This is a genomic window from Aquibium carbonis, assembly GCF_003970795.1.
Classification (GTDB): domain Bacteria; phylum Pseudomonadota; class Alphaproteobacteria; order Rhizobiales; family Rhizobiaceae; genus Aquibium; species Aquibium carbonis.
Genome location: NZ_RWKW01000064.1, coordinates 1 through 44,830, shown reverse-complemented (window position 1 = coordinate 44,830; position 44,830 = coordinate 1). Strand labels below are relative to the sequence as shown.

General features: G+C 67.0%; 46 protein-coding genes. 28 read left to right on the top strand and 18 right to left on the bottom strand.

The annotated features are described in order from the left end of the window. Positions 1–295: 295 nt before the first annotated feature. A complete protein-coding gene (locus tag EJC49_RS17350; RefSeq protein WP_126701198.1) occupies positions 296–988 on the bottom strand; it encodes a histidine utilization transcriptional repressor HutC in 693 nt (230 codons plus the stop codon). A 5-nt stretch (positions 989–993) separates the two neighbouring features. Further along, positions 994–2,373 carry a formimidoylglutamate deiminase gene (locus tag EJC49_RS17345; protein ID WP_245453445.1) on the bottom strand — a complete coding sequence of 460 codons (1,380 nt, stop codon included), beginning with the start codon at positions 2,371–2,373 and terminating at the stop codon, positions 994–996. A gap of 298 nt (positions 2,374–2,671) precedes the next feature. Here EJC49_RS17345 and hutI point away from each other — a divergent pair, with 298 nt between their 5' ends. From hutI to EJC49_RS17305, 7 genes are all read left to right on the top strand, one after another. After that, a complete protein-coding gene (gene hutI, locus EJC49_RS17340) occupies positions 2,672–3,841 on the top strand; it encodes an imidazolonepropionase (RefSeq protein WP_245453447.1) in 1,170 nt (389 codons plus the stop codon). Between the two features lie 358 nt (positions 3,842–4,199). Next, positions 4,200–5,732, top strand: a complete 1,533-nt coding sequence (gene hutH, locus EJC49_RS17330; protein ID WP_126701194.1) for a histidine ammonia-lyase — start codon at positions 4,200–4,202, stop codon at positions 5,730–5,732. A gap of 226 nt (positions 5,733–5,958) precedes the next feature. After that, positions 5,959–6,759 (top strand): N-formylglutamate deformylase, encoded by an 801-nt coding sequence (gene hutG, locus EJC49_RS17325; RefSeq protein WP_126701193.1) that lies wholly within the window; start codon positions 5,959–5,961, stop codon positions 6,757–6,759. Then, positions 6,756–8,429 carry a urocanate hydratase gene (gene hutU / locus EJC49_RS17320; RefSeq protein ID WP_126701192.1) on the top strand — a complete coding sequence of 558 codons (1,674 nt, stop codon included), beginning with the start codon at positions 6,756–6,758 and terminating at the stop codon, positions 8,427–8,429. The genes hutG and hutU overlap by 4 nt, the downstream gene beginning before the upstream one ends. Positions 8,430–8,582: 153 nt before the next feature. After that, complete coding sequence (locus EJC49_RS17315; RefSeq protein WP_210211815.1) at positions 8,583–8,975, top strand: carboxymuconolactone decarboxylase family protein; 393 nt, start codon at positions 8,583–8,585, stop codon at positions 8,973–8,975. Positions 8,976–8,977: 2 nt separating this feature from the next. After that, positions 8,978–9,853 carry an NAD(P)-dependent oxidoreductase gene (locus EJC49_RS17310; RefSeq protein ID WP_126701191.1) on the top strand — a complete coding sequence of 292 codons (876 nt, stop codon included), beginning with the start codon at positions 8,978–8,980 and terminating at the stop codon, positions 9,851–9,853. Positions 9,854–10,223: 370 nt separating this feature from the next. Beyond that, on the top strand, positions 10,224–10,574 hold the full coding sequence (locus EJC49_RS17305) for an ArsC family reductase (RefSeq protein ID WP_126701190.1): 351 nt from the start codon (positions 10,224–10,226) through the stop codon (positions 10,572–10,574). Between the two features lie 4 nt (positions 10,575–10,578). Here EJC49_RS17305 and EJC49_RS17300 read toward each other — a convergent pair whose 3' ends face one another. From EJC49_RS17300 to EJC49_RS17285, 4 genes are all read right to left on the bottom strand, one after another. Further along, the gene (locus tag EJC49_RS17300) at positions 10,579–11,175 is read right to left on the bottom strand and encodes a Fic family protein (protein ID WP_126701189.1); all 597 of its coding nucleotides are present in this window, start codon (positions 11,173–11,175) and stop codon (positions 10,579–10,581) included. Positions 11,176–11,661: 486 nt separating this feature from the next. Next, positions 11,662–11,895, bottom strand: a complete 234-nt coding sequence (locus EJC49_RS17295; protein ID WP_126701188.1) for a hypothetical protein — start codon at positions 11,893–11,895, stop codon at positions 11,662–11,664. Positions 11,896–11,962: 67 nt separating this feature from the next. Beyond that, entirely contained in the window at positions 11,963–13,219 is a 1,257-nt protein-coding gene (locus EJC49_RS17290; protein ID WP_126701187.1) for an aminopeptidase, read from the bottom strand. A 114-nt stretch (positions 13,220–13,333) separates the two neighbouring features. Continuing rightward, the gene (locus tag EJC49_RS17285; protein ID WP_245453444.1) at positions 13,334–14,251 is read right to left on the bottom strand and encodes a LysR substrate-binding domain-containing protein; all 918 of its coding nucleotides are present in this window, start codon (positions 14,249–14,251) and stop codon (positions 13,334–13,336) included. Positions 14,252–14,660: 409 nt separating this feature from the next. Here EJC49_RS17285 and EJC49_RS17275 point away from each other — a divergent pair, with 409 nt between their 5' ends. Beyond that, positions 14,661–15,830 (top strand): YbfB/YjiJ family MFS transporter, encoded by a 1,170-nt coding sequence (locus EJC49_RS17275; RefSeq protein WP_126701185.1) that lies wholly within the window; start codon positions 14,661–14,663, stop codon positions 15,828–15,830. 134 nt (positions 15,831–15,964) lie between these two features. After that, entirely contained in the window at positions 15,965–17,242 is a 1,278-nt protein-coding gene (sbmA, locus tag EJC49_RS17270; protein WP_126701184.1) for a peptide antibiotic transporter SbmA, read from the top strand. 24 nt (positions 17,243–17,266) lie between these two features. On the opposite strand, the gene EJC49_RS17265 is transcribed toward sbmA, so the two are convergent. Further along, on the bottom strand, positions 17,267–18,241 hold the full coding sequence (locus tag EJC49_RS17265) for a polysaccharide deacetylase family protein (protein ID WP_126701183.1): 975 nt from the start codon (positions 18,239–18,241) through the stop codon (positions 17,267–17,269). 141 nt (positions 18,242–18,382) lie between these two features. Between EJC49_RS17265 and EJC49_RS17260 the strand changes: the two genes are divergently transcribed. The 9 genes from EJC49_RS17260 to EJC49_RS17220 all read left to right on the top strand — a co-directional run bounded on the left by EJC49_RS17260 (position 18,383) and on the right by EJC49_RS17220 (position 25,384). Then, entirely contained in the window at positions 18,383–18,955 is a 573-nt protein-coding gene (locus tag EJC49_RS17260) for an NnrU family protein (protein ID WP_126701182.1), read from the top strand. A gap of 108 nt (positions 18,956–19,063) precedes the next feature. Further along, the gene (locus EJC49_RS17255) at positions 19,064–19,729 is read left to right on the top strand and encodes a tetratricopeptide repeat protein (RefSeq protein WP_126701181.1); all 666 of its coding nucleotides are present in this window, start codon (positions 19,064–19,066) and stop codon (positions 19,727–19,729) included. Between the two features lie 9 nt (positions 19,730–19,738). After that, entirely contained in the window at positions 19,739–21,175 is a 1,437-nt protein-coding gene (der, locus tag EJC49_RS17250; RefSeq protein WP_126701180.1) for a ribosome biogenesis GTPase Der, read from the top strand. Positions 21,176–21,298: 123 nt separating this feature from the next. Next, positions 21,299–22,486, top strand: coding sequence for a cell wall hydrolase (locus EJC49_RS17245; RefSeq protein ID WP_245453443.1), 1,188 nt, complete (start codon positions 21,299–21,301; stop codon positions 22,484–22,486). 108 nt (positions 22,487–22,594) lie between these two features. Next, the gene (locus EJC49_RS17240) at positions 22,595–23,110 is read left to right on the top strand and encodes an AtpZ/AtpI family protein (protein ID WP_425358828.1); all 516 of its coding nucleotides are present in this window, start codon (positions 22,595–22,597) and stop codon (positions 23,108–23,110) included. A 37-nt stretch (positions 23,111–23,147) separates the two neighbouring features. Continuing rightward, a complete protein-coding gene (locus tag EJC49_RS17235; protein ID WP_126701178.1) occupies positions 23,148–23,900 on the top strand; it encodes a F0F1 ATP synthase subunit A in 753 nt (250 codons plus the stop codon). Positions 23,901–23,965: 65 nt separating this feature from the next. Beyond that, entirely contained in the window at positions 23,966–24,190 is a 225-nt protein-coding gene (locus tag EJC49_RS17230; protein WP_126701177.1) for a F0F1 ATP synthase subunit C, read from the top strand. A 74-nt stretch (positions 24,191–24,264) separates the two neighbouring features. After that, a complete protein-coding gene (locus tag EJC49_RS17225; protein WP_126701176.1) occupies positions 24,265–24,894 on the top strand; it encodes a F0F1 ATP synthase subunit B in 630 nt (209 codons plus the stop codon). Positions 24,895–24,904: 10 nt separating this feature from the next. Continuing rightward, a complete protein-coding gene (locus EJC49_RS17220; RefSeq protein ID WP_126701175.1) occupies positions 24,905–25,384 on the top strand; it encodes a F0F1 ATP synthase subunit B in 480 nt (159 codons plus the stop codon). Between the two features lie 154 nt (positions 25,385–25,538). Here the strand turns inward: EJC49_RS17220 and EJC49_RS17215 are convergent, their stop codons facing one another. Further along, the gene (locus EJC49_RS17215) at positions 25,539–26,246 is read right to left on the bottom strand and encodes a ribonuclease HII (protein WP_126701174.1); all 708 of its coding nucleotides are present in this window, start codon (positions 26,244–26,246) and stop codon (positions 25,539–25,541) included. Between the two features lie 112 nt (positions 26,247–26,358). After that, positions 26,359–27,513 (bottom strand): PA0069 family radical SAM protein, encoded by a 1,155-nt coding sequence (locus EJC49_RS17210; RefSeq protein ID WP_126701173.1) that lies wholly within the window; start codon positions 27,511–27,513, stop codon positions 26,359–26,361. 133 nt (positions 27,514–27,646) lie between these two features. Here EJC49_RS17210 and EJC49_RS17205 point away from each other — a divergent pair, with 133 nt between their 5' ends. Next, entirely contained in the window at positions 27,647–28,165 is a 519-nt protein-coding gene (locus tag EJC49_RS17205; RefSeq protein ID WP_342635359.1) for a glycosyltransferase, read from the top strand. Positions 28,166–28,204: 39 nt separating this feature from the next. Here the strand turns inward: EJC49_RS17205 and moaB are convergent, their stop codons facing one another. From moaB to EJC49_RS17175, 6 genes are all read right to left on the bottom strand, one after another. Next, complete coding sequence (gene moaB, locus EJC49_RS17200; protein ID WP_126701172.1) at positions 28,205–28,759, bottom strand: molybdenum cofactor biosynthesis protein B; 555 nt, start codon at positions 28,757–28,759, stop codon at positions 28,205–28,207. A gap of 5 nt (positions 28,760–28,764) precedes the next feature. Then, entirely contained in the window at positions 28,765–29,637 is an 873-nt protein-coding gene (locus EJC49_RS17195) for a 4-(cytidine 5'-diphospho)-2-C-methyl-D-erythritol kinase (protein WP_126701171.1), read from the bottom strand. 22 nt (positions 29,638–29,659) lie between these two features. Beyond that, a complete protein-coding gene (locus EJC49_RS17190) occupies positions 29,660–29,845 on the bottom strand; it encodes a hypothetical protein (protein ID WP_126701170.1) in 186 nt (61 codons plus the stop codon). An 86-nt stretch (positions 29,846–29,931) separates the two neighbouring features. Further along, positions 29,932–30,765 carry a S49 family peptidase gene (locus EJC49_RS17185; protein WP_126701199.1) on the bottom strand — a complete coding sequence of 278 codons (834 nt, stop codon included), beginning with the start codon at positions 30,763–30,765 and terminating at the stop codon, positions 29,932–29,934. Positions 30,766–30,893: 128 nt separating this feature from the next. Next, the gene (locus EJC49_RS17180) at positions 30,894–31,673 is read right to left on the bottom strand and encodes a tRNA1(Val) (adenine(37)-N6)-methyltransferase (RefSeq protein WP_126701169.1); all 780 of its coding nucleotides are present in this window, start codon (positions 31,671–31,673) and stop codon (positions 30,894–30,896) included. A 7-nt stretch (positions 31,674–31,680) separates the two neighbouring features. Next, on the bottom strand, positions 31,681–31,905 hold the full coding sequence (locus tag EJC49_RS17175; protein WP_126701168.1) for a putative signal transducing protein: 225 nt from the start codon (positions 31,903–31,905) through the stop codon (positions 31,681–31,683). A 159-nt stretch (positions 31,906–32,064) separates the two neighbouring features. Here EJC49_RS17175 and EJC49_RS17170 point away from each other — a divergent pair, with 159 nt between their 5' ends. Together EJC49_RS17170 and EJC49_RS17165 are read left to right on the top strand one after the other, a co-directional pair. Continuing rightward, a complete protein-coding gene (locus EJC49_RS17170; RefSeq protein ID WP_126701167.1) occupies positions 32,065–33,081 on the top strand; it encodes a polyprenyl synthetase family protein in 1,017 nt (338 codons plus the stop codon). Positions 33,082–33,329: 248 nt separating this feature from the next. Beyond that, entirely contained in the window at positions 33,330–35,210 is a 1,881-nt protein-coding gene (locus EJC49_RS17165) for a tetratricopeptide repeat protein (protein ID WP_245453442.1), read from the top strand. Positions 35,211–35,272: 62 nt separating this feature from the next. On the opposite strand, the gene EJC49_RS17160 is transcribed toward EJC49_RS17165, so the two are convergent. Then, complete coding sequence (locus EJC49_RS17160; RefSeq protein WP_126701165.1) at positions 35,273–35,590, bottom strand: hypothetical protein; 318 nt, start codon at positions 35,588–35,590, stop codon at positions 35,273–35,275. Positions 35,591–35,766: 176 nt separating this feature from the next. On the opposite strand from EJC49_RS17160, the gene EJC49_RS17155 reads away from it, so the two are divergent. The 4 genes from EJC49_RS17155 (at position 35,767) to EJC49_RS17140 (ending at position 39,884) form a co-directional block, all read left to right on the top strand. After that, positions 35,767–36,720 (top strand): glycine--tRNA ligase subunit alpha, encoded by a 954-nt coding sequence (locus EJC49_RS17155; RefSeq protein ID WP_126701164.1) that lies wholly within the window; start codon positions 35,767–35,769, stop codon positions 36,718–36,720. 31 nt (positions 36,721–36,751) lie between these two features. Then, positions 36,752–37,972, top strand: coding sequence for an alpha/beta fold hydrolase (locus EJC49_RS17150; RefSeq protein WP_126701163.1), 1,221 nt, complete (start codon positions 36,752–36,754; stop codon positions 37,970–37,972). Between the two features lie 167 nt (positions 37,973–38,139). Further along, positions 38,140–39,303 (top strand): alpha/beta fold hydrolase, encoded by a 1,164-nt coding sequence (locus EJC49_RS17145; RefSeq protein ID WP_126701162.1) that lies wholly within the window; start codon positions 38,140–38,142, stop codon positions 39,301–39,303. Further along, entirely contained in the window at positions 39,303–39,884 is a 582-nt protein-coding gene (locus EJC49_RS17140) for a protein-S-isoprenylcysteine O-methyltransferase (protein WP_126701161.1), read from the top strand. The genes EJC49_RS17145 and EJC49_RS17140 overlap by 1 nt, the downstream gene beginning before the upstream one ends. 5 nt (positions 39,885–39,889) lie before the next feature. Here the strand turns inward: EJC49_RS17140 and EJC49_RS25740 are convergent, their stop codons facing one another. Next, complete coding sequence (locus EJC49_RS25740) at positions 39,890–40,060, bottom strand: hypothetical protein (protein ID WP_170314767.1); 171 nt, start codon at positions 40,058–40,060, stop codon at positions 39,890–39,892. Positions 40,061–40,212: 152 nt separating this feature from the next. Between EJC49_RS25740 and EJC49_RS26305 the strand changes: the two genes are divergently transcribed. Continuing rightward, positions 40,213–40,716 (top strand): endonuclease domain-containing protein, encoded by a 504-nt coding sequence (locus EJC49_RS26305; RefSeq protein WP_425358827.1) that lies wholly within the window; start codon positions 40,213–40,215, stop codon positions 40,714–40,716. 10 nt (positions 40,717–40,726) lie between these two features. After that, complete coding sequence (glyS, locus tag EJC49_RS17130; protein WP_126701160.1) at positions 40,727–43,375, top strand: glycine--tRNA ligase subunit beta; 2,649 nt, start codon at positions 40,727–40,729, stop codon at positions 43,373–43,375. A 12-nt stretch (positions 43,376–43,387) separates the two neighbouring features. On the opposite strand, the gene EJC49_RS17125 is transcribed toward glyS, so the two are convergent. Then, positions 43,388–43,993: a hypothetical protein gene (locus EJC49_RS17125; protein ID WP_126701159.1), complete on the bottom strand. Its 606-nt coding sequence runs from the start codon at positions 43,991–43,993 to the stop codon at positions 43,388–43,390. A gap of 191 nt (positions 43,994–44,184) precedes the next feature. On the opposite strand from EJC49_RS17125, the gene EJC49_RS17120 reads away from it, so the two are divergent. Further along, positions 44,185–44,830, top strand: a 646-nt coding sequence (locus EJC49_RS17120) for an L-threonylcarbamoyladenylate synthase (protein ID WP_126701158.1), incomplete at its 3' end; no start/stop codon positions are given.

The window sequence follows — 44,830 nt, the reverse complement described above, 5'->3', positions numbered from 1 at the left end:
GCGGTAGCGTCCCTCGCCGCGCAGGCCATCGAGCTTCGTGGCGAAAAAGGCTTCGAAGTTCATTCGTCTTTTCTCCTTGGAGGCGTTCTAACCTTCCGCGCCGCCTTTGTCTTCCCTTCGGGACGCGTCAAATTGCTCCATTTGCATGTTTCGAACCGGAGTCCGCCGGAAGCTGCCGCCTCCACGAAACGGACGATAGGAGGGGAGAGGTCAGACTGCCTTGATATGCCTCAAAGAACTGTTGAGCACCTCACAGCGGCCGGCGAAACGGCGCGGAAACGGGCGACGGTCTGGGTCAGACGTCCATGATCATCGTGTGGGACGGCGGATGCACCATGCGCACGAAGGTGATCGACCGACCCGACAGCCAGGTGACGCGTTCGCCGATGAAAACCGCTGCGCCGGCCTCCAGCCCGAGGATGTCTGCTTCGATCCCCTCAGCCGGCGCGGCGCGAAAGGAGAACCGCGCCTGCGAGAACGGCGCGTTCGACACCAGCCATTCGTTCGGGCTGATGGTGTCGAAGCTCTCCGCGCCCGCCTGCGGAACCGTGTCGAGGTTGATCCAGCGATCTTCGTATTGATAGGCTTGTCCGTCGGCATGGTGGAGGCAGGTGACATGCAGGCCGCGCGTGCCGGGCGCCACGTCGAGGCGGGCCGCCACGGCGTCGGGCATGCCGCATTCCCGACGTCCGATCAGCCGATATTGGTAAGTCATGCCTGACGCTTCGATTTCGGCGCGGACGAGCGGAATCACGTAACGCGCCTCGCGCACGGGATGCAGCGCCACGCGCGTGCCGGACTTGCGCTTGCGCTCGACGAGACCGGCCCGAGCCAGTTCTTGAAGAGCGCGATTGACGGTCGCGCGGGCCGCCCCGAACTCCACCGCCAGCGCCTCCTCGCCGGGAATGGTCTCGCCTGGCAGCCACAGGCGCTTCGAGATGCGCATCTCGAGTTCGGCCCTGATGGCCTTGAAGGAATTGCGTTGCATGGGGCTCACAGTCGCGCGAGGACCGCGCGGATCGTGGCTGTGTAGCGCGCCACGATGCCATCCCGCGCCAGATGACGGCCGTCGCGAACCGCATGCCGCCCGGCCGACCAGAGGTCGGTCACCGACCGGTTCGAGCCGGCGAAGACGAAGCCGTCGAGGATCCGGTCGCCCGACAGGCCGGGAAGGCCGTCGCGTTCCGGGTCTATCGCGACGAGGTCGGCGCAGAGCCCAGGCGCGATGGCGCCCGAATCGCGCCCCAGCGCCTGCGCTCCGCCGCCGACCGCCTTCGTGTAGAGGTTCCGTCCGGCCGACTGGCCCGGTCCCGCCAGCACCACGCGCGCCCGGTCACGCAGGCGTTGGGAGTATTCGAACTGGCGCAGTTCGTCGGCGACCGAGATGCGGATGTTCGAATCCGAGCCGATGCCGAACCGCCCGCCAGTCTCCAGGTAGTCGGCGCCGTTGAAGATGCCGTCGCCGAGATTGGCTTCGGTCACCGGGCACAGTCCCGCCACGGCGCCCGTTGCGGCCAGCGCCCGGGTTTCAGCCGGGGTCATGTGCGTGCAGTGGATCAGGCACCAGCGCGCATCGACGCTGGCATTGTCGAGGAGCCAGTCGACGGGCCGTGCGCCGAACACGGCCAGGGTCTCGTCGATCTCCTTCTCCTGCTCGGCGATATGCATGTGCAAGGGGCCGGTGCATTCCGCCGACAGCGCGGTCAGGTCGGCGGCACTCACCGCCCGCAGCGAATGCGGCGCGGTGCCGAGCGCCGTGTCGGCCGGCAGGTCGCGCAGGATCTCCCGCGCCCGGCCGTGCAGCGCCAGAAACCGGTCGAGATCGTTGCCGAACCGCAACTGCCCTCCAGCGATCGGGCGCCCGTCGACGCCGCCTTGCGCATAGTGCACCGGCAACAGCGTCAGGCCGATGTCTGTCTCGGCCGCCGCCGCCGCGATCCGCGCCGAGAGCTCGCCGAGGTCGGCATAGGGCGTCCCGCCCGGCTGGTGGTGCAGGTAGTGGAACTCGGCCACCGCCGCAAATCCGGCCTCCTGCATTTCCAGGAAGGCGAAGGCGGCGATCGCCTCGATTTCGTCGGGCGTCAGCACGTCGAGGAAGCGGTACATGATCGCCCGCCAGGTCCAGAAGCTGTCGCGCTCCGATGGCCCGCGCGATTCCGACAGGCCCGCCATTGCCCGCTGGAACGTGTGGCTGTGCAGGTTCGAGAGGGCAGGCAGCAGCGCGGTTACGCGATGATCGCCGGGCAGGGCGACGACGCCGGTCTCGACCGTTCCGATCCGCCCGTCCGCATCGATCGAGACGCGCACGCCGTCCGCCCAGCCGGTGGGGAGGAGGGCCGTGGCGGCGTGGATCGCTCCACGCTGAGGCGCCAACCTCGGGCTTGACCCGAGGATCTGCGACGTGTCCGCCGAATGGCTCTTTCCCCGACCTGCGCCGCCCGCCGCATCCGCGCCAGAACCGGCAGCAGATCCTCGGGACACGCCCGAGGATGACGGCGGAGTGAGGTGAGCCGACGTTGCGGAAAAGGGTGACGGGGTGCCGTTCGCGGATTGCATGGTCGTCCCTTGACTCATTATGTCTATACATAATAGCCTGTTTCTCGAAATTGCAAACTGCCAATCATCGGACGAGCCTTTGCGCCGCATCCTCACCGACCTCGCGATCGCGACCATGCAGCCAGGCGGCGCGCCCTACGGCCTGCTCGCGCAGGGCGCAGTCGGCGTGGAGGACGGCTTCATCGCCTGGGTCGGCTCGCCGGACGACGTCCCGGCCGGCTGGCGCGGCGCGGAGACGGAAAGCTTCGGCGGACGCCTGATGACCCCCGCGCTGATCGATTGCCACACGCATCTCGTTTTCGGCGGCAACCGCGCCCACGAATTCGAGATGCGGCTTAAGGGCGCCACCTACGAGGAGATCGCCCGCGCCGGTGGCGGCATCGTCTCGACGGTCGCCGCCACGCGGGCGCTGTCGGAGGACGAGCTCGTCGCGCAGGCGCTGCCCCGGCTCGACCGGCTGATGGCAGAAGGCGTCGCAACCGTCGAAATCAAGTCCGGCTACGGCCTGACGGTCGAGGACGAGTTGAAGATGCTGCGCGCAGCAAGTCGTCTCGGGACCTTGCGCCCGGTGCGCGTGAAGACGAGCTTTCTGGGCGCCCATGCGGTGCCGGCCGAATACAAGGGCCGTCCCGACGCCTATATCGACGAGGTGGTGCTGCCGGCCCTCGACGCCGCGCATGCCGAAGGTCTCGCCGATGCGGTCGATGGCTTCTGCGAGGGCATCGCCTTCTCGCCGGCCCAGATCGCCCGCGTGTTCGACCGGGCAGCCTTGCTTGGACTGCCCGTCAAGCTGCATGCCGAGCAACTGTCAGACCTCGGCGGCGCGAAGCTCGCGGCCTTCTGCGGCGCGCTCTCGGCCGATCATCTGGAACATCTCGGCCCCGACGGTGTAGCCGCCATGGCCGCGTCCGGCACGGTGGCCGTTCTCCTGCCCGGCGCCTTCTATGTCCTGCGCGAGACCAGGCTGCCGCCGGTGGCCGAGCTGCGCGAGGCCGGCGTGCCGATCGCGCTCGCGACCGACTGCAATCCGGGCTCCTCGCCGCTGACTTCATTGCTGCTGGCGATGAACATGGGCTGCACGCTGTTCCGGCTGACGCCGGAGGAGGCGCTGGCCGGCGTCACGCGACATGCCGCGCGCGCGCTCGGCCTGGCCGTCCAGATCGGCACCATCGAGGCCGGTAAGCGCGCCGAACTGGCGGTCTGGGACGTCGGGCATCCGGCCGAACTGGCCTACCGGATCGGCTTCAATCCGTTGTACCGGAGGGTGGTGGGGTGTTGGCTCTGATATCACCGGTCGCAGTCGCGACACCGTGGAAGCCCGATGCGCTCCGCGCGCCGGACCGGGCGAGCGGCGTGCGTTGCTCCACCGCCGCGACCCCCACCCCTTACCCCTCCCCACAAGGGGGAGGGGGGTGGCAGACGACTTCGCTTCGCAGTCGCAAGCACCAGTCGTCGAGGTCCCCCTCCCCCTTGTGGGGAGGGGTGAGGGGTGGGGGTCGCGGCGCTTTCAATGAGCCGAGCACCGGTGCCGCCGGCTTTCTCCCGGCTAGCCGTGCCTCCGGCAAGCGCAGCGTTGCCGCAACTGGCATCGCAGCGGTCGCACGCAGGTCGAACCTCTCCGCCCACCCACGAAAAGGCGCCCGATGATCACCCTTCATCCCGGTTCCGTCCCGCTCGCCACCCTCGAACGTCTCTACCGGTCGGAAGAGCCCGCGCGGCTCGACGACGGTTTCCGGCCGGGCATCGAGGCCGCCGCCGCCCGCATCGCCGGGATCGCCGGCGGAACGGCTGCCGTCTACGGCATCAACACCGGCTTCGGGAAGCTCGCCAGCGTCCGCATCGCGGCAGACGATGTCGCCACCCTGCAGCGCAATCTCATCCTGTCGCATTGCTGCGGCGTCGGGCAGCCGCTGCCGGCCGACATCGTGCGCCTGATCATGGCGCTGAAGCTCGTCTCGCTCGGCCGCGGCGCTTCCGGCGTGCGGCCGGCGACGGTCGAACTGATCGAAGCGATGCTGGCGCGTGGCGTCGTCCCCGTCATCCCCGAAAAGGGCTCCGTCGGCGCCTCGGGTGATCTCGCGCCCCTTGCCCACATGACGGCGGTGATGATCGGCGAAGGCGAGGCGTTTCTCGACGGCCAGCGCATGCCGGGCGCCGACGCGCTCGCCCGGGCAGGTCTCGCGCCCGTCGTGCTCGCCGCCAAGGAGGGCCTGGCGCTGATCAACGGCACGCAAGTCTCCACGGCACTCGCGCTCGCCGGCCTGTTCCGCGCCCACCGCGCCGCCAATGCGGCCCTCATCACCGGCGCGCTGTCCACCGACGCCGCGATGGGCTCGTCGGCCCCGTTCCATCCCGAGATCCACGCCCTGCGCGGTCATCGCGGCCAGATCGACACGGCGGCGGCGCTGCGGCGGCTTCTCGACGGCTCGCCGATCCGCGAAAGCCATCTCGAAGGCGACGAGCGCGTGCAGGATCCCTACTGCATAAGATGTCAGCCGCAGGTCGACGGCGCCTGCCTCGACATCCTGCGCATGACGGCCCAAACGCTTCAGATCGAAGCCAATGCCGTCACCGACAATCCGCTGGTGCTGTCGGACGGGTCGGTCGTCTCCGGCGGCAATTTCCACGCCGAGCCCGTCGCCTTCGCCGCCGACCAGATCGCGATCGCCGTCTGCGAGATCGGCGCCATCGCCCAGCGCCGCATCGCGCTCCTGGTCGACCCCGCGCTTTCCTTCGGCCTGCCGGCCTTCCTGGCCAGGAAGCCGGGGCTGAACTCCGGCCTGATGATCGCCGAGGTTACGTCCGCCGCGCTGATGAGCGAGAACAAGCAGATGGCGCATCCGGCTTCGGTGGATTCCACGCCGACGTCGGCCAACCAGGAAGACCACGTCTCCATGGCCTGCCATGGCGCGCGTCGGCTTCTTGCCATGACCGAGAACCTGGCCTGCATCGTCGGCATCGAGGCGGTGACCGCCGCGCAAGGCATCGACTTCCGCGCCCCGTTGACGACCAGCGCGCTGCTCGGCCAGGCCCACGCCGCCATCCGCGCCGTGGTACCGACGCTCGACGTCGATCGCTACATGGCCGGCGACCTCGAGGCGGCGGCGGAACTGGTCCGCTCCGGCGCGCTGAACGCCAGCGTGGGCGAGGGCGTGTTGCCGGGGCTGGCGGGATGAGGGGGAATTCGATGGCCGGTGAACGAGTTCTGCACGGGAGAAACCCCACCCCTTACCCCTCCCCACAAGGGGGAGGGGGGCGTCAACGCCGCAGAATTCCCCTCCCCCTTGTGGGGAGGGGTAGGAGGTGGGGGCGCCTCGCACCAACTTCCGACGGGTGGGGGTGCCTCACGCAATTTCCCGCTGAACGGGCGTATTCCGCCCGCCGTCTGCGGAGCCAGCACCCATGACCCCCATCGAGATCACCCGCGGCTCGTCCCCCGTCATCCTCGGCCTGCCGCACACCGGCACGAACGTGCCCGACGACATCGCCGCCCGCCTCAACGACGAAGGCCGCAAGCTGCGCGACACCGACTGGCACATCCACACGCTCTATGAAGGCCTGCTGCCCGGCGCGACCACCGTGCGCGCAACCTTTCATCGCTATGTGATCGATGCCAATCGCGACCCTTCCGGCGCAAGCCTCTATCCCGGCCAGACCACGACCGGGCTGATCCCCGAGATCGACTTCGACGCCAATCCGATCTGGACGGCGGGCCGCGAGCCCGACGCCGCCGAGACAGCGCGCCGCGTCGCATTGTTTCACCGGCCCTACCACGAGGCGCTCGAAGCCGAGATCGCGCGGGTGAAGGCGCTGCATGGCGTGGCCGTGCTCTACGACTGCCACTCCATCCGGCCGGTGATCCCGTATCTTTTTGACGGCGTGCTGCCCGACTTCAACGTCGGCACCGACAATGGCGCGACCTGCGATCCGCGCATTGAAGCGGCGACCATCGACCTGTGCCGTGCCGCCGAGGGCTACAGCTCGGTCCTCAACGGCCGCTTCCGCGGCGGCTGGACGACGCGCCAGTACGGTCGGCCGGCCGATGGCGTCCACGCCATCCAGATGGAGCTGACCCAGTCGACCCATCTCGGCGACGACTTCGCCTATGACGAGGCGCGCGCTACGCGTCTGCGCCCGCACCTTTCCGTCATCCTGAAAGCCATCGAGACCATCGCCTTCGATCTTGCCGGAGCCCGACCATGAGCAATCCCCGCCACAACGTCCGCGAGGTGCGCAGCCCCCGCGGCGCCGAACTGAGCGCCAGAAGCTGGCTCACCGAGGCCCCGCTCCGGATGCTGATGAACAATCTCGATCCCGACGTCGCCGAAAATCCCAACGAGCTCGTCGTCTATGGCGGCATCGGCCGCGCCGCCCGTACATGGGCCGATTTCGACTCGATCGTCGCGACCCTGAAGACGCTCTCCGACGACGAGACGCTGCTCGTCCAGTCGGGCAAGCCGGTCGGCGTCTTCCGCACCCATGCCGACGCGCCGCGCGTCCTGATCGCCAACTCCAACCTGGTGCCGCATTGGGCAACCTGGGATCATTTCAACGAGCTGGATAGGAAGGGGCTGGCCATGTACGGCCAGATGACCGCCGGCTCGTGGATCTACATCGGCACGCAGGGCATCGTGCAGGGCACCTACGAAACCTTCGTCGAGGCCGGCCGCCAGCACTATGGCGGCGACCTGAAGGGCCGCTGGATCCTCACCGCCGGCCTCGGCGGCATGGGCGGCGCGCAGCCGCTGGCCGCCGTCATGGCCGGCGCCTGCTGCCTCGCGATCGAATGCGACGAGACACGCATCGATTTCCGCCTGCGCACCCGCTATGTCGACGCCAAGGCCACCTCGCTCGACGAGGCGCTGGAGATGATCGACCGTTGGACCAAGGCCGGCGAGGCGAAGTCGGTCGGCCTGCTCGGCAACGCCGCCGACATCGTGCCGGAGCTCTACCGCCGCGGCGTGCGGCCCGACATGGTCACCGACCAGACCTCCGCCCATGATCCGCTCAACGGCTACCTGCCGAAGGGCTGGACCATCGGCGAGTGGAAGGCGAAGCGGGAGAGCGATCCGAAGGCGGTGGAGAAAGCCGCCCGTGCGTCGATGCGCGAGCATGTCGAGGCCATGGTCGCCTTCTGGAACGCCGACGTGCCGGTGCTCGACTACGGCAACAACATCCGCCAGGTGGCGAAGGACGAGGGCTTCGAGAACGCCTTCGCCTTCCCCGGCTTCGTGCCGGCCTACATCCGCCCGCTGTTTTGCCGAGGCGTCGGGCCGTTCCGCTGGGCGGCACTCTCGGGCGACCCGGAGGACATCCACCGCACCGACGCGAAGGTGAAGGAGCTGACGCCGGGCAACACGCACCTGCACCGCTGGCTCGACATGGCGAAGGAGCGCATCGCCTTCCAGGGCCTGCCGGCGCGGATCTGCTGGGTCGGTCTCGGCGACCGCCACCGCCTCGGCCTCGCCTTCAACGAGATGGTGGCCAGCGGCGAACTGAAAGCGCCGGTCGTCATCGGTCGCGATCATCTGGATTCCGGCTCGGTCGCCTCGCCCAACCGCGAGACGGAGGCGATGAAGGACGGTTCCGACGCCGTGTCCGACTGGCCGCTGCTCAACGCGCTGCTCAACACGGCCTCCGGCGCCACCTGGGTGTCGCTGCACCATGGCGGCGGCGTCGGCATGGGCTATTCGCAGCATTCCGGCATGGTCGTCGTCGCCGACGGCACGCCCGACGCCGCGCGGCGGCTGGAGCGCGTGTTGTGGAACGACCCGGCCACCGGCGTGATGCGCCACGCCGACGCCGGCTACGACGTCGCGCTGGACTGCGCCCGCGAACAGGGCCTGCGCCTGCCGGGCATCCTCGGCAACTGAAGAGCCCCGCATTTCCCGCCGCGCGCTTGCCCCCGTCCGCGTGCCTCGCGGCAACCGAACCGCTTGCCGCTTCCGGCTGCAACCTCATGATGTTACGTCTTCGCCCCATCGACGCGATTCCGCTCCGGGTCGCGCCACGGATGGGAGGATTTCATGACCACGACGACCGACGAACGCGGCCCCGATGAACGCGGGATCGAATTGCGCCGCAAGATGTTCGGCTCGGCCGGCGCCGAGCAGCAGATCGACAATGCCAGCGAGTTCACGCAGCCAATGCAGGACATCGTCACCCGCATCTGCTTCGGCGAAATCTGGCAGCGGCCCGGCCTCGCCACCCGTGAGCGCTCGATGATCACGCTCGCCATGCTGGCCGCGCTCGGCAAGGAGCCGGAGCTGAAGGTCCATGTGCGCGGCGCCATCGCCAATGGCGTCACGAAGGAGGAGATCCGCGAAATCCTCGTCCATTCCTTCCTCTATTGCGGCATCCCCGCCATGGTCGGCAGCCTGCGCGCCGCCGAGACCGTGCTGAACGAGATCGGAGCCTGACGATGGAACGGATCGGTTTCGTCGGCATCGGCAACATGGGAAGGCCGATGTCGGCCAATCTGGCGAAGGCGGGTTTCCCGCTGACGCTCTACGACGCCAACCCGCAAGCCGCGAAGGCGCACGCGGCCGACATCGGCGCGGCATCGGCGGCAACGCTTTCCGAGTTCGGCGCGGCCTGCGACGTCGTCGTCACCATGCTTCCAACCGGCCGCATCGTGCGCGAGGTCATGCTCGACGGCGGGCTGGCCGCCGCGCTCGCACCCGGCTCGATGCTGATCGACATGAGCTCGTCCGATCCGATCGGCAGCCGCGATCTCGGCCCGCTGCTCGCCGAGCGCGGCATCGGCTTCGTCGACGCGCCGGTGTCGGGAGCGGTGCCGCGCGCGGTCGCCGGCACGCTCACCATCATGCTGGGCAGCGACGATCCGGCGCTGTCGGAGCGCGCGAAGCCGGTGCTGATGGCCATGGGCAACCGCGTCTTCGAGACCGGCACGCTCGGCACGGGGCACGCCATGAAGGCGCTGAACAATTTCGTGGCCGCCGCCGGTTTCGCTGCCGTCGCCGAGGCGCTGATCGTCGCCGGCCGCTTCGGCCTCGATCCCAAGGTCGCCGTCGAGATCATGAACGTCTCCACCGGCCGCAATTTCTCCACCGAGAACGTCTTTGCCCAGCACGTGCTGACGGGCGATTTCGCCACCGGCTTCGCGCTCGGCCTGCTCGCCAAGGACGTCGGCATCGCCGCCGATCTCGCCGACGCGATGGGCCAGACCCTGCCGATCGTCGACGAAACCAACCGCTGGTGGCAGGCCGCCCTCGACCGCCTGGGCGGAACCATCGACCACTCCGCAGCCTTCAAGGCCTGGCAGGGCGAGGATTGATACTTGCCGCGTGTCACGGCCGTCCTTTGGAACCCGCGTGAACGGGGGAGGATCACGGCCGAGGCAGGCCGCCACGCCGCTATCCTCCCCTGCGAAGCGGGGGAGGGGGACCACGAAGTGGTGGAGGGGGCGTGGCCAAGCCGCACGCGGTTGCCGTAAACGATGGAAGAACGCCTTCCTTGACGGCTTTGCCCACCGTTGAGTTGAAGGCCCGGTGCCGCCATTGAGGCGGCGGCTCCTTGTCCCCCCAGGGTCCGGGGAGGTCCGCAGGACGGCCCGAGCCGGATGAGGGGCGGCGCCGTTGGTTGATCGAAAGAACCGCTGCTACTCGTCCTGGCGCTAGCTACCCACCCCCCAAGGAGACCCGACCATGCCCGTCACGATCTACGGCATCAAGAACTGCGACACGATGAAGAAGGCCCGCGCCTGGCTCGACGCGAACGGCGTCGCCTACGCCTTCCACGACTACAAGACCCAAGGCATCGACCCCGCCCGCCTGCAAGGCTTCATCGACGCGCTCGGCTGGGAACCCCTGCTCAACCGCGCCGGCACCACCTTCCGCAACCTACCCGACGCCGACAAGGCCGACCTCGACGCGGAGAAGGCCAAGCGCCTGATGCTGGCCCAGCCCTCGATGATCAAGCGCCCGGTGCTGGACGTGGACGGGCGGCTGACGGTGGGGTTCAAGCCGGAGGTCTATGCGGGGGTGTTTGGGGGGTAGTAGATCAGACTTCCGCCAACTGTGCTTTCAGAAGCTGCTGCAGATAATCGGCAAGCTGCGATACGTCGAAGTGTCCATTCGCCCAGTGCTTATCCGCTTCTTTTAGCGCCGCGTAATAAGGTGCACGATTTTCCCGGATACGCTCAGGGACTATCTTTGTACCTGGAAGAAGCTCACCGTATCGCATACAGATGAGGTAGTAACAGGCAGCACGCGCCGTTCGCCCATTTCCCTCTACAAAAGGATGAATCCAGTTCATGCGCCAGAGCGCATAAGCTGCTAGCGTTGTCGGATGTTCATTGATTGACCAATTCTCGTGCACTACTGACAAGAATTGGTCCATCAAGTGAGGCACTTGATCAAAATGTGGCGGTATATGTTTCCCCACATAAATAGGTTGCTCGCGAAAGCGGCCGCCGAATTGCGCGATATTTGTTACGGCAGCGTGATTGAGGGACCAAAGCGTGTATTTGTCAAACGCTTCGATCCCCTTCTCCAGTCCGATTTCGATGCAGTTAGTCAGCAGGTCGTATTGGCGGAGCAGATTTTGCTCCTGGATCCTAGCGAAAAACTGAGGGTTGTCCTTTTCACGGACTGACAATGAACACCTTTAGGAAGCGAGCCGAATGGAATGAGAAGCCTTTCGAACTGATTCTTTCGTTATATACTCCGAATCCGGCGAGTTGCCGAACGCAAAACTAATCCGCTGCTCAGACAGCTGTGCGTCAGTTACAGGAGTTTTGCGCGCTGTCTCCAGAAGAGCAGTCAATTCCGGGTCAATCGCAGTGTCGCTCAAGAACTGTTTGCGGTTCGCCATCTCACCATCTCCGGCTTTGAATTTTCTGATTCGATCGCACTGCCAACTGGCATCAAACGAAAAACGATTGTGATTAAAGAACCGTTCCCGGATTCGTTCTAGGCCCGTTCTTGCAGGAAAATCACTATGCCGATTTGCCACTCGGGTCAAATCACAACCGCTGTGACGATTGGGTCGGAATCGTATCGCTATCGCCTCGGGCAAGCTTCAACATTTCGTTGCGATGCAGATCCAGCTTAACCGGCCCGCCGCCCACCAACCCCGCGCCGCTCATTCCGTCTTGAACGCCACTTTCACGCCGCGCTGGCGGAAATAGGCCTGCATCAGCTTGCGGCCCGAGCGGTTGTTTTCCGCGAGTTTCGCCGTCTCGAACACGGCCTCCTTCAGCCCTTCGCGCGCCATCGCGGCCTTGAGGGTGGCGATGTGGGCGTCGAGATCGGCATTGTCGGCCTTGATCGAGGCGTAGATGCGGTCGGTGGCCTCGGCCACGGTCGGTTCGGTCACGGTGTTGCTCCTTGGTCGTTGCGCAGGCGGTTAGCACGGCTTCGGCGCGGCCGGAAGCCGCAGCCCGCTACACCCACTCGCCCTTGCGCATCACCGGCTCCGCCGTCCCGTCGGCATGCACGCCGTCGACGTCGATTGCGCCCGAGCCGATCATCCAGTCGATGTGGATGAAGCTCTTGTTGCCGCCGGCGGCGGCGATCTCGTCGGGCGTCATCGTCGCGCCGTTTCGGAAGCATTTCGAATAGCACTGGCCGAGCGCGATGTGGCTGGCCGCGTTCTCGTCGAACAGGGTGTTGAAGAACAGCAGCCCGCTCTGCGAGATCGGCGAGGAATGCGGCACCAGCGCCACTTCGCCCAGCCGCCGCGCGCCCTCGTCGGTGTCGAGCACCTTTTCCAGCACGTTCAGCCCCTTCGACGCCTTGGCCTCGACGATCCGCCCGGCCTCGAAGCGCACGGAAATCTCGTCGATCAGCGTGCCCTGGTAGGAGAGCGGCTTGGTGCTCCCCACGTGCCCGTCGACGCGCAGCGCGTGCGGCGTGGTGAACACCTCCTCGGTCGGGATGTTGGGGTTGCAGGTGATGCCGTTCTTCGCCGTCGAGGCGCCGCCGTGCCACTCGTGGCCGTCGGCCAAGCCCACCGTCAAATCCGTGCCCGGCCCGGTGAAACGCAGCGCGGCGAAGGCCTTGCCGTTCAGCCACACCGTGCGGGTGCGCAGCGCCGCGTTGTGCTCGGCCCAGGCCGTCACCGGATCGTCCGTGTTGACGCGCGAGGCGGCGAAGATCGCCTCGGCGAGCTTCGCCACCGCCACGTCCTCCTCGTCGTCCGGAAACATCACCTTGGCCCAGGACGGGTTGGGGTAGGAGACGATGTTCCAGTTGATGTCGAAGCCGGCGATCTTTTCCAGCGCCGGCTGGTAGGCCATCGAATTCGCCTTGTTGGCGCGCGACACCTTGGCGGAATCCTCGCCGGCCAGCAGCATCGGGTTGTCGCCGGCGATCGCCAGCCGCGCCGCATTGGCCGAGAACGCCTTGCCCATGCCTTCGTAGAGCCAGCCGGCGGCGCGGTCGAAGCTCTCCTCGCGGCCGTGGCGGAAGCGGGCGAGCGTCACCTCCTCGTCCGACAGGAACGGCGTCACCAGCCCGGCGCCGGCCTTGTAGGCATGCTCGACGATCCGGCGCACCAGCGGCAGAGCGGCCACCGGCGCGGTCATCACCAGGTCCTGCCCGGGCTGCAACTGCAGCCCCACCTTGACGGCCACCTCGGCCAGCCGGTCGAGCCTGACCGGGTCGATCGAGGCGGAAAGGGCGCGCGGATGCGATGTCATGAAAGGATCCTGTGCTGGTGCCAGTCGGTTGCCCGTTACATAGACCCGCCGCGCGCCGCTTTCCACCGCCGCCGTGGTCCATCGGCGCGTGGCGCGCGGAAGCGCCTTTCCGACTCACGTCGCTGGCAGCCTCGCGTGCAGCCTCGCTGTCTCGACCATCTCCTCGCGAATCCAGGCGATGAAGTCGCGCACCTTGCGCGATGGCCGTTCGCCGGCCGCCGTGCAGACGTAGAAGCCGAACCCGAGATCGGCCTTGATCGGCAGCGGCGCGGCGAGCCGCCCGTCGGCCAGCGCGTCGGCGCAGATCAGCTGCCAGGCGAGCGTGATGCCCTGGCCGGCGATCACCGTATCGATGCACAGCAGCGGATCGTTGAGCCGCGCCCCTTGCAGCGGCCGCACCGGCTCGATGCCCGCCGCCTCGAACCAGCGCTCCCAGGTCACCATCCGCGACGAATCGTCGTCGATCGAGGTCTCGCGGGCGAGATCGTCAACCGTCCTGATCCGTTCGGCCTTGGCGGCGGCGGCGACGACGAAGACCTGTTGCGGCAACAGCAGTTCGGCGTCGACGCCCGGCCAGTGTCCATCGCCCATGCGGATCGCCACGTCGACGTCGGAGCCCGCCAGATCGACCAGCCGTCCCGTCGCGTCGACGCGCACCAGCACGTCCGGATGGCGGTCGAAATGAAACCGCAGGCGCGGCACCAGCCATTTCGTCGCGAAGGCAGGGGCTACGGACACGACGAGCGTGTCGGCACTGGCCTCCCGCACCCGCCCGACCGCCGCGTCGAGTTCGCGAAACCCGGCCGACAGTCGCGCGAAGAACGCGATGCCTGCATCGGTGGGCACCAGACCGCGTGAGGTTCGGCGGAACAGCGCCCTGCCGATCTGCTTCTCGGTGCGGTTCACCTGCTGGCTCACCGCGCTCGCCGATACGCCGAGTTCGTCGGCGGCCGCCTGCAACGATCCGGTTCGCGCCACCGCTTCCACGGCTCGCAGGCCGTTCAGGTGCACCGCATTCAGATTTCCGTTCAAGTTTTTCTAAACCCGTTGATCGAACTTCTGGATCGTCGAAGTGGCTGGAAAGCCGTAATTTAAAGGCATCGCATACCGGTATGAGGAACGGAAGATGCCGAAGTTGGTCTCAATGCTTTGCCGCTGGCTCGAACGCGTTCTCGAACCGCGAGCGGTCCATCGGGAGCATGATCGGACCTGGCTCGTCGATCCGCTCTCCCACCCGGCGATCGCCCGCATGGACGCCCGGGAACTGGCAGACCTTCCGTTTCCTCGCGGTACGTCTCCCCATTCGTCAGAGGCGGGACCGGTCTGTCGCAAACATGCGGACCGGGAGACCTGCGCAGCCTGACGCATGTCTTCCGCTGGTCCACCGGATTGGCGGCGCCGCCGCATTTCCAAGGCCAAGGCGGCCTCCTATGATCCGCCCATGACGCCCGAGACCGCCGCGCCGCAGCGCTATGCCATCGCCGGATTGATCGCCATGGCGGCGGCCATGGGGATCGGCCGCTTCGTCTACACGCCCCTTCTTCCGGGCATGATGGAGGGGCTCTCCATCGGCGCGTCGGACGCCGGGCTGATCGCCTCGGCCAATTATTGCGGCTATCTCGTCGGCGCGCTCTTGGCGGCCGGCGGCTGGGCGCATGGCATGGACCGGCGGCTGATGCTGGCGGGGCTCGGCGTCAACTGCCTGCTTCTCGCATGGATGGGCGCGGCCGACACGCTGCCGGTCTTCCTCGCCCTTCGCTTCCTCGCCGGCGTCGCCAGCGCCTTCGTCATGATCTTCATGGGCTCCATCGTGTTTTCGAGATTGGCGCTGGCCGGCCGCTCCGACCTGCAGGCGGCCCATTTCGGCGGCGTCGGCGGCGGCATCGCCATCTCGGCGCTGCTCACCGGCGGGCTCTATTGGGCCGATGCTGGCTGGCGCGCCGGATGGCTTGGCGCCGCCGTGATCTCGCTCATCGCCTTTTTCGCGGTCTACTTCCTGGCCACCGGCGGCGCCGCCCAGGCCGTCGGCGCGCCAACGACGGCGCGCGAACCCGGGCTGCCGAGAAGCCCGGCGCTGACCCGCATCATCCTCGCCTATGGCATCTTCGGCGCCGGCTACATCGTCACGGCGACCTTCCTCGTGGCGATCGTGCGTCAGAGCGGGCAGGGGCCCCTGTTCGAAGCGACGGTCTGGCTGGTCACGGGCCTGGCCGGCGCGCCGTCGGTCTGGCTCTGGGGCAAGGCGGTGCGGCGCATCGGCCTCACGGCCACCTTCGCCCTCGGCTGTCTCGTCGAGGCGGTCGGCGTGATGGCCAGCGTCGGCGTTCCCGGCCCGGCGGGGCCGCTCGTGGGCGGCGCGCTTCTGGGCGGAACCTTCATTGCCATCACCGCCTATGGCCTCCAGGCGGCGCGCCAGCTCGCGCCCGCCGCGCCGCGCCGGGTCTTCGCATTGATGACTGCGTCCTTCGGCACCGGCCAGATCATCGGCCCGATCCTGGCCGGTTTCGGTGCCGACTGGACCGGCAGCTTCGCGGCGCCTTCGGCTGGCGCAGCGGTTGCACTCGTCGCTGCCGCTGCCATCGCCTGGACCGGAGGGCGAAGGCAGGGCTGAGCGGCCGGGGCCAGGCGCCTTTACACCAAACTGTTGCTTGCGCGCGAACGAAAGACGGCTATCGATGGACGGCCATCGTCCGGCCGGATGACGGCGCCAGCACAGCCCCGCCCCAGCATCCGAGGTTCCCAGCCGTGTTCGTGTCCTTCTTCCCGAAGCCGAAGCTGTTCTTCTTGTCCGTGGTCGGCTGGTCGACCTTCGTCATGATCCTCTGGTATGCTTTCGCCCGCGATTTCGGCGCGAATTTCGGCATGCCGCCTGCCGCCGCTGACGCCGATCCCATCGTCGGCGTGCATTATTTCTGGTCGCCGGAATTCCTCTGGTTCTACATCTACTTCGTGGTCTGCACGGCGCTGTTCGCGGCCTTCTGGTATGTCTTTTCGCCGCATCCCTGGGCGCACTGGTCGATCCTGGGTTCGGCCTTCATCCTGTTCTCGACCTATTTCTCCGTGCAGGTCAGCGTCGCCATCAACAACTGGCGCCGGCCCTTCTTCGACATGGTCCAGCAGGCGCTGACGCCGCCGGCCTCCGTTCCGCCGGCCGACCTCTACGCCCTGCTGCTGATCTTCGCGCAGATCGCCTTCCTGTGGATCGCGCTCTTCGTGGTCACGCGCTTCGTCGTCAGCCACTACATCTTCCGCTGGCGCACGGCGATGAACGACTACTACATGAGCAACTGGCCGCGTCTGCGGAAGATCGAGGGCGCCTCGCAGCGCGTGCAGGAAGACACGATGCGCTTTGCCTCCACGGTGGAAGGGCTCGGCGTCTCGATGGTCGATTCGGTCATGACGCTGATCGCCTTCCTGCCGATCCTCTACGGCCTGTCGTCCAACGTGACCGAACTGCCGATCATCGGCGAGATCCCCGCCCCCTTGATGAACGCCGCGATCTTCTGGTCGCTGTTCGGCACGGTGCTGCTGGCGGTCGTCGGCATCAAGCTGCCGGGTCTCGAGTTCAGGAACCAGCGTGTCGAGGCCGCCTATCGCAAGGAACTCGTCTATGGCGAGGACAATGCCGACCGCGCCGAACCACCGACCGTGCGGGAGCTCTTCGACAACGTTCGCCGGAACTACTTCCGGCTCTATTTCCACTACATGTACTTCAACGTCGCCCGTTCCTTCTACATCCAGGCAGACAACATCTTCGCCTATTTCATCCTGATTCCGACCATTGCCGCCGGCCGCATCACCTTCGGCCTGCTGCAGCAGATCCTGACGGCCTTCAACCAGGTGAGTTCGTCGTTCCAGTATCTCGTCAACGCCTGGCCGACGATCGTCGAGCTGTTGTCGATCTACAAGCGCCTGCGCGCCTTCGAGGCCGTGCTGCAGGGCGAGGAACTGCCCGACATCGACCGCCGCTATCTGGAACGGGAACAGGCGGGCGTCGCGCCGCAGGACCAGCCGCCAGCCTGATCAGGCGACAGGCGACAGGCGCCATCATCCGTCGGCGGCCTCGCCGATGCGCCGGTCCAGTTCCTCGTAGGTGATGCAGTCGACGTCCGTCTTGATGCACAACTCCTCGGCAAAGCGCTCCAGCGCGCGCCAATAGGCGCCGCCGTTCATCAGCGTGAAATGGTAGCCGATCTGGAGCGGGATGCGCTTGCCGTCGTGCTGTTCGTCGAACGCCGCCTTGAACGCGCGGTAGGCCCGTTCTTCGAAGCGTCCCTGCCGATCGTCCGTTTCCTCGGCATTCGTGTGCCGGGCAAACAGATTGTAGTCCATGGCGATGATGGGCCGCGCCGCCGGCCCCTCGGGCACCATCGGCAGCGAAAAGAGCCGCAGGCCGCGCCGCGTCCCGGGTTCGGCCGGCCCCCTCGACACGCCGCTGGCGTCATAGTCCATCCCGGCGTCCGACAAGGCGTCGAACATCGCCTCGCTGGTCGACAGATAGGGCGCGCGAAAGCCTCGGATGTCGCGCTCGGCGAAGCGGCGCCAGCCTTCCGGCTCGCCCTCGATGCCGTTGATCGTGAAGGCGTCGCGGACGATCCGGGTGAAATCCGAGAATTCGGCCGTCCAGTCGGCCTTCGACCAGTCCTTGCCGTCGAAATGGCCGCAGCCGTGGCTGGCGATCTCGTGGCCGTCCTGCCTCGCCGTCCAGATCTCGGCGAGCCGCTCGGCCACGTCTTCCTTCGACGTGCCGAAGCCGACGTTCGAGCGACCGGCACGATACCCCGGCCCTTGGTAGAGCTGGCGGTGCTCGGGCGCCATCAGGTAGACGCAGGACAGGAAGTAGGTGAAGCGCGCGCCGGTGCGGTCGGCCAGTGCCCGGCTGCGTTTCCACTGCGCCACGTGCTGCGCACCGTCGAAGGAGATCACCACGACCTGCCGGGGCTGGTCCGGGCCGGCCGCCGGGGAGGGCGTCGTCACCGCCAGGATCGGGAGGCATGCGAGAAGGCGGCTGATGAGATGCATTCGAAAGGACGACTCGGCGGCTGGAAGAAGAGGCGAAGAGGTCGCCCGCAATTGTGGCGACGATGGGATGTGCATCGAATTGCGGTTCCAAACATCGATCCGGCAGGATAGGTTCCCGCCCAGGCACCGCGGGGGCACCGAATGTTCGTTCTCATTCTCGGACTGATCCTTTTTCTCGGCATCCATTCCGTCCGCATCGTCGCGCCGGGATGGCGAGACGCAAGGCTTGCCGCCATGGGCAATGGCTGGAGGGGCCTCTACTCCATCGTCTCGGCCGTCGGCCTCGTCCTCATCGTCTGGGGCTATTCCCTCGCCTGGCCGGGGCCGGTCCTCTATGAGCCCCCGCTCTGGACGAAGCACGTCGCTGCCTTGCTGATGCTTTTCGCCCTGATCGCGCTCGCGGTCAGCCAACTGCCTGGCGGCAAGCTGAAGAAGATGCTGAAGCACCCCATGCTGCTCTCGGTGAAGATCTGGGCTTTCGCGCATCTGCTGGCCAATGGCGAACTCGCCTCCATCCTGCTGTTCGGCAGCTTCCTCGCCTGGGCGGTCGTCGACCGCATCTCGCTGAAGCGGCGCGGCGACGTCGGGCCGACCTCGACCGGGCCGGTGGTCTGGGACGTCGTGGCCATCGGCATTGGCGTGGCGGTCTACGTGCTTCTCATCTCCGGCCTGCATGTCTGGCTCTTCGGCGCCGATCCCCTGGCGCGCGCCTGAGGGCCTATTTTGCCGGTTGGCCTTCCATAAGCCCCATTTTCGGATAAAAGGCGCAGGCATGGGAGCCCCGACCGCCGGTCGGGGTGCAGAATGACGGTACCAGAATAGATGTCGGACGACAGTTTCATCCGCGAGGTCAACGAGGAAATGCGCCGCGACCAGGCGACGGCGCTGTGGAACCGCTTCGGTCCCATCGCCATCGGCATCGCGGTCGCCGTCGTCGTCGCCACCGCGGCCTGGGTCGGCTGGCGGTACTGGACCACCAACCAGGCCAATGCGTCCGGCGACCGTTTCTCCCAGGCGCTCGCGCTCGTGGCCGACGACAAGCCGGATGAAGCGCTCGCGGCGCTCGAATCGCTCCAGGCCGACGGCTACGGAGCCTATCCGGTACTTGCCCGCATGCGCGCGGCCACGGTGCTGGACGCCAAGGGCGACAAGGCGGGCGCCGTTGCCGCCTTCGATGCGGTGGCCGCCGATCGCGCCATCGACGAGCCCGTGCGGCAGATGGCGCGCCTGCGCGCCGGCCTCATCCTCGTCGACAGCGGCACCTATGCCGAAGTCTCGTCGCGCGTCGAGGCGTTGACGGCCGACACCAATTCGCTTCGCCACTCCGCGCGCGAGGCGCTGGGCCTCGCCGCCTGGAAGGAAGGCCGCAGCGCCGATGCGTTGACGCTTTTCGACCAGATCGCCGCCGACAACCTGGCCCCGCGCAACGTCCGCGAGCGGGCCACCCTCATGTCCGAACTGATCCGCGGTTCGGGCGATGCGTCGTAGCGCGCCCCGATGACCTTCAAGATCGCGATCGTCGGCCGGCCGAACGTCGGCAAGTCCACGCTTTTCAACAGGCTGGCCGGAAAGAAGCTCGCGCTCGTCGACGATACCCCTGGCGTCACGCGCGATCGGCGCATCCATGACGCCAAGCTTTACGACCTGCGCTTCGATGTCATCGACACCGCTGGTTTCGAAGACGCCGCTGCTGCCACGCTGGAAGGCCGCATGCGGGCCCAGACCGAGCTCGCGGTCTCGGAAGCCGATCTCATCCTGTTCATGATCGACGCAAAGGCCGGATTGACGCCGAACGACCGGGCCTTCGCCGATATCGTCCGCCGCGCCGGCAAGCCGGTGGTGCTCGTCGCCAACAAGGCGGAGGCGCGTGGCGCCCAGGGTGGCATGCTCGAGGGCTGGGAACTGGGCCTGGGCGAGCCGATCCCGATTTCGTCGGAGCACGGCCAGGGCATGCCCGACCTGCGCGAGGCCATCATCGAAGCGCTCGGCGAGGAGCGTGTGTTTCCGCCCGACGAGGAGGACGAGCCCGCATCCTTCGTCCCGGAGGTGCTCATCGGCGAGGACATCGCCGATCCCGAGGCCGAGGAGGTTCCCTCCTACGACGCCACCAAGCCGCTGCGCATCGCCGTCATCGGCCGCCCGAACGCCGGCAAGTCGACCCTGATCAATGCGCTGGTCGGCGAAGAGCGCCTGCTGACGGGCCCCGAGGCCGGCATCACCCGCGATTCGATCTCGGTCGACTGGGAATGGCGCGGCCGAAAGATGAAGCTCTTCGACACGGCCGGCATGCGCCGCAAGTCGAGGGTGCAGGAAAAGCTCGAGCGACTGTCGGTCGCCGACGGCATCCGCGCCATTCGCTTCGCCGAAGTCGTCATCATCGTGCTCGACGCCACCATCCCCTTCGAAAAGCAGGACCTCCAACTCGCCGATCTCATCATCCGCGAGGGCCGGGCGGCTGTGATCGCCTTCAACAAGTGGGATCTGATCGACAACCCGCAGGAGCTGCTGGCGGAGCTTCGCGAGAAGACCGACCGCCTGTTGCCGCAGGTGCGCGGCATCCGGGCGGTTACCGTCTCGGCCGAGACCGGGCGCGGCCTCGACCGTCTGATGGAAGCCGTCACCGCCACGCACGAGGTCTGGAACCGGCGTATTTCGACCGGCAGGCTGAACCGCTGGCTGGAGGGCGTGCTCGCCCATCACCCGCCTCCCGCCGTCGCCGGCCGGCGCCTCAAGATCAAGTATCTCACCCAGGTGAAGGCCCGCCCGCCGGGCTTCGTCATCTCCTGCTCGCGCCCCGACGCCATGCCGCAGTCCTATATCCGTTACCTGACCAACGGCCTGCGCGAGAGCTTCGACATGCCGGGCGTGCCGATCCGCATCATGCTGCGGGCGCCGGAAAACCCCTATGCTGGCAAGGCCAAGCACGCGCGCTGAGCGTGTCCATTGGCCCGTGGACAACGACCGGCATGCCACAATGCCGCCGTTAACCGTCCTTCAAGGTTAATGCTTCATTGTCACTCCCAGTGTCGTTCGAGTGGCGTCCTGGAGAGTAGCCCGGTGAAACCAGTATTCGCGTCGCGGCGAGGCATCGCCACGCCCCGCAAGTCTTCCTTGCTGTCCATCGTCGTGGTTGGCGCCGGCTTCGTCTTCGGCTTTCCCACGGTCGCTGCCTATCAGGACATGGCAAGCTACGTTGCCGGCACGGATGCATCCGATGCCCGCTGGCGATCCGTCGTGGAAAAATCCGTCGCCGGTTCCATCCATGCCGCCGAAATGCCGTTCGTGGATTCCACCGTCACCGGCTCGATCTCCGGCGGCGGAATGCGCGCGCCGGGCGTCGGCGCGGTCGCCTTCCGGGCCAAGAATGGCTCCACTTCCGAAACGCCGGACGAGGACCGCGTCAACCGCAGCGAGAAGCGCGGCCGCATCGTCAACGTGACGCCGGTCGCACCGCCGAAATCCTTCAATGCCGGTTCGGTCTTCAAGCGAACCTCGATGCTGACGCACCCGAATCTCGACGGCGCGGACATCATCATGGCGTTCGACCGGCCGCAGACGCTGGGCCAGGAGATCGAGATCGCGGGCGCCTTCCACCCGCGTGCCAGAAAGAAGGTCGATCCGGCCATCCCGGCCATGCTCGCCAGCCTCGTCACCAACACCAAGCCCGACGTCCTCGCCACCGCCTATGCGCCGGCCAAGCCCGATTTTGCCGAACTGTCGCCCTTCGCCACGCTGCTCAAGGGCGAGGCCGATCCGAACGAAGGCCGCTTCATTCCGCCGATGGGAGACGGCGACCACGCCTGGATGAAGAAGCCCCTGCCGGCGGCGGTGTTTTCCGAGGCCGAACAGAAGTGCCTGACGGCGGGCGTCTATTTCGAAGCGCGCGGCGAGACCGTCAAGGGCCAGGCCGCCGTGGCCCAGGTCATCCTCAACCGCGTCCGCAACCCCGCCTATCCCGACACGATCTGCGGCGTCGTCTACCAGAACGATCACTGGCGCAACCGGTGCCAGTTCTCCTTCGCCTGCGACGGCATCCGCGATCGGGTCGCCAGCCCCGCACATTGGGCGATGGCGCGCGACGTTTCCATGGCCGTGACGGCCGGCAAGATCTTCATTCCCGAGGTCGGCTCGTCGACCCACTACCACGCGACCTACGTCAATCCGCGCTGGGCCGGGACCATGGAAAAGATGAAGAAGATCGGCCTCCATGTCTTCTATCGCACCCATAATGGCGGCTGGAACTGAGGCGGAACGCGCGCGCGTGTTCGGCGGGATTCGCGGGACATCCTGGGGAGAACGGATCGGACGATCTGTCGCAGCCTGCTAACCTGTTGATCTATCAATAAAAACAACATGCGTGAAGGGGGGCTTCATCGGCTTGACTGCCCGAACGCCCCTCACTATGGTGCGCGCGACTTTGAAGCGGGCAGTCCGGACCGGATTGCACGGGCGGGAGGTTGGTTCGCCATGTCGGAACGGCCAGGCGATACTGACGGAGACCAGCCCGGGCAGGATGGGATGCGGATTGCCGGTGCGGACGATCTCGACCGCAGGCGCAGGGAACTCGAAGCGGCGTTGACGGCGCGGCGCCCTGCGGTGAGCGAAAAGGAGAGGTCTGGCACGGGCGGCATGGCCGGTGTTGGCAGCGCACTGCGAATGTCCAGCGAGTTCATCGCCGGCATCGTTGTGGGCGCGGCGCTCGGGTGGGCCATCGACTACTATGCGGGGACATCGCCTTTCGGCTTGGTGGTGTTCCTGTTGCTCGGATTTGCCGCCGGTGTGGTGAACGCCCTGCGTTCGGCCGGCATGGTGGCGGAATTCGGAACTCGGAAGTCCGGGACGGACGACCAGGGTTCCGGCAAGAATTGAACGGCGCCGCGGCGTCTGAACGGCAAGGTGGTAAGCGTTGGCCAACGATCCGATCTCCCAGTTCCAGATCCAGCGATGGGTGCCGATCGAGATCGGCGGCCTCGATTTCTCGTTCACCAATTCCTCGGCCTTCATGGTCGTGTCGGTGGTCTCGGCCAGCGCCTTCCTGTTCCTGTCGACGGCCAATCGCGGGCTCGTGCCGAGCCGCATGCAGTCTCTGGCCGAAATGTCCTACGAGTTCGTGGCCAACATGCTGCGCGACGCCGCCGGTTCGCACGGCATGAAGTTCTTTCCCTTCGTCTTTTCCCTCTTCATGTTCGTGCTGTTCGCCAACCTGCTCGGCATGTTCCCCTACTTCTTCACGGTCACGAGCCACATCATCGTCACCTTCGCGCTGGCGCTGCTCGTCATCGGCACCGTCCTGGTCTACGGTTTCATGAAGCACGGAATGGGCTTCCTGAAGCTCTTCGTGCCGAGCGGCGTGCCTGGGCTGCTCGTGCCGCTGATCGTCGCGATCGAGATCGTTTCCTTTCTCTCGCGTCCGATCAGCCTTTCGGTCCGTCTCTTCGCCAACATGCTGGCCGGCCACATCACGCTGAAGGTCTTCGCGGGCTTCATCGCCTCGATGGGCTCGATGGGTGCGCTGGGCATCGCCGGCGCCGTTCTGCCGCTGTTCATGACGGTGGCGCTGACCGGCCTCGAGTTCCTCGTCGCCTTCCTGCAGGCCTACGTTTTCGCGGTGCTGACCTGCATGTATCTCAACGACGCGCTCCATCCCGACGGACACTGAGTTCCGGCTGCTTGCAGCCGCGGCAAACACAACCCCATCACTGGACTTCAACAAGGAGATCTCTCATGGAAGTAGAAGCAGCAAAGGCGATCGGCGCCGGTATCGCCTGCCTTGGCATGGCGGGCACGGCGCTCGGCCTCGGCAACATCTTCGGCAGCTACCTGTCGGGTGCACTGCGCAACCCGTCGGCGGCGGACAGCCAGTTCGGCCGTCTGGTGTTCGGCTTCGCGGTGACCGAAGCGCTCGGCATCTTCTCCCTTCTCATCGCGCTGCTGCTGCTCTTCACGTAAGAGCTGGCGTTTCGCACGAGCAGGATCGTCCGGCCGCGGCAGTCGCGGCCGGCTGGATTTGACAGGAAGCGCTGATGTTTGTTTCACCGGCATTTGCTCAGGATGCCCCCACCGGGCAGGCGGACGGCGAAGCCGTCGTCGGTTCCGGGGAGACCGTGGTCGGCTCCGAAGAGGTCGTCACGGGCACCGAAGTGGCTCATGATGGCCATGCCAAGGCGGCCTTTCCGCCCTTCGAGACACAGACCTTCCCATCCCAGATTCTCTGGCTGGCGATTACGTTCGGCCTGTTCTACGTTTTCCTGAAGCGCGTGGCCTTGCCGCGTCTGGCTGGCATCCTCGAGGTGCGGCGTGACCGCATCGCCGGCGATCTGGATCAGGCCGCCCGTCTGAAGCAGGAGGCCGACGAGGCGATCGCCGCTTACGAGCAGGGTCTCGCCGACGCGCGCAAGAAGGCCAGCCAGATCGGCCAGAAGGCTCGCGACGGCGCCAAGGCGGAAGCCGACGCCGAACGCAAGCGGATCGAGGCGGCGCTGGACACGAAACTCGCTGCGGCCGAGGCACGCATCGCCGACATCAAGGCTTCGGCCATGAAGGACGTCGGTGCGATTGCCGAGGAAACGGCGGGCGCCATCGTTCAGGCCCTGATTGGCGATCCGGTCGCCCAGGGTGATGTTTCGGCCGCCGTTCGCGCGGCATCGAAGTAGGAGAGCGGGTATGGACGCCACATTCTGGGCTACCGTCGGCCTCGTCATCTTCCTGGCCCTCATGGTCTACGTGAAGGTGCCGAGCATGGTCGGCAAGTCGCTCGACAACCGAGCCGACAAGATCCGCGACGAACTCGAGCAGGCGCGCAGGCTGCGCGAGGAAGCCCAGCAGCTCCTCGCGGAATACCAGCGCAAGCGCAAGGAAGCCGAGCGCGAGGCAGGCGAGATCATCGAGTCCGCCAAGCACGAGGCCGACATGCTGGTTCGCGAGGCCAAGCAGAAGACCGAGGAATACGTGGCGCGCCGTACCGCGCTGGCCGAACAGAAGATCGGCCAGGCCGAACGCGACGCGGTGAACGAGGTTCGCTCGAACGCGGTCGACATCGCCGTGGCGGCGGCCCGCCAGTTGCTCGCCGACAAGGTCGACGCGACGGTGGCCGAGAAGCTCTTCAAGTCCTCGGTGCAGGATGTGAAGTCCCGGCTCAACTGAGACGCCGACGGGCGTCCGCGCTGTCGGATCCTGTTTGCTCCCCATCTTGGTCGATGCCGCCTCCGGGCGGCATTTTTCTTAGGCGTCCCTCGGGCGCGGGCACGTCGAGGGGCTGGGGGCACGTCCAGTCCGGCGAACGACTTTCGGAGGTCCGTCAGCCCGGCTGCGCTTCCAGCAAGGTCGATGCCTCTGCCGGAGCGTCGACTGGTTCCAGCTTCAACGGTGCAAAGCTCATGCGGTGGATTCGCATCACCGCGCCCGCTTCGGTGATCGCCGAACGGTGGCGGACCGTGGCATAGCCCATGTGCAGTTCGAAACCGTAGGCCGGGTGCACCGCAGCGCAGCGCGTCATCATCCGGTCGCGCGTGACCTTGGCGACGATGGAGGCGGCCGCGATCGACTGCGATCGCTGGTCGCCCTTCACCAGCGCCTGCGCCTCGCAGGGCAGGCCGGGCGGCACGTCGCGTCCGTCCACCAGTGCGTGCCCTGGGGGCACACAGAGAAGCGTGGCCGCGCGGCGCATGGCCTCCAGGCTGGCCCGCAGGATGTTGATCTCATCGATCCCGGCGGCCGCGACCGACGCGACGGAAACCGCCACCGCCGTTTGGATGATCTCCTCGCACAGCCGCTCGCGGTCGGCCGCCTTCAGCCGTTTGGAATCGTCGAGCCCGGAGGGGATGCGTTTCGGATCGAGGATGACGGCGGCCGCGACGACAGGGCCTGCCAGGGGGCCGCGGCCGGCTTCGTCGAGACCGCATACCGGCCCGGTTCCGCGCGACAGCAGTCGCGTCTCGATCGAGAAGTCAGGCCTGAGCGGCATGTCGAAGAGAAGCGGAGGACCGGAAGAAGGGGAGCGACTCATGGTGCGGCGATGGTCGCAGAGCTTCCGGCCCTCCGCAAGGCCGTCCCGGCGGGGCGAACCGGGAAGGCGCCGTCAGGCCAAGGACGGGGTGGCCGGACGGAAGGGTGTCGCGTCAGAGCAGCGAAAGCTGCTCGCCCGTGCGCGCCGGCGGTTTGAACAGGTCGGTGCGCAGCACGCGCTTGTTCTGGTTCAGGCCAAGCCGCCGCGCCGTGATCTGGAAGCGCCGTCCGATCTGCCAGGCATAGGGGCCGGCGCCCTTCATGCGCGCCCCCCAGGTCGAATCGTAATCCTTGCCGTCGCGCATGGACCGTACCAGCGACAGCACGTGACGGTAGCTGTCGGGATAATGACGCAGCAGCCAGTCCTTGAAGATCGGGCTCACCTCCAGGGGCAGCCGCAGGATGATGTAGCCCGCCTCGCGCGCGCCGACGGAGTGCGCCGAATCGAGGATGCGCTCCACCTCGTGATCGGTCAGGCCGGGGATCACCGGAGCCACCATCACCGAAACCGGGATGCCCGCCTCCGACAGTGCCTTCATCGCCTCCAGCCGCCGCGTCGGCGTCGCGGCGCGCGGCTCCATGGCCCGTGCCAGCCGCCGGTCGAGCGTCGTCACCGACAGCGCCACCTTGGCCAGGCCCTTCTCGGCCATCCGCGACAGGATGTCGATGTCGCGCGACACCAGCGCCGACTTCGTCACGATGCCGACGGGATGGTTGTGCGCTTCCAGCACCTCCAGGATCTGGCGCATGATGCCGTAGCGCTTCTCGATCGGCTGATACGGATCGGTGTTGGTGCCGATGGCGATCGTCTTGGGCTGGTAGCCGTCCTTCGCGAGTTCCCGCTCGAGCAGCTTCGCCGCGTCGGGCTTGGCGAACAGCTTGGATTCGAAATCGAGTCCAGCCGACAGCCCCATGTAGCCATGCGTCGGCCGGGCGAAGCAGTAGACGCAGCCATGCTCGCAGCCGCGATAGGGGTTGAGCGATCGGTCGAACGAAATGTCGGGTGACTCGTTGCGCGTGATGATCGTGCGCGGCTTTTCCATCTGCACTTCGGTCTTGAAGGGCGGCAGATCCTCGATCGTGTCCCACCCGTCGTCGAAGACGTCGCGCCGCAGCGCCTCGAAGCGGCCCGAGGGGTTGATCCCGGCCGCGCGGCCGCGCCGACGTCGCTCGCCGACCCGTACGCCGCTCTGCTCGATCATCGCATTGGCCAAACCGGCATCTCCGCTCTTGAAGGCGGCAATGTCCGCGCGCGCGATCTGTTCCATGTCTCATGCTCCGTACGGCGAGGACGAATCGCCCGCCTCATGAAACTATTCCTATTATGAAAAACGGAACAAAGCAAGAACTTCGGCTTGCTGCGGTGCAGCACTGGCGTTCGGCTAACGTTTCGATTATGCCATGAGGATGCTGACGGTGATGATCGAGACCCGCAACCATCAGGACGCCCTCGCGCGAACGCTCGCGTCACTCGTGTCGGGCGCGGTCGAAGGCATCGTGCGCGAGGTTCTCGTCCACGACCGCGGGTCGACCGACCAGACCGCCGCCATTGCCGATCATGCCGGCTGTGTCGTGGTGTCGAGCGGCGATCTGCTGGATGGCGTGCGCCGGGCCAAGGGGGACTGGCTGTTGTTCGTCGAACCCGGTTCCAAACTGTCGGAAGGCTGGGTGGACGCCGTCTTCGCCCATGTCGGGCACGCTTCCACGCCGGCGCGGTTCCTGCGTGCCCGCTCCCCCGAAGCCGGGTTCCTGGCGCGCATGATGACGCGCAGCAGGCCCCTGTCGGAGGGACTTCTGGTCTCGAAGCGTCAGGCGCTTGCCAAGCTCAGGCCCGGGGATGCGGTCGACACGCTGGCCCGGCGCCTCTCCAGCCGCCGCATTGGCGCCGAAATCACCCCCGCGCGCCGCGAACACGCCTGACCGGGCGCTTGGCGGGGCCGAACCCGGCCGCCGACGTTCTCAGACGACGATCCCGCCGCGACGCAGATGCTCGTCCAGCCGCGGCATGATCTCCACGAAGTTGCAGGGCATGTGGCGATAGTCGAGCTGCCCCTTCAGGATGCCGTCCCAGGCGTCGCGGCAGGCACCGGGCGAGCCTGGCAGCACGAAGACGAAGGTCTGCGAAATCAGCCCGCCGGTGGCGCGGCTCTGGATCGTCGAGGTGCCGATCTTGTCGTAGGAGATGCGGTGGAACACCTCCGAGAAGCCGTCCATACGCTTTTCGAACAAGGGCTCCAGCGCCTCCGGCGTCACGTCGCGCCCGGTGAAGCCCGTGCCCCCGGTGGTGATCACCACGTCGACGGTCGGTTCGCTGCACCAGCCCGTCACCACGGCGCGGATCTTCTCGATGTCGTCGGTGACGATCGACCGATGCACCAGCCGGTGTCCGGCCTCTGCGATCCGATCGGCCAGCGTACGCCCCGACTTGTCGTCGTCGAGCGATCGCGTGTCGGAGACCGTCAGCACCGCGATGCCCACGGGAATGAACGGGCGGCTTTCGTCCAGGCGTTCCATCGTCATCATCCTGCTCCCGTCGTCCGTGTCGCTTCCACGAACCATCCCGGTCTGGCGGACCGGATCTGCGCGGCCGAAGCCTGCGCCTCGGCGTTGTCGGCGAAGATGCCGAAGCACGTCGCGCCCGAGCCCGACATGCGCGCGAAGCTGGCGCCTGCCGACCGCAGAGCGTCGAGCGCCTCGCCGATCTGCGGCGCCAGCGCCAGGGCCGGCGCCTCCAGATCGTTGCGCGCGGCGCCGAGGAAGGCAAGGGCTCCCGCATGGTCGGGGCAATCGGGCAGCGGCGGCAGCGGCGGGTTCTGGCGCCGCGAAAGGCCGGCGAACACGACCGGCGTGGAGACGGCGACGCCCGGATTGACCAGCACCACATGGAAAGACGGCCAGGCCAGCAAGGGGCGCAGATCATGGCCGATGCCGCTTGCCACCAGCGCCCGTCCGTCGAGGCACATGGGCACGTCGGCGCCGAGCGAGGCGGCGATGTCCGCAATCTCCGTCGAAGCGACATCGAGGCCCCAGAACGCGGCGAGCGCCTTGAGCGCTGCTGCGGCGTCGCTCGACCCGCCGCCGATTCCGGACGCGACCGGCAGGAACTTGTCGAGATGGACGGCGACGGGCGGCGTCGCCTTCGTGCCGAACGCAGCTCTCATCCGATCGCGCGCGGCGGTGACCAGGTTGTCCGGCCCTGTCGGCAGGCCGGAGCCTCGGGGCCCGCCGATCGTCATGGCATCCGTTGGCGCGGCCTCCACCGAGAGCCGGTCGCCGAACTCTGCAAACACCACCAGCGATTCCAGAAGATGATAGCCGTCGGCGCGCCGGCCGGTCACATGCAGCGCGAGATTGATCTTGGCCGGCGCCAGCGCGGCCGTCCTGTGCGTCATGGCTCTGCCGAAATGTCCGCTGTCAGTCCTTGGCGAGGCGGTATTCGCCCGTTTCGGGATCCTTGACCAGCGTGCCGTTGGCGCCGCTGCGCGTTTCGCTTTCGGCCCGGCGCACGCGCGCTGTGACCCGCTCTGCTTCCTTCAGGAAGGCGCGGTACCCGAAATACCCGATCGCCGCGACGACGGCGAAGAAGATCAGCTGCGGCATGTCATTCTGCTCCTCCAGCGTGGCCGGCGTTCCCCGCCCCGGCGAGCGTATCCGGTCGTCCAATCATGTCGCGGTCTTGACGCCGCTTACAAGCCATATCGCGCCCAGAGCGCGCGATCCATCGCCGCATCGGCCAGGCCATGCACGGCGCGCGCGGCGATGTCGTCCGCCGCCGCACCCGAGGCCGAGCCGAACAGCCCCATGCGCCGGCCGAAAAATCCCCGCTGCGGCGACACCAGCCTCAGCTGCGTCTTTTCGCCATAGCGGGTCTTCAGGAAGCTGCGCATGTCGCCCAGATGGTCGACGAGACCCAGCGCCTTGCCGCTGATGCCCGACCAGAACAGGCCCGTGAAGAGATCGTCGGTGTTGGCGAGCCTGTTCGCCCGGCGGTCCTTCACCAGGTCGATGAAGGTCTGGTGCACCTCCAGCTGCAGCGCCTTCAGGTGTTCCACGTCTTCCGGCTTTTCGGGCGAGAAGGGATCGAGCGTGGCCTTGTTGCGGCCTGCCGCGTGCAGCCGGCGCTCGACGCCGATTTTCTCCAGCAGTTCCGTGAAGCCGAAACCGGCCGACACGACGCCGATCGACCCGACGATGGACGACGGATCGGCAATGATCTCGTCTCCCGCCAGGGCGATCATGTAACCGCCCGACGCCGCAACGTCCTCCACGAACACGAGGACGGTCTTGTCCTTCTCCTTCGCCAGATCCCGGATGCGCCGGTAGATCAGCCGCGACTGCACCGGCGATCCACCCGGAGAATTGACCGAGATCGCCACCGCCGGCGCGTCCTTGAAGGAGAACGCCTTCTCGATTACGCCGGCGGCGCTTGCAAGCGAGAGCGGCTGCCGGAACTGGCCGCCGCCCGACATGATGGTTCCGTGCAGCCGGATGACGGGGATCGTCACCGCGTTGCTGCGCATGGATTTCGGGATGAAGCGCTGGAAAAAGCTGGTCACGGCGGTCCTTGAAATGAAGGTCTTGCATCCGATGTAGGAAATCGCCGGCCGCACGCAATCCCGCAAATCGCCGTATGGCCGATTTTCAGGCGTCAGTCGCCGAACAGCGAGGCGCGGCCGTTGCAGATCGCATCCGCTTCCGCCGAAAAGCCCTCGCCGTCGGCCTCGTGCAGGAACAGCGGCGCGACGAGCGACAAGGCCTTGCGCGAGCCGCGACGGCCTCTGACGACGACACGGATCGCGGCCGAGCGCGGACGTGGATGGATCGCCCTGACCTCCAGCCCGCCGAACCGTCCCGGCATGGCTTGCAGGATGTCGGCCAGCGACTGCGGCCGTGCGATGAGGGCCAGCGCCCCCGACGGCCTGACGATCGCCGCCGCCGTGCGGATCCAGCGTTCCAGAAGCCCGTCCTCCATCACGTGGGCTGCCTTCTTCAGAGCGTCGGGCGTCTGCCGGTCGCGCGCTTCGTTGAAGGGCGGGTTCATGATGGCGAAGTCGACGCTGCGGTCGGCCAGCCCCGCCGCGATGCGTGCACGTCCCGAAAGCGACACGTCGGCGACCAGCAGGCTCGCCCGGGCGGCCAGGTTGGCATTCGCGTCGAACTCGATCGTTCGGCGCGCGAAATCGGCCATCGCCGGCTCGCGCTCCACCAGTTGCGCCCGCGCCCGGGGACAGCGCGCCAGGACCGCGAATGCCGCGCCGCCCGCGCCGGACCCAAGGTCGGCCACGAGCCCGTCGAAGGGAGATGGCGCCGCGGCCGCCAGCACCATGGCGTCCATGCCGGCCCGATGGCCGTCTTGCCGCGGCTGGACGAGGAAGAAACGCCCCCGGTGGAACGCGTCGATGCTCGCCTCGGCGACGATTTCGCTCATCGCGCTGTCAGTCGAGCCGCATTTCGCCGCCGAAGCCCGCATCCTTGAGCAGCCTACGGGCCCGGGTTGCGTCGTCCTCGGTCACCAGGACCCGACGCGGCAAGACGCCGATCGATCCTTCCAGGATGCTCATGTTCTGGTCCGCGACGAAATGCGCGATGTCGGCGTCCCGCAGAAGCGCTTCAATGTACGAAATGACCACGGGGTCGTTGGTGCGGATGAGTTCGATCATGATTCCGACGTTCGCAGCTTGACCACAGAGTGTAAACTTATATTGCTCGCTCCCGGTGGCCAGACCGCAATCCCACCCCTTGCGACCGGCGATTGCCGCGCCATACTTGGGGCAGGGACGAAAAGAACGCCGCAACGGCGATGGTATGGAGAAGCTTCTGTGGGCGTCGTCGTTTCACTCGATGAAGGCAAGAAGGGGGAGGCATCGGTCAAGCCGCTGGTTGACCTGACCGCTGCCGACATGGCGCGGGTCAACGAGCTGATCCTGTCGAAAGCCGGCTCCGACGTCGAGATGATCCCGGAGATCGCCAATCACTTGATCTCGTCGGGCGGCAAGCGCCTGCGGCCCATGATTACGCTCGCGGCGGCCCGCATGTTCGGCTATTCGGGCGACGGCCACATCAAGCTCGCCACCAGCGTCGAGTTCATGCACACGGCGACGCTGCTTCACGACGACGTCGTCGACGAGAGCGACATGCGTCGCGGCAAGCAGACCGCGCGCATGGTCTGGGGCAACCAGGCGAGCGTGCTCGTCGGCGACTTCCTGCTTGGCCAGGCCTTCCGCATGATGGTCGAGGTCGGCTCGCTCAAGGCGCTGGACATCCTGGCCACGGCCGCCTCGGTCATCGCCGAGGGCGAGGTCTGGCAGCTGGCCGCGGCCAAGAACCTCGAAACCACCGAGGACGAGTATCTGGCCGTCATCAAGGCCAAGACCGCCGCGCTGTTTTCTGCCGCCGCGGAAGTCGGGCCGGTGATCGCTCAGGCCGGCCGTGCAGAGCAGGCGGCGCTGCGCTCCTATGGCACCAATCTGGGCCTCGCCTTCCAGCTGATCGACGACGCGCTGGATTATGGCGGCAATGCCCGCGACCTCGGCAAGAACACCGGCGACGATTTCCGTGAGGGCAAGGTGACGCTCCCCGTGATCTTGAGCTACCGGCGCGGCACCGCGGCCGAGCGCGCCTTCTGGAAGACCGCGATCGAGGATGGCGTCAACGACGACGCCGCTCTGGACAAGGCCATGGGCTTGATGACCCGTTACAATGCCATCGGCGAAACCATCAGCCGCGCACGTCACTTCGGCAACATCGCTGCCGACGCCCTGGCGCCGCTCGGCGACACGCCGCAGCGCGATGCCATGCTCGAAGTCATCGATTTCTGCATCAGCCGCGTCAACTGAGCCGCATCGGATCGACGCCTCGCGGCCGCCGCGGGTGACGCCTCGCGGTGTGGTGATCGCGTCGTGCATTGATGTGCGACCCCAAAAAGGCCATTCTCGTCGACCATAGCGAATCCGGTCTGGCGCAATGCGCAGGAAGGGAAGGCATGCAGCGTTTTGGAAGAGTTTGGCTGGTTGCGTCGGCGATCGCCATGACGAGTGCGCTGGGAGGCGCTCCTGCGCTTGCCGCCCAGGGAGCGGATATCCGCGTGTCCGAGCCCTTGGTTCGCGTGGGGTCCTTCTCGGGCGCCGTCCTTGCGGCCCGCACGGCCGAGACCGACAACGATCTCGATTCCGCCATTGCCTATTACGAACGCGCGCTCGATTTCGATCGCGACAATCTCGCCATCCAGCAGAGCGTGATGCTGGCGCTCATAGCGCGTGGGCACTTCGAACGGGCGCTTCCCTATGCGGAAAAGCTGAAGACGGTGCCCGAAGTCGAGCGCTTCTCGCGCCTTGCGCTGGCCGTGGATGCGTTCCGCAAGCAGGACCACGTGGCTGCGGAGAATTTCCTCAAGCTCGCCCTGGCGTCGGACCTTGATCGCCTGATCGCAGGACTTTTGACCGGCTGGGCGAATCTCGGCCAGGGCAACGCCCAGTTCGCGCTGGACCGCCTGGCGGATATGCAAGGTCCTGAATGGTACACCCTCTTCAAGGGCTACCATCGGGCACTGATCGCCGAGACCGCCGGCCTGCTGGATGTCGCCGCGGAGGCCTACGCACAAACGGTGGCCAACCAGGCGGCGGGCGCGGCGGCGCCCGAAACATACATGCGCGCGGCGGAAGCGTATGCCCGCATGCTGTCCCGCGAGGGCAAGAAGGCCGAGGCGCTCGCCGTCCTCGACCAGGCGGATGGCTTTGCCGCGAACCGTCCGCAGATCGTGATGCTGCGCGAGACGATCGAGGCGGATCGCCCTGTCGAGCCTCTGGTTGCCGCCACCAGCGACGGCGCCGCCGAGGCGCTCTACAATCTTGGCGCCGCCCTGAATCGGGGCGGCGGCGAAGCCTTCGTGCGGCTCTACCTGCAGTATTCGCGTGCGCTGGCGCCGCATCTCGATGGCGTTCTCATGCAGCTCGGTCAGGTTGCCGAGCTTCAGCGCCGGCCCGAGGAAGCGATCAGCTTCTACGCCGACGTTCCAACCGAATCGCCTCTGAAGCGCATCGCGGAGCTGCAGCTCGCCCTCAACATGGCGGACCTCGATCGGCGTGACGAGGCCAAGGAGCATCTGCGGGCGCTGATCGAGCAGGATCCGGACGACATGCGCGCCTATCTCGCGCTGGGCAGCGTCCATGCCGCGAAGGAAGAATACCGCGACGCCGCGACGATCTATGATCGCGCGCTGCAACGCATCGAAGAGCCGACCCGCGCCGACTGGAACCTGTTCTACCAGCGCGGCATCGCCTATGAGCGGCTGAAGGAATGGGACAAGGCGGAGCCGAACTTCCGCAAGGCGCTCGAACTCTTCCCCGACCAGCCCCAGGTGCTCAACTACCTCGGCTATTCCTGGGTCGACATGGGCATCAACCTCGAGGAGGGCCTCGACCTCATCCGCCGCGCGGTGGAGTTGCGTCCCAACGACGGCTATATCGTCGACTCGCTGGGCTGGGCCTATTATCGGCTCGAGCGCTACGAGGAAGCCGTGACCGAACTGGAGCGCGCCGTCTCGCTGAAGCCGGACGATCCGGTGCTCAACGACCATCTGGGCGATGCCTATTGGCGCGTCGGGCGCAAGCTGGAAGCCACCTTCCAGTGGGCCCACGCCCGCGATCTCGAGCCTGACGAAACCGTCCTCGCCTCCGTCCAGCGCAAGCTCGTCGAGGGATTGCCGGTCGATGCGCCGCCGCTCAAGGAAGAGCGGAAGGCGGAGATTCCGCAGGTGGTCATGCCTTCTGTTGCCGCCGCCGCGCCGGCGTCGGTGGCCGAGCCGGTCCGCTATGTCGTTCAACGCGGCCAGTCGCTCTGGTCGATCGCCACAGAGGTTCTGGGCGATGGCGAGCGTTTCCGCGAGATTCTGGATCTCAACCCCGCGCTTCGCGGCAATGCGAATGCCATCCGCCCCGGCCAGGAACTGGTACTGCCCACGCCCTGAGGGGCGTGGACGCGATCGGCCCTGTTGCGAGACGCCCCCGAAAGGGATCGTCTATTCCGGGCTTAGCGCGCGCGGATGACTTCGCCCGGACGCGGCTGGATGGGGCAGGCCACCCACTTGCGGTTCTGCTTGGTGACGCAGGTGAGCTTGAGCTTGCGGAAATCCATCTGCGCCGGGTTGTCCTTCGTGCAGAGGCAATCGGTGCCCGGCAGGCGAAGGGTGTCGCAGTCCGTACCCACGCAGAGATAGCCGGTGACCATGTCGCGGCCGCCGCCCGAGTTCGGATACCGTTCGCTGGCGGTCGCCGGCGCGATTGCCATCATGGCGCCGGCCGCAGCCAGCAGGCCTGCGAAAGCCAGTCGGTGAAATCGTCTCGACATCGAAGCGCTCCAGTTTCGCGGCCCCCGCCGCGCTACGGATGTAATCGCCTGCGCGCTAGACGGCAATGGACCTCGGTGCCTCGATCGGTCAGGCCGGCCGCCAGGCGCAACCTTGACGCTGGGATGGTCGCGGAATAGGACCGGCGAACCAACGCCCCCATCGCGAAAGGCGCGACGTGACCCCGAGCCCCTATCTCGACCCGAAACGCTCCTTCCAGGGGCTGATCCTGACGCTCCACAACTACTGGGCGGAGTATGGCTGCGTCATTCTCCAGCCCTACGACATGGAGGTCGGCGCCGGCACCTTCCACCCGGCCACCACGTTGCGCGCGCTCGGGCCGCGTCCGTGGAAGGCCGCCTACGTGCAGCCCTCGCGCCGCCCCAAGGACGGCCGCTACGGCGAGAACCCGAACCGCCTGCAGCATTACTACCAGTATCAGGTCATCCTGAAGCCCAATCCGCCCAATCTCCAGGAACTCTACCTCGGCTCGCTGAAGGCGATCGGCATCGACGCGCTTCGCCACGACATCCGCTTCGTCGAGGACGATTGGGAAAGCCCCACGCTCGGCGCCTGGGGGCTCGGCTGGGAGTGCTGGTGCGACGGCATGGAGGTCTCGCAGTTCACCTATTTCCAGCAGGTCTGCGGCATCGAATGCGCCCCTGTGGCGGGCGAACTGACCTACGGTCTGGAACGTCTGGCCATGTACGTCCAAGGTGTCGACAACGTCTACGACCTCAATTTCAACGGCCGCGAGGGCGCCGAGAAGGTCACCTATGGCGATGTCTTCCTGCAGGCCGAGCAGGAATACTCGCGCCACAATTTCGAGCATGCCGACACGTCGATCCTGTTCCGTCACTTCGAGGACGCGGAAAGGGAGTGCAAGGCGCTGCTGGCCGCCGGTGCGCCGTCCGAAGGCGCGAACCATGAGATCCACAAGGTCGTCCTGCCGGCCTACGACCAGTGCATCAAGGCCAGCCACGCCTTCAACCTGCTCGACGCACGCGGCGTGATCTCCGTCACGGAACGCCAGAGCTACATCCTGCGCGTTCGCAATCTCGCCAAGGCCTGCGGCGAGGCGTTCCTGAAGACGGAAGCCGGCGGCGCGGACGTTCAGGCGCGCGCGGCCTGATCGGCCGCCCTTTTGGTTGGTTTCATACGCGATGAGCGGCGATACAGACGGGCCAGCACCCTCCCACGTCCGGCCGGTCGCCCGCCGCGCGGTTTTCCACATCGGCGGTTATGAACGCAACGATGCGCCGCACTTCTTCGGGCGCCTGGATCGCGAACTCGAACGCTTTCGGGCCTGCTGGTCGGTCTCGGCCACCCTCGGTCCGGTATCGGTCGATGGCCCGGAGGCGGCCACGGCGTTGCTTGCCTATGACGACGGCGTCCGCAGGACCGAGACGGAACTGACCTTCCTCGACTATGACGATCTGGTGGCCGAAGAAGGCAAGCGGTCGCTGGCGCGCCGTCTCGACGACTACGTCACGGCCTTTTTCGACTACGTCATTTCGGGAACCGCCTTTCGCTTCTTCCGCGCAAACTGGCGCTTCGGCCTGTTCTTTCTCTATCCGGCGCTCGGCTTCTTCGCGCCGCTGCTGGTCGGCTATGCGGTCTGGGCTGCGCTGCAAGCCCCGCCGGGGACGGGGGCGGCCCTTGCCGCCGTCGCGCTCGGCCTCGCGGTCGCTCTCCTGCCGATCTGGTTCATGGTCCGCAGGATGTTTCTCTTCCACATGAAGGGACTTTGGATCGCCGGAAGCGATTTCGCGCGCGGCCGTGGCATGCGGTTCGAGCGACGGCTGGAACGTTGGGCGGATATCGTGGAACGGCGCCTCGCTGACGGTCGGTTCGACGAAGTCGTCTTCGTCGGTCACTCCTTCGGCGGCGCGCTCGTGCTGGACCTCGCGGCGCGCCACGCTGCGCGCGTGGTCGAGGCGGGGGGCGTTCCGCGCTTCAACATCCTCACGGCCGGTTCCACCGCGCCGATGGTCTTCATGCATCCGTTCGCCCGCGCCGCGCGCGACCACCTCGGCTTTCTGGCTGCCCAGAGGGGCGTCTGGTGGGTCGACGCACAGGCGCTGATCGATCCGATCAATTTCTTCCGCTGCGACCCGCTGAGCCTGGCCGGCGTGTCGAACCCGCGCAGCGAACCGTTTCCGATGGTGTTCGAGGTTCGCATCCGCGACATGGTCGATCCGCATTTCTATGGCTCGATGAAGTACAACATCTTCCGCGTGCATTATCAGTTCGTGTCCGCCAACACGCGGCGCTACGGTTACGACTACGCCATGATGTGCTTCGGGCCGATGCCGATCACCCACGCCGTCGAGCGCGCGGTCAATGCCAGGCCCTTCGATCCGACGTCGCCGGACCTGTCCTGACCGTTCCCTGAAAGGGCGAGAAAGGCTGTTTTCGACTCGTCGGAATTCGTCCATAAGACGGGAACGGGCCTCAAACGCCCGACCATCTGCCCGCGGGAGATGAAGCCATCACTGCCACCCCCGAACCCGCGCCGACCGAGACGAGCGCCGACGTCGCGCGCCGAGCGGTGTTCCATGTCGGCGGCTACGAGCGCAACGACGCAAACCGGTTCTTTTCGCGGTTCGGCAAGGAACTCGGCCGATTCGCCGTCTGTTGGTCGGCTCAGGCGTCGCTGGGACCGGTCACGTTCGACGAGGCCAGCCATGTCGCATCCGCCCGGATCGACTACCGCGACGCCAAGCGCGCGACGGCGACCGACTTCGTCCTCCTCGACTATGACGACATGGTCATGGTCGATGGCGCGCGGCCGCTGCCCGTCCGCTTCGGTCGGTGGCTGTTGGCCTTCCTCGACTATGTCGCCACTGGAACCCTGTTCCGCTTCTTCGCCGCCAACTGGCGCTTCGCGTTCTACTTCCTGTATCCGCTGCTGGGCATCGTCGGCCCCGTCCTGCTCGGCTGGTTTGCGTGGCGTTATGGCCAGACCGCCCCGCTGCCGGGTGCCGGCCCTGTCTCAGCTATCCTCGGCGTCGTGCTGGCCGTTCTCCTCATCCGCCGACTGGCGCGCCGCTACTTCCTCTTTCATCTGATGGATCTCTGGTCGTTCAGTCGCGAATGGCTGCGCGGACACAGGCCGGCGATGGACGAGCGCATCGCGGTCTGGGCGCGCGCCATCGACGAGCGCGTCCGCCGGAGCGGCTACGACGAGGTCGCTCTCGTGGGCCATTCCACCGGGGGCGCGATCATCCTCGAGGTTGCCGCGCGCTATGCGGCGATGGTCGCGGCGCGCGGCGAGACGCCGGCGTTCACGTTGCTGACCGTCGGATCCACCGGCCCCAAGATCACGCTGCACCCCGCCGCCCGTGGCGCCCGCGAGCGGCTGCGCGCCCTCGTGGCCAATCCGGGCATCGACTGGGGCGATTTCCAGGCGCTGGTGGACATCATCAACTTCTATCGCTGCGATCCGCTGGCGCTGGCCGGCATCGCCAATCCGCGGCGGGAGCCCTTTCCGGTCGTGGTCAGGGTCCGCTTCCGTTCGATGCTCGACGCCGAATTCTACAGGCGCATCCGCACGAGCTTCTTCCGGTTGCACTATCAGTTCATTTCCGCCAACACCAAACGCAACCGCTATGACTTCTTCATGATGTGCTGCGGCCCGTACCCGCTTCACGCGACGATCCGGGGCAGCCTGGTTCCCCGCAAGAACCGGCCCGGTGAAAAGGAAAAGGCCTGATGCGCGACGTTTCCTTCTGGCTCTGGCTTGTCTTCGTGGTTGGCTGGGTCGCGCTCCGCTGGCCCGCCATGCGCCGCGCCCGCAAGCTGCGCACCCGCGACGACCGGCGCGATACGCTCGACATCGCGCTGCTCGTCGACTGCGTCATCGGACTGGCCGTCCTGCCGATCGCCTGGCGGCTTGGGGTGTTCCAGGGCATTGGCGACCGTCCGCAGGGCATCGTGCCGCTGGTCCTCGGCGTCGCGGCGGGTGTGGCCTTCCTCTGGCTCTTCCGCCGCAGCCACCGCGATCTGGGCCGCAACTGGTCCGTCAGCCTCGAACTGCGCGAGGGCCACAAGCTGGTCACCGGCGGCGTCTATGCCCACGTCCGCCATCCCATGTACGCCTCCTTTTTCCTGTGGGGCATCATGCAGGCGCTGCTCATCGCCAACTGGTTCGCTGGTCTGGCCGGACTTTTCGCCGTGGCGCTGCTCTACGTGCTGCGAACCGGCCGCGAGGAAGCCATGATGCGCTCGGCCTTCGGCGCCGAGTACGAGGCCTACGCCGCCCGCACTAGGCGCCTGCTGCCGGGCGTGTTCTGAGAGGTTCAGCCCGTCAGGGCGTCCGTGACGACGCCGCTGGCGTCGGGGGCAGGGGCCTGGACGGCCGAGAACGTCTGGATCGCCCGGCGCATGCCGGCGAGCGGTGTCTCGAGCCCGGCCGACGCATAGGTCGCGAAACAGGCGATCAGCGCGATCGAATGGATGGCGGTCTTCATGCTGGTGCGTCCCTTCACCGCTGCCGGGTCGGCGCCGCTCGGGCGCGAACGCTCGATGCCGTGCAGTCTCGCGGATCGTGCCTGAACCGGCCGTGGCCGGTGCATTCAGCGGCCGTTCATCGGATCGGGTGACAGGGCGCGGTCGAACCGGCATGATGTCGGCGGAGTGGGTGGGACCAGCGATGCCGAAGCTCGATCGCTTCCGGATCGCAACCGCGAGGCGGTTGCGATCGACGATGACTGACGAGGAGCGAATCCTCTGGCATCATCTTTGGCGTATTCCGGTCGAGGGCACGCACTTTCGCAAGCAAGCCCCGATTGGTCGTTTCATCGTTGATTTCGTCTCACACCGGCTGAAGCTGGCGATCGAACTCGACGGAAGCCACCACAGCCATGGACCTCAGATGCAACACGATGCGGATCGTGATCGATGGTTGAAGTCGGAGGGGTACTCCATGCTGCGTTTCTGGAACCATGAGGTCAAAAAAGGAACTGGATTCGGTGCTGGATACGATCTATGCCGCCGTGCAAGAACGGAGCGCCCACCTCCCCCTCGATGGGGGAGGTCGCCGCAAGGCGGCGGGTGGGGGTGCGCCGAGCCAAGTCACCCCACCCCGGCGCTGACGCGCCGACCCTCCCCATTCAGGGGAGGGTAAGGAGCCAGCAATGCCCGATCTTCTGCTCGAACTCCGCTCCGAAGAGATTCCCGCCCGCATGCAGCGCAAGGCGGCGGGCGATCTCAGGAAGATGGTGACCGACGGGCTCGTCGAGGCGGGTCTCACCTACGAGGCGGCGCGCGAATACTGGACGCCGCGGCGGCTGACGCTCGACATTCGCGGCGTCACCGCCCGCTCGAAGGACGTGCGCGAGGAGATCAAGGGCCCGCCCGTCAAGGCGCCGGAGCAGGCGGTCGCGGGCTTCCTGCGCAAGGCGGGGCTGACGTCCGTCGACCAGCTGTCCGTGCAGGCTGACCCGAAAAAGGGCGATTTCTACGTCGCCGTCATCGAGAAGCCCGGCCGCGCGGCCGAAGACATCATCGCCGGCATCATGCCCGCCATCATTCGCGATTTCCCCTGGCCGAAGTCGATGCGCTGGGGCGCCGCCTCGGCGCCGCGCGATCCGCGCTTCTATGGGGATGTGGCGAAGGGCTCGGAAAGCCTGCGCTGGGTGCGCCCGTTGCAGTCCATCCTGTGCACCTTCGGCCCCGAGACCGCCGAGCCGGTGGTGGTGGATTTCGAGGTCGACGGCCTGCGCTCCGGCAACGTCACCTTCGGCCACCGCTTCCACGCGCCGGAGGCGATCACCGTGCGCCGCTTCGACGACTATGTGTCCGCCCTGGAGGCGGCCAAGGTCGTGCTCGACGCCGAGCGCCGCAAGCAGATCATCCTCTCCGACGCCCGCAACCTGGCCTTCGCCAGCGGGCTGGACCTCGTCGAGGACGAGGGGTTGCTGGAAGAGGTCGCCGGCCTCGTCGAATGGCCGGTGGTGCTGATGGGCTCCTTCGAGGAAGAGTTCCTGGCCATTCCGCCCGAGATCGTACGCCTCACCATCCGCGCCAACCAGAAGTGCTTCGTCACCCGCCCGCATGGCGCGGCGCCCGAGGGCGGCCTCGCCAACCGCTTCATCCTCACCGCCAACATCGAGGCCAACGACGGCGGCGTCGAGATCGCCCACGGCAACGGCAAGGTGGTGCGCGCGCGCCTGTCCGACGCGGTGCATTTCTGGAAGACCGACCAGTCGAACCTGCCCGACCTCGCCGCGCTGAAGCCGTCGGCGGACAAGTTCGGTCTCGATCTCGCAAAGCCGCTCGACCAGCGCATGGCCCGGCTCGACCATCTCGGCGTTACCTTCCATGCCAAGTTGGGAACGCAAGGCGAGCGCGTCGAGCGCATCGCGCGGCTCGCGGAGGAGATCGCCGCGACGCTTTCCACCTCCCCCTTGTGGGGAGGTCGCGCCGAAGGCGCGAGTGGGGGTACGCCTCCCGCAGACGCATCACCCCCACCCCTAACCCCTCCCCACAAGGGTGAGGGGGACCTTCCCTCGCTCGCCCGCCGCGCCGCCGTGCTGGCCAAGGCCGACCTGCAGACCGAGGTCGTCGGCGAGTTCCCCGAACTCCAGGGCGCCATGGGCCGCAAATACGCGCTGTTGCAGGGCGAACGCCCCTCGGTCGCAGCGGCGCTGGAAGCGCACTACAAGCCGCAAGGCCCCACCGACACGGTCCCGACCGACCCTGTGGCCGTCGCTGTCGCGCTCGCCGACAAGCTCGACACGCTGGTCGGCTTCTGGGCCATCGACGAAAAGCCGACGGGCAGCAAGGACCCCTACGCGCTGCGCCGCGCGGCGCTCGGCGTGATCCGGATTCTGGTGGAGAACGGGGTGCGGGTGGGGTTGAGCATCACTTTCCTCCGTGAGTTGAGGCGTTGGCTGCTGCAAGGAGCTGGTCGGCTTTCGACAACTGCTTTCCAGACTGAACCGGAATCAAGTTACAACTCTATACTTCCGGAGCTTGGTGGAGTGCACGATGCACCAGCGACCAAATGGGAGTTCGAAATCTCGGGAGACCTCCTCTCCTTCTTCCACGATCGCCTGAAGGTCTATCTCCGCGACAAGGGCGCCCGGCACGACCTCATCGACGCCGTGCTCGCCAGCGGCGCCGCGCCGATCTCCCCCCCCGTGGGGGAGATGTCCGGCAGGACAGAGGGGGGCGCTCAGGCTCGGCCTCTCCAAACTTCCGACAGCCAGAGTGAACTGACCCCTCAGCCCTCGATCCCCTACGACGTCGACCATGGGCGCTCGACGACGCCCCCCTCTGGGCTGCCGCCCATCTCCCCCACGGGGGGGGAGATCGGTCCGTCGCCGGCCGAGAGCTCCTCATCGGCCGAGAGCTCCACCAACGACGACCTGCTGATGATCGTCCGCCGCGTCGAGGCCCTGTCCGACCTGCTCGACACCGAGGACGGGAAAAACCTCGTCGCCGGCACCAGGCGCGCCGTCAACATCCTGGCCGCCGAGGAGAAGAAGGGCACCCGCATCGCCGATCACGTCGATCCCGCGCTGCTGTCGGAGCCCTCCGAGGCCGCCCTCCACGCCGCGGTCGAGATGGCCGAGCGCGAGGCGGCGAGCGCCATCGCCGAGGAGGATTTCGCCGCCGCCATGCGGGCGCTGGCGGCGCTGCGCGCGCCCATCGACGCCTTCTTCGACAAGGTGATGGTCAATGCCGAGGACGAGGCGGTGCGGGCCAACCGGCTGGCCCTGCTCGCCCGCATTCGCGGCGCGACCGGCCAGGTGGCGGATTTCTCGAAGATCGCCGGCTGAAGAGACCGACGGCTATCGCAGCCGCATCGTCGGCGGCGGCGTGGCCGGTACGGAAGGCGGGGCCTCCGGCGCGGGCGGCCGGTCGCGCCGCGACGGCTGCGGTTCCCTGCGCTCGGTCAGGGCGGGCGTATCCGGCTGCGCGGCGCTCCCTGCAGCGGCGCTCGGCGCCAAAGGCCGTTCCTCCTGCACAGCTGCACGGGCCGGCGTCTGAGTGGAGGTGAAGGCGTCGCCAGCCAGTCCGGCCCGAAACACCGCCGGCAAGCTGAATGGCGCTCGGCTTGCGGTTGCGACCGTGCGCGGTCTGGCCGGCCGCGGCTCGCCGAACGCCATCATCGACCGCGACAGCACCGGCGGCCAGACGACGACGTCGAGCGGTTCGGGGTCTGGGGGCGGAGGGATTGCGGCCCCAGCCTCGCTTGACTCGTCGAGCGTGGTTCGCAGGGCCGACGTTTCGATGCTGCGGTCGGGAGATGGAGCGGCCTGCCGATCGGCGGGAAAGGCTCGTGCAACCGGCCGGCCCAGCATCACGACCGAGGGCGAACTGGCCGCCGGTTCGCCGCCAAGCATGACGAACGACCCAGCCTGCGCCTGTTGCGCCGCAAGGAGCCCGATCGCCACGGCCGCTGCCCCGGGAAGCTTCATGAACTCACGCCCTGCCCCTGGCGGGACATTTCTTCAAACGACTGACACGCGGATTTGACGAACCCATCCGCACTACCCCTATCATTCGACGATTAATGAAACGATTAGAGCGTGTCGCTTGCCGAATACCGCCGCGCGCGATAGGCAGCGCCGCGAAAGGACATGCGATGGCCGACATCATCCCGGAGCAGCAAGCGCTTGCCCGCGCCGGCGAACTGATCCTCGCCGGCATGCCCGTCGCGGTGCCCACCGAAACCGTCTACGGGCTGGCGGCCGATGCGACCAGCGGCGAGGCGGTCGCCCGCATCTATGAGGCCAAGGGTCGGCCCCGTTTCAATCCGCTCATCGTCCATGTCGCCGATCGCGCAATGGCCGATCGCATCGGCATCCTCGATCCCCTGTCGCAGCGGCTGGCCGACGCCTTCTGGCCCGGCCCTCTCACGCTCGTGGTGCCGCTGCGCCAGGGCGCCGGCATCAGCCCGCTGGTCACGGCGGGGCTCGAAACGGTCGGTCTGCGCATGCCGGTCGGCTTCGCCGCCAGGCTCGTCGCCGCCACCGGCCGGCCGCTCGCCGCCCCAAGCGCCAATTCGTCGGGCCGTGTCTCCGCCACCAGCGCCCGGGCCGTCGCCGACGATCTCGGACATCGCATTTCGCTCGTCGTCGACGGCGGCGCGACGCCGGTCGGCGTGGAGTCCACCATCGTCAAGGTCGAGGATGGCCGCATGCGTCTGCTGCGGCCCGGGGGCGTGCCCGCCGCCGACCTCGAGGCCGTCGCCGGTTCACCCGTCCAGCGCGGCTCCGCCGCGCAGCGCG

What these genes read in the sequence shown, in the direction of transcription:
- EJC49_RS17265 (WP_126701183.1), bottom strand. Translation starts at nt 18,241, where the DNA reads ATGCATCTCATCAGCCGCCTTCTCGCATGCCTCCCGATCCTGGCGGTG.
- EJC49_RS17240 (WP_425358828.1), top strand. Translation starts at nt 22,595, where the DNA reads ATGCGTGAAGGGGGGCTTCATCGGCTTGACTGCCCGAACGCCCCTCAC.
- EJC49_RS17255 (WP_126701181.1), top strand. Translation starts at nt 19,064, where the DNA reads ATGTCGGACGACAGTTTCATCCGCGAGGTCAACGAGGAAATGCGCCGC.
- EJC49_RS17140 (WP_126701161.1), top strand. Translation starts at nt 39,303, where the DNA reads ATGCGCGACGTTTCCTTCTGGCTCTGGCTTGTCTTCGTGGTTGGCTGG.
- EJC49_RS17175 (WP_126701168.1), bottom strand. Translation starts at nt 31,905, where the DNA reads ATGATCGAACTCATCCGCACCAACGACCCCGTGGTCATTTCGTACATT.
- EJC49_RS17180 (WP_126701169.1), bottom strand. Translation starts at nt 31,673, where the DNA reads ATGAGCGAAATCGTCGCCGAGGCGAGCATCGACGCGTTCCACCGGGGG.
- hutG (WP_126701193.1), top strand. Translation starts at nt 5,959, where the DNA reads ATGACCCCCATCGAGATCACCCGCGGCTCGTCCCCCGTCATCCTCGGC.
- EJC49_RS17220 (WP_126701175.1), top strand. Translation starts at nt 24,905, where the DNA reads ATGGACGCCACATTCTGGGCTACCGTCGGCCTCGTCATCTTCCTGGCC.
- EJC49_RS17150 (WP_126701163.1), top strand. Translation starts at nt 36,752, where the DNA reads ATGAGCGGCGATACAGACGGGCCAGCACCCTCCCACGTCCGGCCGGTC.
- EJC49_RS17350 (WP_126701198.1), bottom strand. Translation starts at nt 988, where the DNA reads ATGCAACGCAATTCCTTCAAGGCCATCAGGGCCGAACTCGAGATGCGC.
- hutH (WP_126701194.1), top strand. Translation starts at nt 4,200, where the DNA reads ATGATCACCCTTCATCCCGGTTCCGTCCCGCTCGCCACCCTCGAACGT.
- EJC49_RS17215 (WP_126701174.1), bottom strand. Translation starts at nt 26,246, where the DNA reads ATGAGTCGCTCCCCTTCTTCCGGTCCTCCGCTTCTCTTCGACATGCCG.
- glyS (WP_126701160.1), top strand. Translation starts at nt 40,727, where the DNA reads ATGCCCGATCTTCTGCTCGAACTCCGCTCCGAAGAGATTCCCGCCCGC.
- EJC49_RS25740 (WP_170314767.1), bottom strand. Translation starts at nt 40,060, where the DNA reads ATGAAGACCGCCATCCATTCGATCGCGCTGATCGCCTGTTTCGCGACC.
- EJC49_RS17260 (WP_126701182.1), top strand. Translation starts at nt 18,383, where the DNA reads ATGTTCGTTCTCATTCTCGGACTGATCCTTTTTCTCGGCATCCATTCC.
- EJC49_RS17205 (WP_342635359.1), top strand. Translation starts at nt 27,647, where the DNA reads ATGAGGATGCTGACGGTGATGATCGAGACCCGCAACCATCAGGACGCC.
- EJC49_RS17160 (WP_126701165.1), bottom strand. Translation starts at nt 35,590, where the DNA reads ATGTCGAGACGATTTCACCGACTGGCTTTCGCAGGCCTGCTGGCTGCG.
- moaB (WP_126701172.1), bottom strand. Translation starts at nt 28,759, where the DNA reads ATGGAACGCCTGGACGAAAGCCGCCCGTTCATTCCCGTGGGCATCGCG.
- EJC49_RS17190 (WP_126701170.1), bottom strand. Translation starts at nt 29,845, where the DNA reads ATGCCGCAGCTGATCTTCTTCGCCGTCGTCGCGGCGATCGGGTATTTC.
- EJC49_RS17210 (WP_126701173.1), bottom strand. Translation starts at nt 27,513, where the DNA reads ATGGAACAGATCGCGCGCGCGGACATTGCCGCCTTCAAGAGCGGAGAT.
- EJC49_RS17310 (WP_126701191.1), top strand. Translation starts at nt 8,978, where the DNA reads ATGGAACGGATCGGTTTCGTCGGCATCGGCAACATGGGAAGGCCGATG.
- EJC49_RS17275 (WP_126701185.1), top strand. Translation starts at nt 14,661, where the DNA reads ATGACGCCCGAGACCGCCGCGCCGCAGCGCTATGCCATCGCCGGATTG.
- EJC49_RS17305 (WP_126701190.1), top strand. Translation starts at nt 10,224, where the DNA reads ATGCCCGTCACGATCTACGGCATCAAGAACTGCGACACGATGAAGAAG.
- EJC49_RS17195 (WP_126701171.1), bottom strand. Translation starts at nt 29,637, where the DNA reads ATGACGCACAGGACGGCCGCGCTGGCGCCGGCCAAGATCAATCTCGCG.
- EJC49_RS17230 (WP_126701177.1), top strand. Translation starts at nt 23,966, where the DNA reads ATGGAAGTAGAAGCAGCAAAGGCGATCGGCGCCGGTATCGCCTGCCTT.
- der (WP_126701180.1), top strand. Translation starts at nt 19,739, where the DNA reads ATGACCTTCAAGATCGCGATCGTCGGCCGGCCGAACGTCGGCAAGTCC.
- EJC49_RS17225 (WP_126701176.1), top strand. Translation starts at nt 24,265, where the DNA reads ATGTTTGTTTCACCGGCATTTGCTCAGGATGCCCCCACCGGGCAGGCG.
- hutI (WP_245453447.1), top strand. Translation starts at nt 2,672, where the DNA reads ATGCAGCCAGGCGGCGCGCCCTACGGCCTGCTCGCGCAGGGCGCAGTC.
- EJC49_RS17290 (WP_126701187.1), bottom strand. Translation starts at nt 13,219, where the DNA reads ATGACATCGCATCCGCGCGCCCTTTCCGCCTCGATCGACCCGGTCAGG.
- EJC49_RS17185 (WP_126701199.1), bottom strand. Translation starts at nt 30,765, where the DNA reads ATGCGCAGCAACGCGGTGACGATCCCCGTCATCCGGCTGCACGGAACC.
- hutU (WP_126701192.1), top strand. Translation starts at nt 6,756, where the DNA reads ATGAGCAATCCCCGCCACAACGTCCGCGAGGTGCGCAGCCCCCGCGGC.
- EJC49_RS17315 (WP_210211815.1), top strand. Translation starts at nt 8,583, where the DNA reads ATGACCACGACGACCGACGAACGCGGCCCCGATGAACGCGGGATCGAA.
- EJC49_RS26305 (WP_425358827.1), top strand. Translation starts at nt 40,213, where the DNA reads ATGATGTCGGCGGAGTGGGTGGGACCAGCGATGCCGAAGCTCGATCGC.